Below are 57,671 nucleotides of genomic sequence, written 5' to 3'. Positions count from 1 at the left end.
CTTTAAGAACCGATTAATAAAAGGTTTTGATGGCGGCTTTTTTTGTTCTTCTCCGTTCTCGAGACAGTCTATTCGATTAAGAAACCGGCCTTGCGCAAGGCATCGGCAGCATTCTGAAGCTGCTCCTCAGTCGGGGCTTCAAGTGTATGCAAATGAATCCCGTTTGTCAGCTGGGATAAGAGGGAGGCATTCGTCGTCTTTAGCTTCATAATAAACTGGCGGACATCGCTTCGGTTTGAAACCATGATGGAGGCGGTGAGGTCGCCGTAAAGCGGGTGTTCAACCTTTACATCCTTGACGGTCACACCGCAATCGACGATGAGCTGTAATTCTTTCTCTGTATCTTCCGGCGGGTGCTCGCTTGCGATAATCATGCTTTTAAGGGCAGGCCTGCGCTCTTCGTTCTGAAGGTAGAGATAGCCGTTAGGTGTAGCGATAATGGGGTGATTACGCGCTTTAAGGAGGGTGATATCTCCCACAATAATCTGACGGCTGACGGAGCAAAGCTTGGCTAGCTCAACCCCTTTGATCGGTTTTGTTTCTTCTTTTAAAATGCTGACAAGATAGTCTCTGCGTTCATCCGCACTGTACTTTTTCTCCAAAAGTCCAATCCTCCTTATTTCTTTTGGAAATTTATTTTCCTGTTTGTCCTCATTGTAACACAGGGGTTTTTTCTCATAAATAGATAGGGCATCGCATAAATTTTCTTGAAACATAATAGCAATCTGCCCAATCAATCATAGTATATATGGACATTTGTGTGAGGAGGGATGAGGCGTGAAGATTCATATCGTCCAAAAAGGCGACTCATTATGGAAGATTGCTAAGAAGTATGGCGTGAATTTTGAACTGTTAAAGAAAACGAACTCACAGCTTAGCAATCCAGATATGCTTATGCCCGGCATGAAGATAAAAATTCCTGAAACGAATTCTTCTCCCAAGAAAGAAACAGATACAAAGGTGAATTTTGGGGTGAAGGAAGCACCAATCCAGAATGTGACGCAAGCCAAACCGCAGCCAATGAAGCAGCCTGCTGTGAAGGAAATGCCGAAGATGCCGACCCAGAAGAAGGAAAGTGTAAAAGAAATGCCGAAGATGCCGTATGTGGCACCAAAGGCAACGGTTAAACCCATTATCCCGGACATAGATATCAATAATTATTACATGATGAATATGACCAAGATGGAAGTGCCGCCGCCGATGCCGATTTATAAGGAAATGCCAAAGAAAGAGGAGCCGGTCATTCTGAAAGAACAGCCAATCAAGGAAATGCCGAAAGTGGAATCCCCTGAGCCAATGCCGATGCCTGAGCCAATGCCGATGCCAGCACCGCCGAAGTATGAGTATTGTCCGCCAGTGGTCCCTTATTATGAGCCTTGCTGTTACCCGTACATGTATAATCCATGCTATCCGTATCAAATGCCATACATGCCGCAGCCAATTCCTGCTCCATATTACCAGCCGATGATGAATCCTCAAGGCCAGGCTTCTGCGATGGAAAGCTTCCACTATGAGCAGGAATCAATGGAATTTCCAATGCATGGTCAAGGACAAATGCCGCAGGGTGTTATGCCGCAGCCAATGGTTATGCAGCCGCAGCCATACTATATGATCCCACAACAGCCGGTTATGCCAAGCTATGGCTACGGTCAACACCCGCAGCCATATGGCATGATGGGCCATGATGGAATGATGATGCATGGACAGGATGGAGAATCAGGCAATGATAACCATGGCGGTGCTTACATGCCTTATGACGGGTATATTCCGCAATGCGGATTTACGCCTTCACCGCAAGCGGGAGGTCAGGGTGCTTATTACCAGCCGGTTACTCAATCGGCCCAGCAATATTCTGAACCGATGCAGCAGCCAAATGTGCAGAATCCATTTGCATCTCAGCCAATGCCCTATCAAGATGTGAGCGGGATGAAGGGAAGCTCAGAAAGTGTGCCATTCTATAATCCCCACGCCTCTCAAATGATTCCTCGCATTAATCCTGCAGCTTTTGATCGGCCTGGAGCTGACGATGAAGAAAGCAGTGAGCAAGACGGTCAGTCATGAGCGGAAAACGTGCAGGAGGCACCCTTAGGGGCTGTCTCCTTTCGTATTTTCAACAGATGAATGTCCCAATCCGCGCAATGAAGCCAATCAAGCCTGATTTAATGCTTGTACAGACAGAGAAGGGCAAGACATTGGTTGCAAAGCGATTCAAAGGCGAGAAGAGCCTTTTAAGGCAAATGGAATTTCTGACTCTCCTTAGAGAATCGGGGTTCCATAACTCCTATGTATTCAGCGAGTCTTTTCCTCCATTCGAATATGGTGCAAAAAGCATTGGATTTCTTTCTTATATCCCGCCTCATGAGCAGTCCTTCACCTATCGAAATCAACGGGAAAGGGCAGAGGGACTTGTATTGCTGAAGAAGATGCATGCCGCATCAATCCGAATCTCTCATCGCCTGAGATATCTGCCTGACCTGCCGTATAATCAGGTGAGTAAATGGAAAGAACGATTGGCAGAGTTCAAACGAAATGAGACCATCTTGAGGCCGTTCCTGCCAGAAAAGGTGTATCAGGGATATGCTTCGATGGGGAAATGGGCACTTAGGGAGCTTAAAGGCCAGGAAATTGGTGAAGGGGAGGAGCCGGTCATCATTCACGGCGACCTTGCCCATCATAACTTCTTAAGGCGGGAGGATGGAAAGCTTTTCTTAATAGACTTCGATCTTATGGCAAGAGCTCCCGCTATCGTTGATGACCTTCAATATGCGAACAGACTATTAGTCTATAATGGCTATTCCTTAGAGAATATTCTGTCTATGCGGCCCTTTCGTGATTATGCAGTCAGCCGTGAATTCTTGATAGGGCTTGGTTATCCGACCGATATTTATCGTGAATGGAACCGTATTTGCCGGGATAATTTGTGGACTGACCGCCGACGAATGAGGGTCATGCATGAGTATACGCTTAATGATTATCAGGAGAGACTGCGCTTTTTCAAGAAAATCAAGCATGCTGTGGATAATTTGTAATAATCTTCTTGCATTCCGGACATACTAGTTCATGAGAATGAATATAAAAGATGGGATGGGGTGTAAGAGGATGAGGTTACGCGGCTTTATTACAGCTTGGGTTTTGTTGTCTTTGTTTGGGATCCAAGGAGCGGAGGGTCCAGTAAATATAGCGGCAGAGGCTGCGGTCAATCCATCCGTCGAGGTTGGTGAGCCGGTTCCAATACAGCGGACCATCATCTTGCAGCGTGTCTATTTAGACGGAGAAATAAGCGAAGAAACAATTGAGGAAACGATTATTTCAATGGATGACTTCTGGCGGAAATATGATAAATGGCTGCTAGTTGACCAGAATGACAGCCAGCTTGTATTCCAGACTTATGTGGATGATATCTCGCCTCTTTTGAAAGGCAATGGGTATTTTGGAATCAAAGCTGATGGGACAATCAGTATTTTCAATGGGAAGCCAGTAAAAGATCAGGTCATTCAGTCCTTTTACCAAATCGATCTGAAAAAGCTGGAATCAAGCCAGCAAACGGAGCTCTTAAAGGGTGTTAAGATTGAGAATAAGGAGCGGTATAAGCAATTTTTGGAGGTATATAAGCCATACTCCATTTCGACTATGAAAACTCTGCACTAAAAAGGAAGAGGCTAGGACATAAGTAATTCAGCCAATCATAAACCCGAATGATTAGACGGTCATGAATGAATCTATCGTCTAATCATTCGGGTCTTTATTTGTTGTATTCCATGCATGAGTTGATTGAGGCTTTCTACTATTAGTGAATAGTGGGATGGAGAGAAATGCACTCGACTCCTGCGGGAAGTAGAGAAAAGGCCTGAGACCCCACAGGCGTAAGTGCCGAGGAGGCTCAGCTTCCTCAGCGGAAAGCGAGTGAATTTCACACAATGGAAGATACTTGTACTTCCAGCTGCTATTGAATAGGAAGATTATGCTGCAAACACTCGTTTTTGAGAATCATTTATTTCGTTTTGTCCCTGCCTCTTTTTTTATCCACTCATGTGCCTATAAGTCAAAAATGCAAACATTTGTGCTGAGTTGAGTATGATGGATAAATATAGTGTGGTACAATGGTTTACAGTCGAAAAAGAGGAGAGGTCAAGGTGTACGATTTCATTAAAGGAAGGGTAGACTATGTCTGTCCTGAATATATAGTAATAGAAGCGAACGGGATTGGCTATCTGATTCAGGCACCCAACCCGTTTGTGTTCTCTGGCGGAGATGAAGAGAAGAAAATCTTTGTTCACCATTATGTCAGGGAGGATGCGGTCGCTCTTTATGGCTTTACTTCCCGCGAGGAGAAGAAGCTGTTTATGAAGCTGCTCAATGTGACAGGAATCGGTCCAAAAGGTGCGCTGGCGGTGCTTGCGACAGGCCGTGTGGATCAAGTTGTTGAGGCTATTGAGGCAGAGGATGAGAAGTTCCTTGTGAAATTCCCTGGAATCGGGAAGAAGACAGCAAGGCAAATGATTCTCGACTTGAAGGGCAAGCTCGATGATGTGGCTCCTGATGCCTTCCCAGATCTATTCTCCACAGAGGGCGGTAAGGAGTTGAGCGGCTACAGCAAGACCAATCATGAACTCGAGGAAGCCTTGCTTGCGCTTGAAGCCCTTGGATATTCAAGCAAGGAGATCAAGAAGGTTGTAGCACAACTTGAGAAAGAAAAGAAAACGACTGAAGAGTATATTAAGGATGCCTTACAGCTCATGCTGAAATAGGAGGTATGAACATGGATGAGAGAATCATGGACATAGAGGCACAAAATCAGGATGAGGCGTTTGAGTTCAGCCTCAGGCCGCAAAACCTCAGCCAGTATATTGGACAGGATAAGGTGAAGGAGAATTTGCGCGTTTTTATAGATGCGGCCAAGATGAGGGAGGAAGCCCTCGACCATGTCCTTTTATACGGACCGCCGGGACTCGGGAAAACGACGCTTGCTGCGATTATTGCCAATGAGATGGGGGTGGCTCTTCGGACAACCTCTGGCCCGGCTATTGAACGCCCGGGTGATTTGGCAGCCATATTGAGCGCCTTGCAGCCTGGAGAGGTATTATTTATTGATGAGATTCACCGCCTGCCTAAATCCGTGGAAGAGGTTCTCTATCCTGCGATGGAAGATTTCTGCCTTGATATTGTCATAGGAAAAGGGCCAGGTGCTAGGTCTGTCCGCATTGATCTTCCTCCGTTTACCCTTGTCGGAGCAACGACAAGAGCGGGCTCCGTTTCAGCCCCTCTGCGGGACAGGTTTGGGGTTGTGTCCCGATTGGAATACTATTCAGAGATTCAATTAAGGGAAATCGTTAAACGTACCGCACAAGTGCTTGATACGGAAATTGACGAGCATGCGGCAAGCGAAATCGCCCGCCGTTCTCGTGGAACCCCGCGGATTGCCAACCGCCTTCTTAGAAGGGTTCGAGACTTCGCCCAGGTGCGTGGTGACGGAAATATTGTGTTTGAACTAGCGGATTATGCCCTTGAGCTCATGCAGGTTGATAAGGTTGGTCTGGATCAAATTGACCGGAAGCTCTTGCTTGGCATTATTGAGAAATTTAAGGGCGGACCTGTGGGCCTGGATACGATTGCAGCGACAATCGGGGAAGAGTCGGGAACAATTGAAGATGTGTATGAGCCGTATTTAATGCAGATTGGGTTTATGCAGCGCACGCCGAGAGGGCGGGTTGTCACCGATCATGTGTACAGACATTTTAATATTGAGGTGCCAAATCCATGAATCAATTGCCAAAAACGATTATGATAGTGGGTGTGGTTATTTTTGCCGTCGGATTTTTGATGCAATTTATCAAGCTCGGCCGGCTGCCAGGCGACATCATCATCAAGAAGGAGAATACAACCTTCTACTTCCCGTTAATGACCTCCATTATTGTCAGTGTCATATTAACGGGTCTGTTATATGTAATAGGAAGATTTAAATAAGTAATTGGAAATGGAAGTGTCATCATGAAAGTGGATTTATTTGATTTTCACTTGCCTGAGGAGCTTATTGCGCAAACCCCTCTAGAGAAAAGGGCAGAGAGCCGTTTGATGGTTCTTGATAAGCAAACAGGTGATTTGGAGCATACTAAGTTTAAAGAAATTACCAGCTTTTTAAAGCCTGGGGATTGTCTTGTCCTCAATGATACGAAAGTGCTCCCGGCTAGGCTTTACGGAACGAAGAAGGATACCGGCGCCAATATTGAACTGCTCCTTTTGAAACAAATTGAAGGAGATGTGTGGGAAACACTTGCAAAGCCAGCAAAACGGATTCAAGTGGGTACAGAGGTCGTGTTCGGTGACGGCCAGCTAAGTGCCGTCTGTGTGAAGGAGCTTGAACATGGCGGGAGAGAGTTTGAGTTCCGTTATGAAGGAATCTTCTACGAGGTGCTTGAGGAACTCGGTGAAATGCCTCTTCCTCCATATATTAAGGAGCGTCTTGCGGAACGAAGCCGTTATCAAACGGTGTACGCACGCGAGGAAGGTTCTGCAGCTGCGCCGACAGCAGGTCTTCATTTCACAGAGGAGCTTTTAGAAGAAATCAAGGCAATGGGGGTTCATCTTGCCTTTATTACCCTTCACGTGGGTCTAGGAACATTCCGTCCGGTTTCCTCTGATACGATTGAAGGACATGATATGCATGCGGAGTTTTACCAAATGAATGCTGAGACAGCAGAGCTTTTGACAAAGGTCAGGGAAGAGGGCGGCAAGATTTATTCGGTTGGCACAACTTCCACAAGAACGCTTGAGACCATTACAAGGGATCATGATGGGAAGTTTGTTGAGGCGAGCGGATGGACGAATATCTTTATCTATCCAGGCTTTGAATTCAAGGCGATTGACGGAATGATTACGAATTTCCACCTGCCGAAGTCCACCTTGATCATGCTGATCAGTGCGCTCGCAGGCCGTGAGCATGTATTGAATGCTTATGAAATGGCAGTGAAAGAGCACTATCGCTTCTTCAGCTTTGGCGATGCGATGTTTATTAAGTAGGATATTTGAGAGGAGTAGCAAGATTGACAGCTATACGTTATGAATTAATTAAGACTTGTAAACAAACAGGAGCGAGGCTGGGCCGTGTCCATACACCTCATGGCTCCTTCGACACACCTGCGTTCATGCCAGTTGGCACGCTCGCAACGGTAAAGACGATGTCTCCAGAGGAATTAAAGGAGATGGGTGCGAATATTATTCTCGGAAATACGTATCATCTTTGGCTTCGTCCTGGCACAGAAGTCATCAAAGCAGCCGGCGGCTTGCACAAATTCATGAATTGGGACAGGGCAATCCTGACCGATTCTGGTGGCTTCCAAGTGTTTTCTTTAAGCGAGTTCAGGAAAATTGAAGAGGAAGGCGTGCATTTCCGCAATCACCTTAACGGGGATAAACTGTTCCTCTCTCCGGAAAAAGCCATGGAAATCCAAAACATTCTTGGATCTGATATTATGATGGCCTTCGATGAATGCCCTCCATATCCTGCTGAGTATGACTACATGAAGAAATCCGTTGAACGTACATCTAGATGGGCCGAGCGCTGCTTGAAGGCGCATGCTCGTCCCGAAGACCAAGGGCTCTTTGGAATCGTGCAGGGGGGAGAATATGAGGATCTTCGCCGCCAGAGTGCAGAGGATCTTGTATCGCTTGATTTCCCTGGTTATGCCGTTGGCGGACTCAGTGTAGGGGAGCCAAAGGATGTCATGAACCGTACGCTTGAATTCACGACTCCATTCCTTCCAAAGGATAAACCTCGTTACCTCATGGGAGTGGGATCACCGGACTCCTTGATTGACGGCTCCATCCGCGGCATTGATATGTTTGACTGCGTATTGCCGACAAGGATTGCCCGTAATGGAACATTAATGACCTCTGAGGGAAGACTAGTCGTTAAGAATGCCAAATATGCAATGGACTTTGGCCCTCTTGACCCGAATTGTGATTGCCATGTATGTCAAAACTATTCACGCGCTTACATTCGCCACCTTATCAGATGTGACGAAACATTCGGAATACGCTTAACCTCTTATCATAATGTTTATTTTCTGTTAAACTTAATGAAACAAGTTCGACAAGCTATCATGGAGGACAGGCTTGGGGACTTCAGGGAAGAATTTTTTGAGAGATACGGGTTTAATAAACCGAATGCGAAAAACTTCTAACCTTTGATACACATCAATAGAAAGGAGTGAAAATATGTTATCTCAATTCTTATTGCCAATCATTCTTTTGGTGTTCTTTTACTTGGTATTGATCCGACCACAGCAAAAACGTCAAAAAGAAACAGTTAAGATGCAAAACGATCTCCAAAAGGGAGATAAAGTCATTACTATTGGCGGTTTACACGGAACTGTGGATGCTGTCGATGAAGATAAGGTCATCCTTAAGAGCCCGGATGGTTCACGCTTAACGTTTGAAAAGCGCTGCGTAAGCCAAGTAGTCCAAAAGAAAGAATCCGTAGCAACTGCTGAAACAGTAACGGATAAATAATAGAAAACCTAGCCAGCTTAAGCTGGCTAGGTTTTTTTCATTTCTGGGCCCCCGCTTAAGTTTACGCCGAGGACACCGCCCATCATCGCCGTCACGATGAAGCAGGCATTATAGATGAGCTGTTTAGATGTGAATAAGGCATCAAGACCGAGGTATTGATAGAGAAAGACAATCAGCGTATAAATAAGTCCCGTCCCGCCCCCAAGGAGCCACCCTTGCTTCTTTCCTTTCCCGCCCGCAATGAAGCCGCCGATAAAAAGGGTGAGAAAAGACAAAATCATGATGATATACGTCAGGGAAGATTCTGCAACATTGGTGAATCTCAGGATAAGAGAGAAGAACAGGCTGAATACGGCAGCCATGATGAAGATCGTCACGACACCGTATAGAATTGCTGAACCTAAGTTTCTCGATTCGATTGGAATCAGCTCCTTTCAACCAAAAAAGTATGTCTTACCAATACTTTATTCAGCTTGGGAATATTTAGAATGTTTTTTTGTACAACCCGTCATTTAATGTGATTGAGCCTTGAGGTTATAGCAAATACTATTCATTGCTAGATTGGAAAAAGAGGAGAGCGAGTGGGTTTCATGGATTATTTAATGGTTATCTGGAGGACAGTGTTTCTTTATGTCGTGATATTTTTTGTATTTCGGATTATGGGAAAGAGAGAAATAGGAGAGTTAAGCCTGCTTGATTTGGTTGTATTCGTCATGATTGCTGATATTGCTGTCATCGGAATTGAGAATTATGATGGAGAGATTATAGAGGCGGTATTGCCTATTGTCACCCTGTTTATCATTCAAATGACCATTGCCTATGCATCCTTGAAGCTCCCCTTCTTGCGCAAGGTGATAGATGGTGAACCGACGTTCCTTATTCATAATGGTAAAATCAATCAAAAGGCGATGAAAAAGCTGCGCTATAACATGGATGACTTATTGATGCAGCTTCGCGAAAAAGGGGTCAGGAATATCAGTGAGGTGGAGTTTGGGATTGTGGAGGCGTCTGGAAAGCTGTCTGTCTATGAATTTGTGGAGCCGGCGCCATTGGCTGCTGTGAAGCCAGCGCCAATCCTTACCCTCATTCAGGACGGAAAAGTCATGAAGGAAAATCTTAAGGGGATTGGACGAACAGAAAGCTGGCTCACAGCTGAGCTTAGGCGATATGGGCATCCTGATTTGAAAGATGTCTTTCTATGCAGCCTGGAGGATAACGCTTTACGCATTTTTAGAAAGGAATGACAGACTTATTTGAATGGTGTTAATGCGGCTAGGATTGGCCCAATGATTGGTATTCTCCGGATTTCATCTTTGCGGATGATTCCTGTTAACATACTGCCTGCCAAGAAGAACAAGCTCATGGCAGAAGCAGAGAGAAGAATTCGATTCAGGGCAGGAACGTCCGTCAGCCAGTTGAAATAGAGCATATGTCCAATGATGCCGGTAAACACCATCACGATAAGCGCCATTAAATATTCATGCAGATAAATGGTTAAACTGATCTTTTTCATGACACTGGCGAAATGAAGCATGGTCACGAGGACAGTGCTGACACAAATCGCGATTGCAGCTCCCATAATACCGAATGATGGCTGGGCAACAAGTGTAATGATTAAGACAATCTTGACCAATGAGCCGATAATGCTGTTAAACATCGCTGCTTTAGCCATATTTAATGCCTGCAGAACCGAGTTAAGCGGCCCCTGATAGAAAAAGAAAATAAAGAATGGAGCCATGAAGCGTACATATACACCCGCATGCTCATTATGATAAACAGCTTCCATGATGGGATGAGCTAGCACAAATAAAACGACCACCGCGAGCGTCCCGCTCAGGAAAGAGAGACGGAGAGACTGCTGGATGCGATGAACAACCTGCTTAATATTCCCTTTTGAATAGGCCTCACTTACAGCTGGGACAAGTGAGACACCAAGTGATATGGTGATAAAGGAAGGCAGCATGAGCAAGGGAACAGCATAACCCGCGAGCTCCCCGTATTGGGCTGTGGCAACGCCTGTTGCGACACCTGCTGCGGCAAGGCTTCTCGCTACGACAATCGGCTCAATGAACCAAGTGATGGAACCAACCATACGGCTCCCCGTTGCCGGGATAGAGATGGATAGCAGCTCCATCAATGTATCCTTGCCTCCTGCAGCATAACGGAAAAATTGTTTGCGAAGACGGAAGGGCTTTTTCACTTTAAACATGAACATTAAGTAAAGGAGCGATGCAAGCTCCCCAATAACAGAAGCAATCATGGCGCCTGCTGCGGCATATTCAATTCCGTATGGCAGAAAAGCCTTTGTTAAAGCAGCGATCATGGAGATACGAATTACCTGTTCAACCACCATGGAAATGGCATGGGGCTTCATATTCTGCTTACCTTGGAAATATCCCCGCAGAACGGCTGATATAGCCGCAATCGGAATGATGGGGATTATGGCTATTAAAGGATAATATGTCCGTGAATCTGTAAAAACATGGGTGGATAGATAAGGAGCCAGCAAGAATAAGATGGGGGTAAAGATGGCAGATAAACCACCTGTAACCGTTAACGCTACAACGAGAATTTTTTTCGTCTTCTGATGGTCCCCGCGTGCCGTTGCTTCTGCCACGAACTTTGATATCGCAATCGGCATGCCGAGCTGAACCGCCGCAATCACTAGAAATAAGGAGGGCAATGCCATCATATACAACCCTACGCCTTCTTCCCCGATAAAGCGGGCTATGACGATTCGGTTCACAAAACCGAGCACTCTCGTAATCAAGCCTGCAATCATCAAGATCACTGTGCCCCTGATAAAACTAGACATTCAATTCCCTACCTTCTCAAAAAAGCTGCAATCTATTACAATTAATCTATATGCAGCTAAATGGGCCAACCATGACAAGCTTCAAGGATTTAGTGAAAAATACATACTATATTGGCTTGGAGGATGATGATTATGGCACAACAACACCCATATGAGAAATATCGTCAAGAAATGCATCCTGCGCTGAAAAGCAAGCAGGAAGAGTTTGAGCTGCTCGGCTATCCAGAAATCACAGAGGAGGACATTTGGAGATGTCTGATTCAGAAGAAATGGAAGAAGGCTAATGCTGAGGCACGACAATATGTAATCATTCAAGATATCATGCAGCTGAAAGTGTCAGATTACATGAATTATGCCACTACTGCCGCCTTGATTGAGGGTGAGAGCATGAAGAAGGATATCGCCGCTGGATTGGAGGATTTTAAGGATCTATTCTCGTGATGGAAATGGCTTGGGTCAGCAATGGCCCGTATGCGTCAATCTTTGTAAGAAAATTCACATCTTTTGAACGAAATATTTCCATATATTGTGGAATCAAATTGACACTTAACCCGCAATCTTTCATAATAAGAACGTTATAGGAAAGCAATCTTTTTGATTGAATCAACTAGGCACATGTTTTACCAAGCATAGCGTCCTTTCATGCTGCTTCAATCGGAAAATTTCAATTAGGAGGCTAATTTACATAATGGTAAAAAGAAGCAGAATCGTCGCTTTCTTGCTCATTGTTCTCGTATTAGGCGGGACAATGCTTGGAACGACAGAAAATGTTATGAAGAAAATTAAACTGGGCCTCGACCTTCAAGGCGGCTTTGAAGTTCTGTACAAGGTTGAACCGCTTAAGGAAGGCCAGAAAATTAATGATAATACTATGTCTGCAACGGCAAGTGCGCTCGACCGACGGATTAATGTTCTCGGTGTAAGCGAGCCGGTCATCTCGATTGAGGATGATAACCGAATTCGGGTTCAGCTTGCCGGTGTAGAAGACCAAGAAAATGCACGTGAGATATTATCCACCTCTGCAAATCTAACCTTCCGTGATGTTAATGACAAAATCATGCTTGACGGAAGCGACCTGAAGGAAGGCGGAGCCAGCCAAAGCTATGATGAAACGAACCAGCCCGTTGTTTCTGTCAAGCTGAAGGATGGGAAGAAGTTTGGCGAAGTCACGAAAGAAATTCTCGCCATGGCACCAAATAATCAGCTTGTCATTTGGCTGGACTTTGAAGAAGGAAAGGATTCCTATAAAGCAGAGGCAGCAAAGGAAGACCCGAAATTCATTTCCGCTCCTAATGTAAACTATCAGATTAATTCTGATGAAGTTATGATTTCCGGAAACTTTACAGTTGAGGAAGCGAAGGAGCTTGCATCTGTCTTGAATGCAGGGGCTCTTCCTGTTCAATTAGACGAAATTTACTCCACATCAGTAGGAGCATCCTTCGGGGAAGAAGCGCTCAACAGTACACTATTAGCTGGTGTGATTGGTATTTTAGCCATCTTCCTATTTATGATGCTGTACTATCGTTTGCCGGGTGTGGTAGCTGTCGTTACCCTGTCTGCTTATGTGTATTTAATCATTCTAGTCTATGACTGGATGAATGCCGTGCTTACACTGCCGGGTATCGCCGCCCTTATCTTAGGGGTTGGGATGGCTGTCGATGCGAATATTATCACCAATGAGCGGATTCGTGATGAAATTCGAAAGGGCCGAACAATCAAAGCAGCCTTCAAGGAAGGGAACAAAAACTCCCTCTCCACGATCTTCGATGCCAATTTAACGACTCTGTTAGCAGCCATTGTCTTGTTTGTGTATGGGACAAGCTCTGTTAAAGGCTTTGCGACAAGCTTGATTGTCAGTATTTTAGTCAGCTTTATCACAGCCGTTTATGGAACCCGCCTCATTATGGGATTATGGGTAAACAGTAATTTCCTTGATAAGCGTCCAGGCTGGTTTGGTATTAAGAAAAGCGAAATTCATGATTTAAATGAATTCAAGAAGGATAAATATTTACCAACGAAATTTGATAAATGGGATTTCATTAAGCCTTCTAAGAAATTCTTTATCCTTTCCATCATCGTTACGCTGATTGGTATTGGCTCCTTATTTGTAAGGGGGATGGATTTGGGAATTGACTTCTCAAGCGGTTCACGGATTCAAATTACGTCAGATGAGAAGATTTCCGTAGAGAAGATTGAAGCTGATCTTAAGGCAAATGATATTGAAGCCCAGGATATTGTCTTGACCGGCGATGATGATAAATCCGTTGTCGTGAGAACGAAGCAGGTGTTCAATAAGGACGAAATTGCTGCGCTTGGCACCTATTTCAATGATAAATATGGTCATAAGCCAAATGTAAATACTGTGTCTCCAACCGTTGGGAAGGAATTAGCGAAGAATGCCATGATAGCAACTGCGATTGCATCAATCGGTATCATTATCTATGCGAGCATTCGCTTTGAATGGAGAATGGCCCTGCCTTCTGTATTGGCGCTCTTGCATGATGCATTTATGATTATCACGATATTCAGCATATTCCAAATTGAGGTAGATTTAACCTTTATAGCTGCTGTACTGACGATTATCGGATATTCGATCAACGATACGATTGTTACCTTTGACCGGATTCGTGAGAATATGCGTCAGAAGAAACGTATTAAGACACGGGCTGAGCTTAATGAAATTATCAATATCAGTATCCGTCAAACTTTGGTGCGTTCGATCAATACGGTTATCACCGTGCTTGTCGTTGTAATCGCGATGATGATCTTTGGCAGTCAGTCCATTTATAACTTTAACTTGGCCTTGCTGATTGGTCTTGTAACGGGCATGTATTCATCAGTCCTGATTGCGGCACCATTATATGCAATCTTAAAGGGCGGGGAATTAAAGAAAAAAGGAACATTAAAGACCTACAAGGAAAAACGAGTTACATCTGACCAGCCGCAAGTATAAAGCTGGAATAACCTAAGGCAGTCCGATCATCCGGGCTGCTTTTTTGTGTACGTAAAGGAGTAGGATGTCTATTTACAGAGGAAAAGGGAATAGATAAATGGCAAATATATTTATGTTTTCTTGTTTTCTTGAATGGAAGGAGGACATGAGGAATGAAGAAATTGCAATGGTTTGTTATACTTGGCATCGTGTTTACCGTCATAGTAGCTGTCTTTGCGGTTGTCAATGTAGAGGATGTAGCCGTTAATTATGTGTTTGGAACGGCCTATTGGCCGCTTATTCTCGTTATATTAGGGTCGGTTGTCATGGGTGGGGTAATTGTCGGGTCGGTATTGGCCGTAAGGATTCTTCATCTGTCGAAAGAGCTGAAAAAGCTGAAAAAAGAGCTTGGCAGGGAAGAGGAACATGAGGAATGAACGAAAATTTTCTATCTCCTGCATTGAACCTTTGACATTATTTTTTTATAATAGGTAAGTCAGAGGGGTGACATGATGTTACAATCAAAAACGAGATGGCTGTTAAAAAAAGCCGATGAAACGATTATTCATACATTAATGAACGAGCTCAATCAGCCGCGGATTGTGGCTGCGCTTTTGGTCAACAGAGGTATAAAGACCGTAGATGCTGCACGGTCTTTTTTATATGCGGATGAACATGATTTCTATGATCCGTTTCTGCTTTCCGGAATGGAAGAGGCAGTGAAACGGATCGTCAAGGCAGTCAAAAACAATGAGAAAATCATGATATATGGAGATTATGATGCTGACGGTGTCAGCAGTACGACCGTATTAAAGCTTGCCTTAAATCAGCTTGGTGCAGAACAGGTTGATTGGTATATCCCCAATCGCTTTACAGAAGGATATGGACCGAATAAGGAAGCCTTCGCAAAAATCAAGGAAATGGGAACATCCCTATTAATTACCGTAGACTGTGGAATTTCAGGCATTGAGGAGGCACAGTATGCGAAGGAACTCGGCATGGATTATATTGTGACAGATCACCATGAACCAGGACCGGTATTGCCGGAGGCATTAGCGATTCTTCATCCGAAAAAGCCTGGCGAGACATATCCGTTTCACGAGCTTGCCGGAGCAGGAGTAGCCATGAAGCTCGCCCATGCTCTTTTGGGGGAACTGCCTGAGGAACTGATTGGTATTGCAGCAATTGGAACGATTGCTGACCTTGTTCCACTTCATGACGAAAACCGGCTGATTGCCTTAAGAGGTCTGCAAGCATTGAAGCGCACGAAAAGACCTGGATTGCTTGCCTTATACAAAAAGGCCGGGATCGCGATGGACAGCTTTAATGAGGACTCGATTGGCTTTGGCATTGCGCCTAGAATAAATGCGGTCGGGCGATTGGAGGATGCAGATCCTGCTGTTGAATTGCTCTTGACGAATGATGAGGCGGAAGCAGAGCGGATTGCGGAGGAGATTGATTTCTTGAACAAGGAGCGCCAATCCATTGTTAAGGAAATCACGCAGGAAGCGATAGCTGAAGTGGAAAACCGTTTCCCGCTCGAGGATTATCCTGTCCTTGTCATCGCAAAGGAAGGATGGAATCCAGGGGTGGTCGGTATTGTTGCCAGTAAGCTTGTGGAGAAATATTACCGTCCAACCATCATCTTGAGCATAGACCGCGAGAAAGGAACGGCGAAGGGTTCAGCACGGAGTATCCCAGGGTTTGATCTCTTTCAAAATCTATCCTTAAACCGGGAGCTGCTTCCGCATTTCGGCGGGCATCCTATGGCTGCTGGGATGACGCTGAAGATAGAGGATGTAGATGAACTCCGTTTACGTCTATGTATGCAGGCAAAGGACATTCTGAAAGAGGAGGATTTCCAGCCGGTGACAGAAATCGATGGAGTAATCTCCATTGAGGAGGTTAGCTTGAAGCTGATTGATCAAATGGCCGGATTGGCACCTTATGGCATGCAAAACCCGAAGCCGCGCATTCTGATAGAAGGTGCAGAGGTCGCAAGCATGCGGAAAATTGGTGCGGATAAAACGCATTTAAAGCTTGCTCTTTTAGAAAATGGTGTACAATTAGATAGTATCGGATTCGGGCTTGGCGAAATCTGTGATCATTTATCTCCCTATGCGAAGGTGTCTGTTATTGGCGAGCTGGCAGTCAATGAATGGAATAACTTAAAGAAGCCTCAATTATTCCTGCATGATTTGGCTGTTGCAGATTGGCAGTTATTTGATTGCCGAGGGAATGCGAAAACTAATCCTAAACCAGCAGCCATTCCAGAGAAACGGAAAATGATTCTCTTCCGTGAGGAGAGCAAATCCATGCTGGCTAATGAGGATGAAGGTGTTCTCATTGAAACGCTCGAGGCAGCTAAAGCGGAGGAGCTTGACGGGATGAATATCGCCTTTTTAGACCTTCCAAATCAAAAAGGGATGATTGAAGCCCTGTTGGAAGGAAAGCAGCCGGCGAGAGTGTATCTTTACTTCCGAAACGGCGGCGATGATTATTTCAAGGCATTCCCGACAAGAGAGCAATTCAAATGGTATTATGCGATGCTGCTCAAAAAGGGACCGATGGATTACAAGGACATGTCTGAGAGGATTACCCATTTCAAGGGCTGGCCAAAAGATACAATCGATTTTATGACAAAGGTGTTTTTTGAGCTGGAATTTGTTACAATAAGAAACGGACTCATTAGTTTAGAGAAGAATAGCCCAAAGAGGGACTTGGCAGAGTCTGACACCTATCAAGCACGAAAAGCACGAATGGAATTAGAACAGGAACTATTGTATGCCCCATCCAATCAACTATATCAATACTTCAACCAGCAGATTGGATCTCGTGATGATTACAAGGAGGAAACAAAGCAATGGATTTAAAAAATTATATAGAAATCGTAGAGGACTGGCCAAAACCAGGTATCAAATTTAAGGATATAACTCCTCTTATGGCAGACGGTGCCGCATATAAAGATGCGACAGACCAAATCGTCGAATATGCCAAAGAAAAAGAAATCGATATTATTGTTGGGCCGGAAGCTCGCGGATTCATCATCGGATGTCCGGTTGCTTATGCAATGGGAATTGGCTTTGCTCCTGTACGGAAGGAAGGGAAACTTCCAAGGGAAACCATCAAGGTTCAATATGGATTGGAGTATGGGAAAGATGTCCTGACTATTCATAAAGATGCCATCAAGCCTGGTCAGCGCGTGCTCATCACAGATGACTTGCTTGCAACAGGAGGAACAATGGATGCAACCATCAAGCTTGTTGAACAGCTTGGAGGAGTCGTTGCCGGATTGGCATTCCTTGTTGAACTGACATACCTTGAGGGCCGTGATAAGCTCCAAGGCTATGATATCCTCACATTAATGGAATATTAAGCATATATTAACAGGCGTTCTGGAGCTAGAACGCCTTTTCTCGTACCAATAATCGTTTATTGACGAAACTATACAGCAAATTGACGTTCGTTACTTTACAAGAAAACTTTTTTTGAAGATAATAGATACAATCCTCATTTTTAACGCTAACCCATTAGGGTTTTTTATATAGAGTGAAAAGGCAAAAACGTGGAAATACGGAGTAAAAGGTGATCTCATGGCAAATGAACAAATTTATACGGCCGAGCAGGTATTTGATAAAGCAAGAAATTATATGACCGAAGAGGAAGTGGCTTTTTTAGAGAGGGCCTATGAATTCGCAAAAGAAGCGCATAAGGAACAGTTCCGTAAATCGGGCGAACCTTATATTATTCATCCTGTGCAGGTGGCAGCCATTCTTGCAGACCTTCAAATGGATACGTTCACGGTCGCTGGAGGCTTCTTGCATGATGTCGTGGAAGACACGGATGTGACACTCGAGGATATCACACGAATCTTCAATGAGGATGTCGCTCTCCTCGTCGACGGGGTAACAAAGCTCGGTAAGATTAAGTACAAATCAAAAGAAGAGCAGCAGGCGGAAAATCACAGAAAAATGTTTATTGCCATGGCGAAGGACATTCGCGTCATCATGATTAAGCTTGCCGACAGGCTCCATAATATGCGGACATTAAAGCATTTGCCTGTTGAAAAGCAGCGCCGTATTGCCAATGAAACATTAGAGATTTTTGCTCCGCTTGCCCATCGGCTTGGGATCTCCACAATTAAATGGGAGCTGGAGGATACGGCTCTCCGTTATTTGAACCCTCAGCAGTATTATCGAATCGTCAATCTGATGAAGAAGAAGCGGGCTGAGCGGGAGGAATATTTAGCAGATGTTATTGCTGAAATGAAAGATAAGCTTGCCGAAGTCTCTATTCATGCAGACATTTTCGGAAGGCCAAAGCATATATACAGCATTTATCGCAAAATGGTCCTTCAGAAGAAGCAATTTGAGGAAATCTATGATTTGCTTGCCGTACGTGTTATCGTGAACAGCATTAAGGATTGCTACGCGGTTCTTGGTATCATCCATACTTGCTGGAAGCCGATGCCGGGACGGTTTAAGGATTATATTGCGATGCCGAAGGCTAATATGTACCAGTCTCTCCATACGACTATTATTGGGCCAAAGGGTGAGCCGCTTGAAGTGCAAATCAGAACGGTTGAGATGCACCGGACAGCGGAGTATGGGATTGCCGCCCACTGGGCTTATAAAGAGGGCAAGGACTTAACCTCCACACAAAGAATGGATAAGAAACTCGATTGGTTCAGACAAATCGTTGAGTTCCAGGATGTATCCACGAATGCGGAGGAATTCATGGAATCTCTCAAACTTGATTTATTTGCCGATATGGTCTTCGTATTTACGCCTAAGGGCGATGTGTTTGAACTGCCAATTGGTTCAGTGCCGATTGATTTTGCTTACCGGATTCACTCAGAGATTGGCAATAAGACCATTGGTGCGAAGGTGAACGGGAAGATGGTCACGCTTGACTATGTACTGAAAACAGGCGATATCGTCGAGATTTTAACCTCTAAGCATTCATACGGACCAAGTCAGGATTGGCTTAAGCTGGCGAAGACATCCCAGGCAAGGAACAAGATTCGACAATTCTTCAAGAAGCAGCGCCGAGAGGAAAATATCGAAAAAGGCAAGGAAATGGTCGAAAAAGAGCTAAAGGCTCTCGACTTTGACATAAAGGATGTATACACTCCTGAAAACCTGCAAAAGGTAGCAGAGAAATTTAATTTTGCCAATGAAGAAGATATGTATGCAGCGGTAGGCTATAACGGAATCACGGCAGCACAAATTGCGACAAGATTGACGGATAAACTCCGCAAGAAGCGTGAGAAGGAGCAAGAGGTCAGCTTAATTGATGCGGTGAGCGAGCTTCGGATGATACCGACAACGAAGAAGAAGGATTCTGGTGTCAGGGTGAAGGGCATTGACAATATGCTCATCCGTCTTTCCCGCTGCTGTAATCCGGTTCCTGGTGATGAGATTGTCGGTTACATTACGAAAGGGCGCGGGGTTTCGGTTCACCGTGCAGATTGTGTCAATGTACTAGATGAAGAGAGCAAGGAAAGAATCATCCCGGTTGAGTGGGAAAGCAGCATGTCTGACCGGAAAGAGTATAATGTAGACATTGAAATCAGCGGCTTTGACCGGAATGGCTTATTAAATGAAGTGCTTCAAGCTGTCAGTGAGACGAAAACGAACATTACGGCCGTTTCCGGCCGTACGGACCGCAATAAGAGTGCAGCGATCACGATGTCAATCTCCATCTATAATGTGTCTCATTTGCAGAAGGTCGTGGATCGAATTAAGCAAATACCAGATATTTATTCCGTCAGAAGACTGATGAGTTAGGGGTTAGGATAGATGAAAGTCGTGTTACAGCGCTCAAAGGAAGCGTCCGTTACCGTTTCTGGTGAAGTGGTTGGTCAGATCTCCAATGGTTTTGTTTTGTTAGTGGGGGTAACCCATGAAGATACGATGGAGGACTGCCGCTATCTAGCGGATAAAATCGTGAACCTGCGTGTGTTTGAAGACGAGAACGGCAAGATGAATCATTCCCTATTGGACGTTAAGGGAGAAATCTTGTCTATCTCGCAATTCACGCTTTATGGGGATTGCCGTAAAGGGCGCCGCCCAAATTTCATGGCTGCCGCCAAACCAGATTTGGCAGAAGAGCTTTATGATTATTTCAATGATTGTTTAAGAGAGAATGGAGTACAGGTAGCAACGGGTTCATTTGGAGCCATGATGGATGTTGCCTTGATAAATGACGGACCTGTTACCCTGATCTTGGAGAGTAAATGAAAAAGAGAGCAAAGGCACAAGCCTTTGCTCTTTTATTATTTATTTAAAAAGCTCTTGAGACCATTTAAAAGACCGTTAGTGACCAGCTCTTGATAGCGGGCTGTGTGAAGAAGTGATTCTTCAGCTGGATTACTGATATAACCTAATTCAACGAGGACAGCAGGGCGCTTATTCTCACGTAATACCCGGAGGCTTGCCTGCTTCACGCCTCTGTCCTGTGACTGGCTGTTTGTCAGCAGGCTATGCTGAATGTGGGAGGCGAGTTCCAGCTGATGCCCATGCGTATAGTAGGTTGTGATTCCGCCAGCTCCGATATCTGCTGCGCTGTCATAATGGATGCTGATAAAGGCGTCTGCATCCTGCTGGTTGGCAAGGTGAGCACGGTCACTTAAGGAGATATATTGATCGCCGCCGCGTGTGAGAAGTACACTGGCTCCTTGCTGTTTAAGCTTTGATGACAGCAGAAGAGCAGTCCTTAGAGTCAGCTGTTTTTCAAAAAGGCCGCTTGTTCCGATGGCACCGCTGTCCATCCCGCCATGTCCTGCATCAAGAACAATCAATTTTCCAGTTAGGGACCCAGCCTGTACAGCAGATGCTGGACGTACCTTTGAATCAGAAGATAAAAGCCAATTTGCGATAAAGCCAGAGCTTCCATCACTCAGTTCAATCTCGGCCCAGTTATCTTTCATCCCGATTAACTTATAGGAGTCTCCCAAGTTTGCTTGCTTTGCAATCGGCTGATTTGTTCCAGGGCCTGTCCGAATATTAATCTTGTCACGGGTGATGGTGATTTGCTTGCCGGCCTCTTTTTTTCTTTTTGGGCTTGTCTTATTATCCAGTGGTTTAGCATACCAGGAGGCAATCCATCCCTTTTGTCCATCCTCAAGCATAATTTCATACCAACGGCCATCTATCTTCCGCACCTTATATGTATTTCCTTTCTTTACCGAGCCGATGACATGTGAGCTCATTTTAGGAGAAGAGCGGACATTCAGGGAAGAAGCAGTAATTTCTATACTCAATTTCCCGCTGCGGGAGTCGGCCTTTCTTTTGTTGATATATTGGCTGCTAATCCAGTAAGAATGTCCTTGATACTGAATATTTGTCCATCCATTTTCCGCGTTTATGATCTCAGCAGATGAGCCCTTTTTGATTTTGCCGAGTATTTCTGCGGTGGGGGAAGGGCCACTTCGCAAATGAACAGAGTCTGCGGTAATGGTGCCTATTGTATGATCGGCAGAATCCATTCGGATATACTCCTCTGAAATAAATCCAATACTAGAACCGGCTTGAATTTCAACCCATGAGCCAGACTGGCCTGTAACCTCGACCTTGGTATCCTTGGAAAGGACACTTACAATGGGATAACTGGTTCCAGGACCTTTGCGCAATCGTAATCCTTCAGCAGTGATGGTCCCTGAAGCAGAGACTGATTCCTGTTCCGAGTTCTCGCCTTTGGCAGTCACGAGCCATTCTGCGACCCACCCGTTCTTCTCATCATTCACCTGAATTTTGAGCCATTCTCCTTTACGCTCTAGAACCGTAAAACGGTTCCCTTCCTCCACTTTCGCGACGATTGGATAATCAAGACCTGCTCCGCTTCTGACATTAATCAGGCTGTCCTTGACGATAACCTCATTTTGCTTAGTGAAGGCTGTTGGCATTAGGGCGGTTTGAGACAAAAGTAAGGTCAGGGCGATTAGCCCCGTCTTTCGATTGAGCTTTCTCATCTTATGCTCATCCTTTCGTTTCTAATTTACCTGATTCAACCATGGCTGATGGACGTTTTGTCTATTTACTTGACAGGATTCGTGCATTTTTTGAAATCACCTGAAAGGTTCGCTATCTTTTCGGGAATACTGATAAAGGCTACGAAAGATTGAACATAATGTTTAAGGAGTGCATATAGATGACAAGACATAGTGACAAAGCCTTTTTGGCTCAGAATGTAGATAATCAGCTCTTTGGTGTGGACTTTCATGATTTTTTGGTAAAGGAGGAGCATAATTCAATGGTAGAGCTTGCCTCTGAATTTGGATTATCGGTCCGCGATGTGAAACAGTTAAAAAAGAAATTAGGGCGCTCATAAAGGTTGACAAAGGAACTTTTACTTCGTAATATTAATTAAATAAAAATACATAATAAATCAATTCCAATGATGGTGAAGAGTAATTTTGATCCCACATGAAAAGAGAGGAAACGCCCTGGGCTGAAAACGTTTCTACATGTGCCTTAATGAACGAACACACCGTAGGATTCTCCCTGAAAAATCACGTATCTAGTAGGGGTTGAACGTTCACAGGCGTTAACTGTTAAAGTGGGGAGGCTTTTATGTCTCCAACTAGGGTGGCACCGCGGGTAACAACTCCCGTCCCTTGCATATTGCATGGGATGGGGGTTGTTTTTTATTTTACCTAAAAATACCTTTTCATTCCATTAGGGAATTAGGATAGAGAGTAAATTAAGGAGGAAGTTTCAGATGGCTGTTCAAATTCCAAGGGGAACTCAGGATATTCTTCCTGGCGAATCAGAAAAATGGCAGTATATTGAACGGGTGGCGAAGGAACTATGTGACCTGTATCAATATCAGGAAATCCGCACACCAATCTTTGAGAGCACAGAGCTGTTCGAAAAGGGCGTGGGGGATACAACAGATATCGTACAAAAAGAAATGTACACATTTACCGATAAGGGGAATCGAAGCTTAACCCTTCGACCGGAAGGTACGGCAGCGGTCGTTCGTTCCTTTGTCGGCAACAAAATGCACGGAAACGCCGTTCAGCCGGTTAAGCTTTATTATAATGGACCAATGTTCCGCTATGAGCGTCCGCAAGCAGGCCGATTCCGCCAATTCGTCCAATTTGGCGTGGAGGCACTTGGAAGCTCAGATCCGGCAATTGATGCAGAAGTAATCTCACTTGCAATGAATATTTACAAGAAGGTTGGTTTAAAGAATACAAAGCTTGTCATTAACAGCCTTGGGGATAAAGAAAGCCGGACAAAGCATCGGGAAGCATTGATTAAACACTTTGAGCCGCGCATTGGCGAGTTCTGCTCTAATTGCAAAAACAGGCTTGAGCGCAACCCGCTTCGTATCCTTGATTGCAAGGAGGACCGCGATCATGAGTTGATGGAAACGGCGCCGGCTATTATTGATTACTTAAATGAGGAATCATTGACCTATTTCAAGAAGGTAACTGGATACCTGGATGAAATTGGCATTGAGTATACGGTTGACCCAACCTTGGTTCGAGGACTTGATTATTATAATCATACTGCCTTTGAAATCATGCTTGATTCAGAGGGCTTCGGTGCTATTACAACCCTTTGCGGAGGCGGCCGGTACAATGGATTGGTTCAAGAAATGGGCGGTCCTGAAACGCCTGGAATCGGATTCGCCTTCAGCATCGAGCGTCTGCTCTCAGCTCTTGAAGCAGAGAAAGTTGAATTGCCGATTGAGAAGAAAGTTGACTGCTTTGTCGTCTCCTTAGGAGAAGCGGCACAGGATTATTCTGTGAAGCTTGTCAATGACCTTCGCTTGAATGGCATTTCAGCAGAGAAGGATTATTCAGGGCGTAAGGCAAAAGGGCAATTCAAAGCAGCTGACCGTGTACAAGCCAAATATGTGGCTGTCCTTGGTGAAGATGAATTGAAGGAACAGCAAATTGCCTTGAAAGATATGGAAAGCGGCGAGCAGCAAACCATTGCTCTCACTGAGCTTGTGACAGTATTACAATCTAAACTTGGGTCTATTTGAGGAGGAAGAAGGATGTTTGGGAGAACATATTTTTGTGGCGAAGTGCCAGAGAAAGCTATTGGAGAAGTTATCACAATCAAAGGATGGGTACAAAAGCGAAGAGACCTTGGCGGGCTGATTTTCATTGACCTTCGTGACCGTACAGGGATTGTCCAGGTTGTCTTCAATCCGGATGCCTCACCTGAAGCGCTCAGTACAGCGGAAAAAATCAGAAGTGAATATGTCCTTAGCGTAACAGGTAAAGTTATTGCCCGTGAAGGTGGTACTGTCAACAAAAACTTAAAAACAGGTGCCATTGAAATTCTAGCGTCTGAAGTGACCATCTTGAATGAAGCGAAGACACCCCCGTTTTCCATTACGGACAAAACGGATGCTTCAGAGGATATTCGCTTAGCATACCGCTATTTAGACTTGCGTCGTCCCGCGATGTTCGAGACCTTTAAGATGAGACATCAGACAACCAAAGCCATTCGTGATTTCTTAGATTCAGAAGGATTCTTGGATATTGAAACACCCATTCTGACAAAGAGCACACCAGAGGGAGCACGTGATTATTTGGTACCAAGCCGTGTGCATGAAGGAGAATTCTATGCATTGCCGCAATCTCCTCAAATCTTTAAGCAATTATTGATGGTCTCCGGCTTTGAACGCTATTACCAAATTGCTCGCTGCTTCCGTGATGAGGATCTTCGTGCAGATCGCCAGCCGGAATTCACGCAAATTGATATTGAAACAAGCTTCATGAGCCAAGAGGATATCATGAACATGACTGAGCGTATGATGCAGAAAGTGATGAAGGAAGTCAAAGGCGTTGAGATCGCCCTCCCACTTCCACGTTTAACGTATAAGGACGCAATGGGCAGATACGGCTCTGATAAACCAGATACACGTTTCGGTATGGAACTGATTGACTTAAGTGAACTAGTCAAGGATTCTGGATTCAAGGTATTTGCTTCAGCTGTTGCAAACGGCGGAGAGGTAAAAGCCCTTAACATCAAAGGAGCTGCGGCGAATTACTCTAGAAAAGATATTGATGCTTTAGGAGAATTTGCCGGCCGCTATGGTGCGAAAGGTCTTGCGTGGATGAAGATGGAGGAAGAAGGCTTAAAAGGACCGATTGCGAAATTCTTCCAAGATGAAGAAGGAAAAGCATTGATTGAGGCAACGGAAGCCGTTGCTGGCGATTTATTAGTCTTTGTTGCTGACAAAAAATCAATCGTAGCTGATTCCCTCGGAGCGCTTCGTGTGAAGCTTGGTAAAGAGCTGAAATTAATCGATGAAAGCAAGTTCAACTTCCTTTGGGTGACTGACTGGCCATTATTCGAATATGATGACATGGAAGGCAGATACTATGCTGCCCATCATCCATTTACTATGCCGGTACGTGAGGATTTGCCGATGCTTGATGAAAATCCAATCGATGTAAAAGCCCAAGCCTATGACCTTGTCTTAAATGGCTATGAGCTAGGCGGCGGAAGCTTGCGTATTTTCGAACGCGACATCCAGGAGAAGATGTTTGAAGCCCTAGGATTTACGAAAGAGGAAGCAAATGAGCAATTTGGATTCCTTATGGAGGCCTTCGAGTACGGCACACCTCCACATGGCGGAATCGCCCTTGGTCTTGACCGTTTGGTAATGCTTCTTTCCGGAAGCACAAACCTTCGCGATACCATTGCATTCCCGAAAACAGCAAGTGCAAGCTGTATGCTGACAAAAGCACCTAGTGAGGTGTCTGAAAGCCAGCTTGAAGAACTTAGTCTAAAGGTCACGAAAAAGGAATCTACCTTGAAAAACTAAGATAATTCTGATAAAATTTAATTATATTAAAGGACGTCCTGAAGTGTACGTTATGCAACCTTATTGTTTTGACCGAACATTTCTTTTAACGGGAGTCCGGCGTTTACCGTTTGCACAAATGCCTTGTCTGAGGGGACTTGTAACATAACGGAACAGGACACCCACCTGCCGAGGGCGGGCCAAAGCATCAGGCATCAAACGGCACATGTCGGGACGTCTGTACATACGTTTTCTATTATTTCCGCTTTGCCATTTCGCAAGGCGGATTTTTATTTTTTATCATAAATACATTTAAACCTATCTGTAAAATATGATATGATTTTATCTGGCTATATGTAAGATAAAAGAATGGCAGGATTGCCGTTTTGGAAGTTATCATGATGTTTAGAATATGCTAACAAGGAAAATAGAAAAGAAATTAATATATATTGGAGTGAAATGTACTTATGCTGCATCAATTTTCACGAAATGAGCTTGCCATAGGCAAAGACGGACTTGAAACATTAAAAAATACCTCTGTCGCCATTCTTGGGATTGGAGGAGTTGGCTCGTTTGCGGTTGAAGCATTAGCGCGTTCCGGTGTAGGGCGCCTGATTTTAGTGGATAAGGATGATATCGATATTACTAATGTCAACCGTCAGATTCATGCCCTCTTATCAACGGTCGGCCAGCAAAAGGTCGATGCGATGAAGAAGCGTGTTCTGGAAATCAATCCTGAGTGTGATGTCGTGGCTTTGAAGATGTTTTATACAGAGGAAACGTATGAGGAGTTCTTTGCACAGAAGCCGGACTTTATCATTGATGCCTCTGACACGATTATTTACAAAATCCATCTAATGAAGGAGTGCTTAAAGCGAGGCATTCCGATGATCTCAAGTATGGGTGCGGCCAATAAGATGGACCCGACAAGATTCCAAATCGCAGATATCTCCAAGACGCATACAGACCCATTAGCGAAGGTCATCCGGACAAAGCTGAGAAAAGAAGGCATTCATAAAGGAATTCCAGTCATCTTCTCAGATGAGAGCCCAATTGTGCCAAAAATCGATGTCACTAAAGAGGTTGGAAATCAGGATGCAGAAATCCGCAAAGCGAAATTCCCGCCTTCATCAAATGCCTTTGTCCCCTCCACAGCAGGGTTAATTGCAGCAAGCTGGGTTGTCAAAGTGGCATTGAAGGATATTAAATTAAACCGAGTAAATGATTAACGGATAGATAAATGAAAAGCTCTGTAAATGTTGACAGAGCTTTTTGTTTTGCTCTTTTTATGCTTTTTGAGCATAATTCCTGCAATACCACTACAAGGGTGGTAATATGTTACCTTGTTCCATATATTTTCTCACATTCCATAGGAGAGCTATAGGATGGCACAGGAATATGGACAAAATAGAATGAAACTCATTACTGAGACACCCATTCATCTAGGAGGAGATCATCATGAACGTATTAGTTATCAAAGCCAATAATCGTCCAGATGGAATATCAACAAAAATGTATGAGACATATATAGCGGAAGCGAAAGCATCCAATATAAATGTTGCAGAGTTCGATGTGTTTGCTGAAGATATGCCATACTTTGGACAGGAGCTGTTCACTGCCATAGGCAAACTGCAAAATAAAGAAGCGCTAACAGAGGCAGAGGAACGCCTGTTAGCTGCAAAACAAAAAGCAAAAGAGGCAGTCGCGGCTGCGGATACCATTGTATTCGCCTTCCCATTATGGAATTTAACGATTCCAGCACGGCTGCACACATTCTTTGACTATATATTCGAAGCAGGTTTTTCATTCCGCTATAATGAGAAAGGCCAGCTAGAGGGTCTGCTTGGGAATAAAAAAGCTGTTATTCTATGCGCCAGAGGCGGGGTATATTCTACTCCTGAAATGGCACCTCTTGAAATGGCTGCTAACTATGTACACCATGTCATCAACATGTTTGGCATGAAGCTCGTAGATGAGGTGATTATTGAGGGTCATAATGCGGATCCTTCCAAAGCCGAGGAAATCATTGCTGAAGGTTTGGAAAAAGTGAAAGCATCTGTTCATAAATTATTGCAGCATGCATAAACGAGAACGTCCCATCCAGCTGGAAAGTCTAGCTGGATGGGACGTTTTTTGTTAGGTATAAATAAATGGAAGGGTAAACGCTCCATTCCATTTGCAGCCCCTGAACAAGTACAATATGATGGAATTGAAGGAAGAAATACTGCGTAAATCGAAAGAAACTTCTTTTAAAGAAAGCAGGGGATTTCTCGTGAAAGATGTTTACGTAATCACAGGCGGAACCGGCGGTATGGGAAAAGCGACAGCAAGGCTTGTGGGCAAAGAAGGAACGGTGTTATTGGCGGATATATCAGAGGAGCGGCTAGCAGAAACAAAGGCAGAACTCGCGGATAAGGGAATTACGGATGTACATTGCTTGACTGTCGATATTACCTCGCCTGAGCAGGTGGAGGCGCTTGTACAGAAGACCGCCTCTTTAGGGGATTTCAAGGCGCTTATCCATACGGCAGGGCTGTCACCAACGATGGCTGACTCAAAGCGTATCACTGAGGTCAACCTTGTTGGAACCGGTCAATTATTAGATGGGTTCCTCCCGATTGCAGCAAAGGGTTCGACTGCCGTTTGTATTTCATCCATGAGCGGCCATATGGTGCCGAAGGAGGGGCCTTACACAGAATTATTGAAGAAACCGTTATTGCCTGATGTGGTTGAGAAGCTGGAACGATTTACACAGGGCGACAGTGGAGCAGCTTACAGCTTATCAAAGCTTGGTGTAATCCTCCTCGTTGAGGATCAGGCATGGGATTGGGGACAAAAGGGAGCGCGGATTGTCTCGCTTTCCCCTGGCACAATCAATACGCCGATGGGACGGCAGGAGGCATCTAAGCAGCCGCAAATGGAACTCATGCTAAAGAGAACGCCGCTTGGCAGAGAAGGAGAGCCGGCTGAAATGGCCTCTGTTATTGAATTTCTCGTAAGCAATAAAGCCTCCTATATCACTGGAACAGATATTTTGGTAGATGGAGGGACAGTTGCCAATATGCCGAATCATTCATGAATAAAGAAAGCGCCTCAGCTTATTTCTGAGGCGCTTTCCTTATTTCTTCTTCTTAAATTCCTCGAGCCGCTCATAGATGGCTGCAAGCCGCTTCTCTTCACCAGACTCAATTGGTTCATAATATTTCTTATCCTTTAAGTTATGCGGTAGGTACTCTTGATTGACCCAGCCGCCGAATGTTCCGATTGGATAATCATGCGGATACTTATAGCCGACATGGCCAAGCTCCTTCGCTCCTGCATAATGAGCATCGCGGAGATGCTTTGGAATCTCACCGACATGGCCGTCCCGTATATCTGCTATAGCTGCATCAAGTGCTTTATAGGCAGAATTTGACTTGGAGGAGAGGCACATTTCAACGACAGCTACGGCAAGCGGAATGCGTGCTTCCGGCAGGCCCAGCCGTTCGCTTGCGGTCACCGCGGCAAGGACATTGTTGCCGACCGCGCTGTTTGCCAGTCCAATATCCTCATAAGCAATGACTAAAAGCCGCCTGTTCACGGCAACTAAGTCTCCTGTCTCAAGCAAATGGGCGAGATAATAGAGAGCTGCATGAACATCGCTTCCCCGGATGCTCTTTTGCAGGCTCGATAGCAAATTATAAAAGTTTGAGCCTTTCTTATCCCCGTAAACCCCGATATTGCCGCCCAAATCATGGATTGTTTCATCATCTACGACATAAGTATTCATATCCTTCGGAGAGGAATAGATCACCGATTCCAGCAAGGTCAGGGATTTTCTTGCATCCCCATTTGACTGGGCGGCAATCATTTCAATTTGCTCCTCCGAAATTTTGATGTCCAGCTTGCCAAGACCATTGTTCTCATCCTGCAAAGCCCGCTGCAATAATTCAATCACTTCATTTGTCGAGAGACGGGTGAGCTGCTTGATTTGCCCGCATCGGCTCCTGATTGCGGGATTGACATCGTGAAATGGGTTTTCGGTCGTAGCACCAATGAGGATAATGTCTCCCCGCTCAACATGAGGGAGCAGGTAGTCTTGCTGTGCTTTATTGAAACGGTGAATCTCATCAAGGAATAAGATTACCTTACCGGTTAAATGTGTTTCTTCCACAACAGCCTCTATATCCTTCTTGCCGGCGGTTGTCGCATTCAAGGCGATGAAGGGAATTTTCGTCTCGCCTGCAATCGCAAAAGCAATCGATGTTTTTCCAATACCGGGGTCCCCATATAGAAGCATGGATGGTACATGTCCGTTTTTGATCATGCGGTAGAGGCTCGTTTGTTTGCCGATGACTTCTTTTTGTCCGATAATTTCATCTAGGTTTTTCGGCCGCATGCGGTAGGCTAGTGGTTCTCCGTTCAAATCGATAACCCCCATTAATCATAAGTAGCTTTTCTTATTATAGCTGTAAAAAGACTGATTTCCCATAGATTAAGTTCGAGCTGGGAAAGGGGGTTATTGGCATACGCCCAGGGGATTGCCGTCCGGGTCATAAAAGGTGAAAAAGCGGGTTTCTCCATCACCTCCCAATGCACCTGTACGGACATTCAATGCCTTCAATGAGCGATATATATCTTCAATCGGGCCTGAGGGGATAAAGTTATAATACTTGCCGACCCCAAAGGAATTATCCGGAAAGCTCATTGCCAGGTGTTCGTGGGCTTTGACAAGACAGACGACGGTCTGGGCTTGTTCGTCTATCTTCATTACGGCAGCGTCCTCTTCGTGGTAGATTCGCTTAAATCCGAGTATCTCCTCATACCAAATCATTGATTCAACTGGGTCCTTAACCGGAATGAAGATACCCTCCAGTCCTTTGAAAAGGGGTTTAGCCATTACAATCACTCCTTTAATAACCGTTATGTTAAAGAAATTCTGGAAAGAGGGAGGTATTTCCTTTATGAAATTTTTATTTTGCATCGATAAATGCCTGAAATATATAAAAAGTCTACAAAAGCTGATTATCTGTCATAATAGAAAGGAAAAAACTTTTTTAAAAACCCATCGTGAAGCATTGATATGAGGCAATGATTTAATGTATGGTATACTTTTGGGAGAATCTATTAGGCTAGAGGTGCTAGGACCATGAAAATTTCCACTAAAGGAAGATACGGACTGACCATAATGATTGATTTAGCGAAAAGGCATGGAGAAGGCCCGACTTCCCTGAAATCAATCGCCCAAGCCAATGAGCTTTCTGAACACTATTTAGAGCAGCTCGTCACACCGCTTCGAAATGCGGGACTCGTGAAAAGTGTGAGAGGAGCTTATGGGGGCTATAAATTAACAAAGGATCCGCACGAGATTACAGCTGGAGATGTCATCAGGGTACTCGAAGGACCTATCACGCCTGTTGAGGGTATAGAGGAAGAAGAGCCGGTTAAACGGCAGCTATGGATAAAAATCCGTGATGCCGTAAAAGATGTGCTCGATAATACGACCTTGGCAGATTTAGCCTCCTATGACCCGGATGGCGGAGAAACAGAATCTTATATGTTCTACATTTAATGATAGATAGCCAATCCAAGCTTTCCCTGTTAATCAACTAGGAGAGAATCAATCCAGCGGTGAATGAAATCATCTGCCGCTCCCGAGATCAGACCCTTGGCGGATGGTTAGTTGGCTTCCATCACAACGCTATAGGAATAAAGTAAACAGTGTGGCAAGGAGGTATCGGCCATTGGAAACGATATATCTTGATCATGCAGCAACTACACCGATGCATCCAGAGGCTATCCGTGTGATGACGGATGTGATGAATGATACATTTGGAAACCCATCCAGTATCCATCAATTTGGACGGGCTGCAAGAAAGAGAATGGATGATTCAAGAAAGGTGCTTGCTGACAGTATCAGAGCATCCATTGATGAGATCATTTTTACGAGCGGCGGAACGGAAGCAGATAATTCTGCGATTTTCAGTGCTGTCCAGGCGTTAAGAGATAAAGGAAATCATATTATCACAAGTGAGATTGAGCATCATGCCGTGCTTCATACATGCGAGGAGCTTGAAAAGCATGGGTTTGATGTGACCTATTTGCCGGTTGATGAGCTTGGAAGGGTATCCGTTGATTCGGTAAAGCAAGCGTTAAGAGACGATACCATTCTTGTAACCATCATGTATGGCAATAATGAGGTCGGCACCTTGCAGCCAATCAAGGAGATTGGAAGACTGCTTAAAGACCATCAAGCGTTCTTTCATACAGATGCCGTACAAGCCTATGGAGCCGTTCCGATTGATGTGAAGGAGCTTGGTGTTGATTTCATGAGTGTTTCTTCTCATAAGATCAATGGGCCAAAGGGCATCGGATTCCTGTATGCAAGGAAAGGCATTCCCTTTAAGCCATTATTGTTCGGTGGTGAACAAGAGCGCAAGCGCCGGGCTGGTACGGAAAATGTAGTCGGCGCGGCGGGTTTTGCAAAGGCTGCTGAGATTATCCAGCAGACAGCTGCGGAAAAGACAGCCATGTACAAGACATTTAAAGGAATAATGATTCGTTTGCTCGAGGAATCAGGAATTGAATTTGCCATCAATGGTACCTTGGATGAGTCTCTTCCTCATATTTTGAATATCAGCTTCCCGGGTGTAAGTGTCGAAGCATTCCTAGTCAATTTGGACTTGGCAGGTATTGCTGTGTCAAGCGGGTCTGCTTGCACAGCGGGATCCATTGAGCCATCTCACGTACTGGTAGCGATGTTCGGCAAAGAATCAGAGAGAACAAAAAACTCCATCCGCTTCAGCTTCGGGCTGAATAATACGACGGAAGAAATCGAACGAGCTGCCTTAACAGCGATTAAAGTAGCCAATCGTTTAGCGAGATAAATAGTTAGAGGTGAAATATATGAAATCCCCAGCGGAAACAAGAGTCGTTGTAGGAATGTCCGGTGGTGTGGATTCTTCAGTTGCAGCCTATCTTTTAAAAGAGCAAGGCTATGACGTAGTAGGAATTTTCATGAAAAACTGGGACGATACCGATGAATTTGGCGTGTGCACAGCGACGGAGGACTATGAGGATGTCATCCGTGTCTGCAACCATATCGGAATTCCCTACTATGCAGTCAATTTTGAAAAGCAATACTGGGATAAGGTGTTCACATACTTCCTTGAAGAATATAAAGCTGGACGTACACCGAACCCGGATGTCATGTGTAATAAAGAAATTAAATTTAAGGCTTTCCTTGAACATGCGATGAGCCTTGGCGCGGATTATTTAGCAACAGGCCATTATGCCCGTGTTGTCTATGAGGACGGGGAATACAAAATGCTCCGTGGATTAGATTCCAACAAGGATCAAACGTACTTCCTTAACCAATTGACACAAGAACAATTAAGCAAGGTCATGTTCCCAATCGGAGAGTACGATAAGCCGAAGATTCGTGAAATTGCCTTGGCAGCTGGTCTGCCGACGGCAACGAAGAAAGATTCAACCGGCATTTGCTTCATTGGGGAGCGGAATTTCAAGGAATTTCTCGGCCAGTACCTGCCAGCGAAGCCAGGCGAAATGCGGACGATGGACGGCGAGCTGAAAGGGAGTCATGAAGGCCTCATGTACTACACGCTCGGACAGCGTCACGGCCTTGGCATCGGTGGAAGCGGCGAGCCATGGTTTGCTGTTGGCAAGGATTTAAAGAATAATGTCCTTTATGTGGAGCAAGGCTTCCATCATGACAGCCTGTATTCCGATTCAATTAAAGCGGTTATGCTGAATTGGATTTCTCCTCGCAAAGCCGGAGATGAATTCAGCTGTACAGCGAAATTCCGTTATCGTCAGCCGGATAATAAAGTGACAGTGCGTGTATTGGATGACCAGCGTGCAGAAGTCATCTTTGCTGAGCCAATCCGTGCGGTTACCCCTGGTCAAGCGGTCGTTTTCTATGATGGTGAAGTATGCCTTGGTGGTGGAACAATTGATGAAATCTACAAAAAAGGTGTAAAATTAGATTACGTAGGGTAATTAAATACAAAGCAATGAGTCTGTTCCAAGCGGGGCAGGCTCATTGCTGATTATACATATAAAATAATGTGGGTGAGTGAGATGGAGAAGAACCTGTATGAATATGCTTTATCCAAGGAGCAGGTGCTCAGTCGCTTTGCAGCGAATACTGAAGATGGACTGACTGACACAGATGCTGCTGAACGAACAGCCATTTATGGACCAAATGATTTTGGGACAGAGAAGAAGGACAGCCTGCTGAAGATGATTTGGACTCAAGTGAACAATACGCTGAATTACATCCTTATGGCAGCAGGTGTTGTATCATTCATTGTCGGGGAGCCGAGTGATGCGCTCATTATATTGTTTGTCATTATTGTGAATACGTTTATTGGCGTCATTCAGGAGAAAAAAGCCGAAGGTGCATTAGAGGAATTAAAACGGCTCGCTTCACCGAAAGCACTTGTTAGACGAAGCGGTCATGTAAAAGAAGTGGATGCGGCACAGCTCGTTCCGGGAGATTTAGTCTTGCTGGAAGCAGGCAGAACCGTGCCGGCAGATATCAGAATATTCCAATCACATTCCCTTGAGATTGAGGAATCTGCTCTAACAGGGGAAAGCTTGCCGGTTCTGAAAGATGAGAAATGGAAGATGGATTCACCAGATCTCGCTCTCGGTGATTATCAAAATATGGCCTTCATGTCGACCCAAATTACGAATGGCCGCGGAGTTGGAATCGTGGTTGCAACAGGTCTCCAAACAGAGGTCGGGAAGATTGCCGCTATGCTTCATGAGGAAGATACCAATAAAACCCCTCTGCAAATCAACATGGATAAGCTCGGAAAGAAATTGAGTCTTTATGCCATTCTCTTATGTCTTGGCCTTTTTGTCATTGGGTTATTTCAAGGCAGGGACCCTGGCGAGATGTTCTTGATTGCCACAAGCCTCGCTGTTTCTGCCATGCCGGAAAGTATGCCAACGATGGTCATTATTGTTCTTGCTCTTGGGGTCAGAAGACTAATCAAGCAAAAGGCCATCGTACGTAAAATGCCGGCAGTTGAGACACTTGGTTCTGTGAGTATGATTTGTTCAGATAAGACCGGCACATTAACGATGAACAAGATGCAGGTCGTTGAACGCTTCGTTAATCTTCAGGCTAGAACCGTTGAAGATCCTTATGAGGAGGATGATAAAGAGCTTGTGAGAATGCTCGCGCTCTGTTCAGACGCCACCTTTTATCCGGAGGAAACCGGCGATCCGACTGAGATAGCCTTTGTCAAGGCAGCTCATGAGAATGGAGAGGAAAAGCAGGAGCTTGAAGAACAATATCCAAGGGTTGCTGAAATTCCCTTCGATTCAGACCGGAAGCGGATGACAACCATTCATCATTATGAAGGCGGTTATTTGGCGATTACGAAAGGTGCGGTTGATGTCTTACTGCCCCGGGTTACGAAAATTCAGCTGGGCAATTATGTGAAGGAACTAACAAAAGAAGATTTGGCTATCATTGATCAGGCTGTTCTCGATATGTCACAAAAGGCGCTGCGCGTCATGGCCGTAACCATTAAGCCCATTAGTGAACCGGATATACATAACATAAATGATGATGAAATTGAAAATGAGATGATTCTTCTAGGATTTGTGGGTCTTATGGATCCTCCGCGGCCCGAGGTGAAGGAGCAAATTGCAAGAGCCCATCGGTCGGGAATAGAAGTCACGATGATTACAGGCGATCACCCTCAGACAGCGGTCGCGATAGCTCGTATGCTTGGTATTGTTGCACCGGATAATGATCAGGTTATCACGGGTGCACAATTGAATAGAATGTCGAGTGAGGAATTGAAGGAAGCGGCAAAGGAGACACGTGTATTCGCTCGTGTCTCACCTGAGCATAAGGTCCAGATTGTCCGTGCCTTCAAGGAAAATGGTCATATTGTTTCTATGACCGGAGATGGTGTGAATGATGCACCTTCCTTAAGAGAGGCGGATATTGGAGTTGCAATGGGGGACGGTGGCACCGATGTAGCAAAGGGTGCTTCTGATATGGTGCTAATGGATGATAATTTCACGACCATAATCAAGGCGGTTGAAGAAGGCAGGAATATCTTTGCCAATATCCGTAAATCAATTCTCTTCCTTGTCACCAGTAATTTCGGGGAAGTGCTTGTTCTGTTATTTGCCATTCTCTTAGGTTGGCCGACCCCGCTGTTGACGATTCATATTCTTTGGCTGAACCTTGTGGGAGATTCCATTCCATCCTTTGCCCTCGGTGTAGACACAAACAGGCATGTGATGGATGAAAAGCCAAGACCGAAAAAGGAAGGGATATTTACGAGAAACGCCGTCTACTTCATGATTATGAACGGTCTCTTAATTGGATTCTCTGCTTTATTGGCCTTCTTGGTCGGTGTTCAGTGGGCAGGTGGATTCGATTCCATCTTTGATGTCCACTTCAAGGAGTTGACAGATTATCAATTACGTTATGCTCAGACGATTGCCTTTATGGCCTTAACCTTTATCAGCTATATCCAGGTCTTTAATGTCCGGCATTTGCGCGATCCAATCTGGAAGACAGAATTATTCCATAATCGCTATTTGAATGCGTCTGTCATCGGTGTGGTCATCCTGCAGATTGCTATCGTCTATATTGAGCCAGTTGCCAATTTACTTAAATTAGAAACGATTGGCTTTAAAGAATGGCTGCTTGTTTTCGGCTGTGCCTTGGTGACGATTCTCATTAATGAAATCGTAAAGGCTATCCTGCGCCATGTAGAAAAGGATAAGACCCAAGCGCGGTGAAATAAACGAAAAGAAAAACACGAGGAATTGGACAGCATGCCAAGACCTCGTGTTTTTTAGGCTCTGTTAAACGAAAGGGTTAGTTTTCATGGTATGTGGCGCTGAAACCAAAGAGACGGTTGGACAGCTTCCTTGAATAATGTTTGGTATCTGCGGGATTTATATCTTTCTATGGGCTATTTGATGACAGCAGAGGGGGGAATTATAAGGGTAACGGAAATCCGGGTATGAAGTGATATGGATAAGAATGGAAAGAGGGGCGGCAGGTTTCCAACAACTAAAAAACCGAATATTTTGAGTTACGCTATTAAAATAGTTCGGTTTTTAGTTTAGTTCCGTTATAGATATATAGTGTTATTAGAATATCGGTGATTAACGTTTCAGACGGTTGACTCCTTGTTTAGATTAGCGGACAGGGGAGAACCCGCAGATGCGAACAAGCACTCGAGGAGGCTCCCCGACCGCCCTAGGTGCGCAACCACCTGCAACGTAAATCAACGCTTTAGATCAACTAAGCCTTTCGTTTAATGAAATTTTATACAATATTTTTTGGGCACTGCAAATCTAGTTATGTCCCAACCTTAACTTTTGCTATTATTGCATTTCTTCCTCCATATAATTGCCGATGCGGTCAGCAATCAATTTATAGCCTTTATGGTTTAGATGAAGGGCATCACTAAAATAGTCTTCTTTATTTTTATCCGTAAATAAATCATTTGTCGGAATGAAGTATGTATCTTCATGATGCTCGGTGATTTCTTGGATGGAATCATCCCAATCACTCACAATCTCATTGAGCCTTTCGCTCTGCTGGAATGGATTATAAAGACCGACAACAATAATGGGGACGGAAGAATTGAATCCACGGATCGCAGGCAAAATTTCCTCCATATTTTTCGTATACTGTTCTTTCTTTTGGGCGATTGCCTTTTTGGAGATGGTCTGGAAGTTGCCGCCTGTGGCGACGCGTAAATCATTTGTTCCTATGTATACAATGACCCAATCCGCCTCGTTAAAGGTTTCATTGACCTTCATGGAATCCAATTGTTTAAGTAAGTCGCTTGATTCCTGACCGGGTATCCCAAAATTACGAATAGTGAACGAATAGTCGCTTTGCTGATTGAGCTTTTTCTGCAGCTGGCCGATATAGCCTTGCTCCGTTTTGTCTCCAATCCCATAGGTTAAGGAGTCCCCAAGTGCGATGATAGACTTCTCGTTAGCAGGCTTTAAGTCTGCATCAAATTGATAGGCATACAAGCCGTATCCAATGCCGGCGATGGCGAATACGGTTAGGATAATGATGATTAGTTTCCTCATTGTGTAGTCCTCCTATGTTGAAAGTTACACTGAATTTATACCCTTATTCGATGAAAAGAGAACATGGAGAACACTTGTTGATGGATTGAGGGAAAGAGTTAGGCCCTTTATGGTATACTATTGGCATTCATTATCGTAAGAATAGTAGGAGTGAACAACAGCAATGGATAAAAATCAATTAGCAATTCAATATATGGAACAAGGTAAAATGGAGGAAGCAGCCAAAATCTTTGGTGAAATGATAGAAGAAAATCCAAAAGATCCCATCGGCTATATCAATTTTGGAAATGTACTAGCATCCATGAATGATACAGAAAGAGCCATCAAGTTTTTCGAAAGAGCCATCGAGCTTGATCCGCAGGCAGCAACAGCGTATTACGGTCTAGGCGGCATTTATTATGATCAGGATGATTTGCTGAAGGCAAAGGATTGCTATGAGCAAGCCATCAAGAAAGGTCTGGAGTCAGCAGATACGATGTTCATGCTGGGGCTTTGTCTCTTGCATCTTGATCAGCCTCGATTGGCGCTGCCATACTTCCAGCGCAGCATTGAGCTGAATGAAACAGATGCGGAAGCAAAATTCCATTACGGATTGGCGCTTGCGGGGGCAGAAATGTATGATATGGCGATTGAGGCATGGAAAAAGACGCTCGAAGTGGATGAGAATCATGCTGATGCCTATTTTAATCTCGGTGTCGCTTATGGCGGGGTTAAGGGAGATGTGAATAAGGCAATTGAATTATTCGAAAAGGCGCTTGAGATCCAGCCGGACCATATGCTTGCGGCAAATGGATTGAAGCAAATGAAAGAATTAAGCTGAATGGGAGATGATGAAAGTGGAACAGGAGTCCTTTGTCTTTACGGACAATGACAAGCCTTTTATTAAAGGAACACACTTAGTCACCATCTTTCATAATGAACAAAATTTATACTCAGTAGCCCGCATAAGGGTAAAGGATACGAATATTCCATATGAAGAGAAAGAGGCTGTCATTACAGGCTATTTTCCCGCCCTTCATGAGGAAGAAATCTATACGTTTTACGGAAAGATGAAGGAGCATCCTAGATTCGGCCTTCAGTTCAACGTGGACAGCTTTAAGCGGGAGCTTCCTGAATCAAAGGATGGCATCATTGCTTATTTATCCGGTTCCATGTTTAAGGGAATTGGAAAGAAAACAGCTGAGCTGATTGTCGATAAGCTAGGGGAGAAGGCCATTTCCAAAATCTTGGCCAATCCGTCAGTCTTGGACCAGATTCCAAAGCTAAGCGGGGAGAAGGCGAAGGAATTATACGATACGCTCGCAGCGAATCAAGGACTAGAGGAAATTATGATTTCCTTATCCGGCTTAGGCTTCGGTCCGCAGCTGTCCATGAAGATCTACCAGGTATACAAGCAGGATACGATTTCTATTATCGAATCCAATCCATATCAATTGGTCGAAACAATTGAAGGCATTGGCTTTGCGAAGGCAGATGAGATTGGGCAGACGCTCGGGCTTGGAGGAAGCCATCCATCTCGGATCAAGGCGGCGATTCTCTATATTTTGGACCGATTCTGCATGCAGGACGGCCACACATATCTTGAGGCAGAACCTTTGCTGGTCGGAGTGAAAGATCTCCTGGAGAAGAATCAGAAGGTCGAGATTACCTATGAGATGATTACGGATCAGATAGTCCAGCTTTCTGAAGAGGGCAAGTTGATTGGGGAAGAGCAGCGTTTCTATATTCCTTCCCTGTATTTCTCGGAAAAAGGCATCGTCACGAACCTAAAGCGAATCATGTCCCAGGAAGGCTATGAGGAGCAATTCCCTGAGTCGGAATTCCTGCTCGAGCTTGGCAAGCTTGAGGAACGGATTGGAATGGAGTATGCAGAGGAGCAAAAGGATGCTATCTTTAAGGCGCTCCACTCCCCAATGCTGATTTTGACCGGCGGACCTGGCACAGGGAAAACGACCGTCATTAAAGGAATTGTTGAGCTCTATGCCGAACTGCATGGTGTATCGCTCAATCCAAAAGATTATGACAAGGAGCATCCGTATCCTTTCGTGCTTGCTGCCCCAACCGGACGCGCCGCCAAGCGCATGAAGGAATCAACGGGGCTCCCTGCTGTCACGATTCATCGCCTTCTTGGTTGGAATGGGTCAGATGTGCAGCGGAGCGAGGATAATCCGATTCAGGGCAGGCTCTTAATTGTAGATGAGATGTCGATGGTCGATATATGGCTCGCCAATCACTTGTTTAAGTGCATTCCTGATGATATGCAAGTGATTCTCGTCGGGGATGAGGATCAATTGCCTTCTGTCGGTCCAGGACAGGTGCTGAAGGATTTGCTGGACTCGGCTGTTATCCCGGTGACCCGGCTTGAATCCATTTTCCGCCAAGAAGATGGTTCATCGATTATTCAGCTTGCCCATTCAATTAAGAAGGGACAGCTTCCAGCAGATATCCGTAAGCCTCAAAAGGATCGGTCCTTCTTTGCCTGCCAAACAAATCAGGTAGCTGACGTTATCAGGCAGGTGGTCATGAATGCCCGGAAGAAAGGCTTTGCCTCCAAAGATATTCAGGTGCTTGCCCCGATGTACCGAGGAAGTGCAGGCATTGATGCGCTGAATGTCTTGCTGCAAGAAATTCTGAATGATAACCATGGAAAGAAAAAGCGGGAGCTAGCCTTCGGGGATAGTATTTACCGGGTTGGCGATAAAGTGCTTCAACTTGTCAACCAGCCGGAAAACGGTATCTTTAACGGAGATATGGGGGAGATCATCGCTATTATTTATGCAAAGGAAAATGAAGATAAGGTTGACCAAATCCATGTTTCCTTTGACGGAATTGAAGCGAAGTATACGCGGCAGGAATTAAATCAAATTACCCATGCTTATTGCTGCTCCATCCATAAATCACAAGGGAGCGAGTTCCCGATTGTTATCCTTCCTGTCGTCAAGAGCTATCATCGCATGCTGAGAAGAAATTTAATTTATACGGCTATCACACGTAGCAAGCAATTCCTCATCCTGTGCGGAGAGGAAGAAGCCTTACGTTATGGCGTCTCAAAAAGCGGGGAGGAAGAGCGAAAGACAACCTTGCTTGAGAAACTTAAAGAGGGGTTTGCAGCAGTAAATCCTTCTGACAGCCATTCCAATAACCAACAGCTGGCCGACCAAGGCGACATGCCGCTTAATGCGGAAGTGATGGCAGAAATGACGTATGAGGAGCGTCTTTTTGCGACAGATCCGATGATTGGAATGGAAAACGTTACACCTTATGATTTCATGACTTCTGGCTAAACTAGCAATTGCCGGACATTTTCTTGAATGTTTTTTCCAATAAAAGGGCATGCTGACACCTAAGGACTGATTGAAAGAACGAGGTGAAGGTAATGATGAAATGCCCAAATTGCGCGAGCAAGGATATTGGAAAGATCGGGGTCAATCAATTCTATTGCTGGAATTGCTTTGTGGAGCTTTCCATCGGCAAGGGAGTCATGCATGTCCATCAAGTAGAAGAGGATGGATTGCTGAGCTCCTTAGATGACCTTTTCAGTGAAGATGACCGGCAAATAAGCCTATAATTTTTGGCGGACGAACCCGAGGTGATTGACGTATGAACCGTATGGTATCCTCAATGATTAGCTTTGGAGCGGGCATGGCCTTTGGCAATATGTCCAACGGCATGTACAGAAAACGCAAAAGGCAAATGAAACGATTCGTCAAACGACATATTTTATAAAGGCTTAGACTGCGGCATCATTCCTTAGGGAGCCGCAGTCTTTTTTTAAGTCTCTTTTTACATATTTTCTAGCTCGTTTAGAAGAATAGTAAAGAGGTGGGAACGATGAACATACAAGTGAAATGGTTTTACAGGCTAGGCTTCTTTCTGCTTTTATTTATTGTGCTGTTTGTCTTTTATTTGCTCAGGCCTATGTGGATGCCTGTTCTGCAAATTGCCATGACGGCAATCTCTCCCTTTTTATTCGGAGCGTTCATCAGTTATCTGCTTCACCCGCTTGTTGGCTATTTGCAAATTCGTGGAATGAACCGCGGTTTAGCAATCACGCTGCTTTATCTAGTTGTGTTTGGTTTGGCGGGTTATGGCATATATAAGGGAATCCCCATTTTTGTCGATCAATTGAACGATATCGCCGTTCGGGCCCCTGAGATGGCAGAATTATATCGAATGTATATTATGAAATTTCATACCCATACGACAGGCTGGCCATTTGGGCTGCATGACCGTCTTGAGTCAATCATCAATACGATGGAACTGAGACTTGGTGAATCAGTCAATGTGCTGGTTGAGGCTCTAAGCGGCTTGTCGGATGTATTGATCTTGATTGTCTTGATTCCAGTCATCTCCTTCTATTTATTAAAGGACAGCGAGCGGCTGCTTGAAAAAGGACTCCTGCTCATCCCTGAAAGAAAGCGGGAACAAACGAGGCGTTTCCTTACCGATGTCGACAGCTCTCTTGGTGGCTATATACGTGGACAGCTGCTTGTCTGTTTGATTATCGGGGCGAGTGCGGCGATCCTGTTTTACTTGTTTGGGATGAATTATCCGCTCTTGCTCAGCTTCATTATTGGTGTGACGAATGTGATTCCCTACTTTGGCCCTTTTATAGGAGCAGTGCCGGCCATTCTGGTTGCCTTAACGATTTCAGGCAGCATGGCAATTAAAGTTGCCTGCATCATTATTGTCCTTCAGTTTCTCGAGGGCAATGTCATATCGCCTATCGTCATGGGCAAGACATTGAAGCTGCATCCGCTTGTTATTATCTTTGCCCTGCTTGTCGGAGGGAAGGCGGCTGGAGTGGCTGGCTTGATTTTAGCCGTGCCAATCTTAGCTCTGGTTAAGGTCATGCTGGCCCATAGAAAATTATTAACGAATAAGGGATAAACTGCCCTCATTCGATTGACAAAGAAAAAAGGAATGACTATAATCCAAAATATAACGGAATTAACGAAAAAATGTTGATGGAACAAAGTATGTTTAAGCCCTTCAGCAACGTGCAGACATTTTTTGCACGAATTAGAGAGAAGTCTCCTTGGCTGGAAGAGACTTTTGAAGAAGAGAAACAGAAAGCTAGTCCGGAATGCAGGAAAAAACCTGCCGTTCAAACCGCGTTAAGGTTTCCGAGGTGGCGAGACTGAAGGTTTCGCAATCAGGGTGGTACCGCGAGTCAAGCTCTCGTCCCTGTTTATAGGGTTCGAGGGCTTTTTTGTGTACAATTTTAAGGAGGAAGAGAAAAATGAGGTATATGACAGGCGCAGAAATTCGCCAAATGTTTTTGGATTTCTTTCAAGAGAAAGGACATAGGATCGAACCGAGTGCATCCCTTGTACCGGTAGATGACCCAACGCTTCTTTGGATTAACTCTGGTGTTGCTACATTGAAGAAATATTTTGACGGCCGGGTCATTCCGGATAATCCGCGTATCACGAATGCACAGAAGTCTATTCGGACAAATGATATAGAGAATGTCGGGAAGACAGCCCGCCATCATACGTTCTTTGAAATGCTCGGCAATTTCTCCATCGGGGAATACTTCCGGGAAGATGCGATTAAGTGGGGATGGGAGCTTTTGACATCTGAACAGTGGTTCGCAATGCCAAAGGACAAGCTTTACATCACCTACTACCCAGCTGACACGGACTCCTATGATGTATGGAGAAGTCTTGGTGTGCCAGATGACCACCTAATTCCTCTTGAAGATAACTTTTGGGAAATCGGGGAAGGCCCGTCCGGCCCGGATACAGAAATTTTCTTCGATCGCGGTACAAAGTATGATCCTGAGAATATCGGAATCCGCATGATTGAAGAAGATATAGAAAATGACCGTTACATTGAAATCTGGAATATCGTCTTGTCCCAGTTCAATGCTAATCCGGAAATTCCGCGCAGTGAATATCCTGAGCTGCCGAAGAAGAACATTGATACAGGCATGGGCTTAGAGCGTATGGCGTCCATCTTCCAGGATGGAGAAACAAACTTTGATACGGATCTCTTCCTGCCCATCATTCATAAGACAGAAGAAATCTCCGGTCAGAAGTACCGTACTACTCGTGAGAAAGACGTTGCTTTCCGCGTGATTGCTGACCATATTCGTACGGTTGCCTTTGCAGTTGGAGACGGAGCCCTTCCATCTAATGAAGGACGCGGATACGTTCTTCGCAGATTGCTCCGTCGTGCTGTTCGTTTTGCAAAGAAAATCGGCATTAATAAGCCGTTCATGTATGAGTTAGTTCCTGTGGTGGCTGACATCATGGTTGATTACTATCCAGAAGTGAAAAAGAACCAAGACTTCATTGCTAAAGTTATCCGCAATGAGGAGGAACGTTTCCATGAGACGCTCCACGATGGTCTGGCAATTCTATCTGAGGTCATCCAAGGAGAGAAGAAGAAGGGCAGCGATACAATCAGCGGATCTGATATTTTCCGTTTGTATGATACGTACGGGTTCCCGGTTGAATTGACAGAAGAATATGCTGAAGATGAAGGCATGAAAGTAGACCATGCTGGTTTTGAGAAAGAAATGGAGGCGCAGCGTTCACGTGCCCGTGCAGCTCGCCAGGATGTTGATTCCATGCAGGTTCAAAGCGGAATCCTAGGCGACATCAAAGTTGATAGCGAGTTCATCGGCTATGACCAGCTTGAATGTAAGGCAAGCGTCAGCGTCATCATCAAAAATGGTGAAAGAGCGGAAGATGCGATGGCTGGTGAAGAGGTACAAATCATCTTCGACCGTACGCCATTCTACGCTGAAAGCGGCGGACAAATTGCTGACAGAGGTTTCTTTGAGAACGATGAATTACGTATCTTCATCAAGGATGTTCAAAAAGCGCCTAATGGCCAAAACCTTCACACAGCCGTTGTTGAATATGGATTGTTGAAGGAAGGGACAACAGGCAAGGCCCAGGTAGATGCGGCTAACCGCAGCAAAATCACGAAAAACCATACGGCTACACACTTACTTCACCAAGCACTGAAGGATGTGCTCGGCACACATGTTAACCAAGCAGGTTCCCTTGTTCAGCCTGACCGTCTTCGTTTTGACTTCTCTCATTTCGGTCAAGTGACAGCAGAGGAGCTTGAAAGAATTGAGCAAATTGTTAACGATAAGATTTGGAAAAATATCGATGTATCCATCTCAAATAAAGCAATTGCTGAAGCAAAAGCGATGGGTGCGATGGCTCTCTTCGGTGAGAAATACGGAGATATCGTTCGCGTCGTTCAAGTTGGCGACTACAGCTTAGAATTATGCGGCGGCTGCCATGTGCCAAACACTTCTGCCATTGGCTTGTTCAAGATTGTTTCTGAATCTGGTATCGGCGCAGGAACAAGACGGATTGAAGCTGTGACAGGTGAGGCAGCTTACCAGCAGCTGACAGAGCAAATCAGCATTTTGCGCGAAGCGGCGGCAAAGGTTAAAGCCAATCCTAAGGACCTTCCAGGGAAGATTGATTCCTTGCTTGGAGAGGTAAAGGATCTTCAGAAGGAAAATGAATCCTTGGCTGCGAAGCTATCCAATATTGAAGCAGGCAATATTCAGTCCAAAGCTGAAACAATTAATGGAGTAACGGTTTTATCTGCAAAGGTTCAAGCGCAGGATATGAACAATTTACGTAATATGGCTGATGACTTGAAGCAGAAGCTTGGTTCTTCCGTTATTGTTCTCGGTAGTGTACAAGGCGACAAGGTTAACTTGATTGCTGCTGTAACGAAGGATTTAGTGGATGAGGGCTATCATGCAGGCAAGATCATTAAGGAAGTGGCCACACGCTGCGGCGGAGGAGGCGGAGGCCGTCCAGATATGGCGCAGGCTGGCGGTAAGAATCCAAATGAATTGGATGCTGCTCTTGCAGCCGTGAAAGAACTGGTTGAAGCGCACTAATAGATGGGATGAGAAGGGCAGGGAATACCTGCCCTCTCGCTTTCCATTTCTAGCAAGTGGTGGTATGTTAGACATATGGACGGTAAACAATAAGCTTGGTTCTTGACGTTTATAATCAGGTTCAATTAGTGTACAATGTGTAAGGAACGATGAATAGCTTGTTCTCAAATAGGAAGCGGGGTGCAAAGATGAGTTCATTTGATAAGACAATGAAATTTAATTTTCCAGATGATTCCTTCGAGCATGATGTTAGCGAGGTCCTCATGGAAGTGTACAATGCTCTGAATGAAAAAGGCTATAATCCGATCAATCAAATTGTCGGTTATTTGCTATCGGGAGACCCGGCTTATATTCCGCGCCATAAAGATGCGCGTAATCTCATTCGCAAGCTTGAGCGTGATGAGATTATTGAAGAATTAGTTAAATCGTATTTAAAGCATCATCGTGAGGGATAAGAATGAGAATAGTCGGTCTGGATGTTGGCTCAAAGACCGTGGGTGTGGCCATTAGTGACGAGATGGGATGGACAGCCCAGGGCTTGGAGACCATTGCCATTGATGAAGAGAAGAATCAACTTGGGCTGAAGCGGCTTGATGAGGTGCTGAAGCCGTATAAAGTGGACAAGTTTGTGGTTGGCTTGCCGAAGAATATGAACGGAACCATTGGTCCAAGAGGCGAAGCAAGCAAGCATTATGCTGAGAAGCTTGAGAAACGCTACAAAGTGCCTGTTGTCATGTGGGATGAGCGATTAACTACAATGGCTGCTGAACGCGTGCTTTTGGATGCAGACGTCAGCCGCAAGAAACGCAAGAAAGTGATTGATAAGATGGCGGCTGTCTTGATTCTGCAAGGTTTTCTGGACAGCGGGAAGCTTTAATTAAACTAGAGGTGATTGAAATGGAAGAAAACATGATTACAATTATTGATGAAGAAGGCAATGAGCAATTACATGAGATTTTGCTTACATTTGAATTAGATGATTACGATAAACAATATGTTGTATTTGCTCCAGTAGGAACAGATGATGATGAAGATTTAATTCATGTTGCTTCTTATATCCCAGATGAAAGCGGAGAAGTCGGCACATTGAACGATATTGAAGATGATGAAGAATGGGCGATGGTTGAAGAAGTCATCAATACATTCTTTGAAGATGAAGAAGAATAAGCTTCTCTTTTATGGCTCTTCCGATCAAGGGTGATCGGAAGAGTTTTTTTGTTATTTACTGCAAAGAATGGCGAAATATGCGAATATAATAAAGGAAGAACGGGATTTTTTTTACAAATTTCTTGTAATTTCATTGACAGGTTCCGGTATATTTTGCAATAAATAAAGAGGGCAATTCGAGTCATGGGGAAATGCCTTATTGAAGGGGGCAGCTAAATGAGTGAAGATAAACAAGAATGGAAGAGCGAGATGAAAATGAAGCTTTTAGAAAGACAGAGTGAAGCGAAGGTAGTCAGAAAAATCGTACTGATATCCTTAGCTGTATTTATTGCCATCGTGATTGTTGGCGCGGCAGCTGGTTATTTCTACATTTCATCAGCTTTAAAGCCGGTTGATCCGGATAATAAGGAAACCGTTAAGGTTCAGATACCAATTGGGTCTGGGGTTTCGACCATCTCTTCCATATTGGAGGAGAACGGGATCATAAAAAATGCACAAATCTTTAAATACTATATCAAGTTTAACAATGAGGCAGGATTCCAAGCAGGAAATTATAATTTATCACCATCGATGACCTTGGATGAAATAATTGACATGATCAAGAATGGGAAGGTTGCAGAAACCTATAAGATTACCATTCCAGAAGGCCGGGACCTAGAAGAAATTGCTGCCGTTATCGGCAAAACGCTCGGCATAAAGTCGAAGGAAGTCCTTGATGTGATGAATGATAAGAAATTTATCAACAGCATGATGAAGGGGTATCCGGATCTGCTTACGGATGAAATCTTTGATAAGAATATCCGCTATCCGCTAGAAGGTTATTTCTACCCGGCGACTTACTACATCTATGAGGAGGAGCCTTCTCTTGAATCTGTCCTTAGCATGATGATTAAGAAGACGAATGAAGTCATCGCTAAATATGAAGAAGCAATGGGAGATGACTGGACTGTCCATGAACTCCTCACCATGGCCTCCTTAATTGAAGAGGAAGCAACTGAGCAGGCCGATCGAGATAAGATTTCAGCTGTCTTCAGGAACCGGATGGAAATTGATATGATGCTTCAGACTGACCCTACCGTCCTATATGCGCTCGGTGAACATAAAGACCGTGTGACCTATAAGGATTTGGAGGTCGATTCACCGTATAACCTCTACCGAAACAAAGGATTGACACCGGGGCCGATTTCCAATGCAGGAGAAACATCTATTGCCGCTGCGCTCAATCCAGCTGACATTAAGGATTTGTATTTCTTAGCAACTCCTTCCGGTGAAGTACTCTTTAATGAAACATTGGAAGAGCATAATAAGGATAAGGCAAAGCATATTACGAATAATTAGCATTATTTGGGGGAAGGATTGTTAAGAAGAAACATTTCCCTTCCCCAACCTATCTATGCTAAAATAGTCGAAGTGTAAAATTACGACACGAATGTAAGAAAGCCATTTTAGGCTTTCTCATTTTTTTGGGATAAAGGAAGTTTAAGGATTTGGAGGAATCAGGATGAATGAGAATCTCGACCGCTATCTGGAAGCTCTTGCCCCGATGCGTAATGATCTTCTAATGGAAATGGAAGCTTATGCGAAAGCTAATGGTGTACCGATTATGGAATTATCGGGGATGGAGCCGCTTCTGCAGATTCTAAAAATCCAAAAACCGCAAAATATATTAGAGATTGGTACGGCGATAGGCTATTCCGCCTTGAGAATGGCTCATGCATTGCCGAATGCAGCCATCGTGACAATTGAACGTGATGAAGAACGTTTAGGCAGAGCCCATGAATATATCAAAAGAGCCGGTATGGGAGACCGTATTTCCGTCATTGAGGGAGATGCCCTTGAAACCGAGGAGCTTGTCTCTCAGAAAGGACCGTTTGACTGCCTGTTTATTGATGCAGCAAAGGGACAATATCAGCGCTTCTTTGAAATGTATGAAAAATATCTTGTCCCAGGGGGGATTATCTTCACGGATAACGTACTCTTTAAGGGACTGGTCGCGGAGGATTTGGAATCCATCGAATCCAAGCGAACAAGGAATCTTGTGAAGAAGATTAAAGGATACAATGAATGGCTAATCTCAAACGAAGATTATGAGACAGTTATTCTCCCGGTTGGAGATGGATTAGCCATCAGCATGAAAAAGGGGGATTCGGCATGAAAAAGCCTGAACTTTTAGTAACGCCAACACAGATAGAAGATATCGAACCGTTAATGGAGGCAGGTGCAGATGCATTTGTCATCGGTGAACAACGATACGGGCTAAGGCTTGCTGGAGAATTTAATCGTGAGGCTGTGAAAGCTGCTATTGAGATTGCCCATAAGGGCGGCAGGAAGGTATATGTGGCGATGAACGCCATCTTTCATAATGAAAAGGTTGATGAGCTTTCAGATTACTTACGTTTCCTTGCTGAGGCAGGAGCAGACGCGGTCCTTTTCGGGGATCCGGCTGTCTTAATGGCAGCACGGGAAGCAGCGCCGAATATGCCGCTGCACTGGAATACAGAAACAACAGCAACAAACTGGTTCACATGCAATTATTGGGGGCAGAAGGGGGCTAAACGGGCTGTGTTAGCTCGTGAAATCAATATGGATGCCATTGTTGAAACAAAGGAGCATGCAGAGGTTGAAATTGAAGTGCAAGTGCACGGAATGACGGCTATGTTCCAATCCAAACGCCGCCTGATTGGCAATTACTTTAATTATCAGGGCAGAAATATGAAGGTAGATGACTTAGAAGCAGACGGGCATCTTTTCCTGCACGACCCTGAACGGAATACGAAGTATCCAATCTTTGAAGATGAGAATGGAACACATATCATGAGTCCGAATGATATCTGCATCATTGATGAGCTCATGGAAATGGTAGAAGCAGGCGTTGATTCCTTCAAGATTGATGGAGTTCTCAAGAAGCCTGAATACCTCATCGGGGTGACCAAGCTTTACCGCAAGGCAATTGACCTTTGCGCAGAGGATCCTGATGCCTATGAGGATGTAAAAGACAGCCTGCTTGAAGAGGCAGAAAGCCTGCAGCCTGAAAACAGAATGTTAGATACGGGATTCTTCTTTAAGGAGACAGTTTATTAACAAGGAAATGGGGGAAGACCAAATGTCCGTTATGGAGAAGCAAATATCAAAAGTGGTAGATGGAAAACGCATCATCGTGAAGAAACCGGAATTACTGGCTCCTGCCGGTAACCTTGAAAAATTAAAAATTGCTGTCCGTTATGGGGCAGATGCCGTCTTTATCGGCGGACAGGAATATGGTCTGCGCTCAAATGCGGGTAACTTCTCGATTGCTGAAATGAAGGAAGGCGTAGACTTTGCGAATCAATACGGTGCAAAGATTTATGTAACAACAAATATCTTTGCTCATAATGAAAATATTCCAGGTCTTGAAGAATATTTGAAAGATATCGAATCCGCAGGTGTGACAGGTATTATCGTCGCGGATCCGCTCATTATTGAAACGTGTAAGAAGGCAGCGCCGAAGCTAGAGATACATTTGAGTACACAGCAATCTCTCTCCAACTGGAAGGCTGTTCAGTTCTGGAAGGAGGAGGGCCTTGACCGTGTCGTGCTTGCACGTGAAACGAGCGGAGATGAGATTCGCGAGATGAAGGAAAAGGTCGACATTGAGATTGAAACTTTTATTCACGGGGCAATGTGTATAGCCTATTCCGGCCGATGCACCCTCTCCAATCATATGACGGCCCGTGATTCAAACCGCGGCGGCTGCTGTCAGTCCTGCCGCTGGGATTATGATCTATATGCAGAAACAGAGAAAGGAGAGAAGCCGTTATTCGAGGAAGGGGACTCGCCATTTGCCATGAGTCCAAAAGACCTTACGCTTGTTCAGTCCATCCCGCGTATGATTGAAATGGGTATTGACAGCTTGAAAATTGAAGGGCGGATGAAATCCATCCACTATATCGCAACAGTTGTCAGCGTTTATCGCAAGGTTATTGACGCTTATTGTGCTGACCCGGACAATTTCGTCTTCAAGCAGGAATGGACCCAGGAATTGGACAAATGCGCCAACCGTGAAACGGCACCGGCTTTCTTTGAAGGCGTACCAAGCTATAAAGAGCAAATGTTTGGCAATCATAGCAAACAAACGACATATGATTTCGCCGGGCTTGTCTTATCGTATGATGAAGACACATCCATGGTAACACTACAACAACGAAACTATTTCAAACCGGGGGACGAGATTGAATTCTTCGGCCCGCACATCGATAACTTTAAGCAAATTGTCGGGACGATCTGGGATGAGGAAGGCAATGAGCTTGATGCTGCCAGACACCCATTAATGATTGTTCGTTTGAAGGTCGATAAACCGGTTCATCCATATGATATGATGAGAAAGGGGAATTAATCCATTATGACTAAACCGATTGTCATCGGGGTTGCTGGAGGCTCGGGTTCAGGGAAAACGAGTGTAACGAAGGCGATTTATGAGAAATTTAAAGGCCATTCCATTATGATTTTGGAACAGGACTATTACTATAAAGACCAAAGCCATCTCCCATTTGAGGAGCGCTTAAAAACAAACTATGATCATCCGCTTGCATTTGATAATGATCTTCTTCTTGAGCATATCAATAAATTGCTTAATTATGAGAGCATTGACAAGCCGGTCTATGATTATGCGATGCACACACGATCTGAGGAAGTAATCCATGTCGAGCCGAAGGATGTTATCATCCTTGAAGGAATCCTTGTCCTTGAAGATGAGCGCCTTCGTGATATAATGGACATCAAATTGTTTGTTGACACTGATGCCGACCTCCGTATTATCCGCCGTATGATGCGTGATATTAAGGAGAGAGGACGCTCCATTGATTCTGTCATTGAGCAATACACTTCTGTCGTGCGTCCAATGCATAATCAATTTATTGAGCCGACAAAACGGTATGCTGATGTCATCATTCCTGAAGGCGGTCATAACTTTGTTGCAATTGATTTAATGGTGACGAAGATTCAAACGATACTAGAACAAAAGTCTATGTTATAGAACTTTCGGATTATTATTGATTTTTTCTAATATTTTCCACATAAAAATGAACAATTTTATAAATAATTTGATAAAATCAATAGACAAATCCTGAAAAACCCACTAAGCTAACAAAGAGAGCTTTTGCGCGTTTGATTTTCAAACGCGCAATTAATATACCATCAGGTATATACATATAAACACGGTGAATATATATACATGTATCACCAGAAGCTTACTTTGCTGCATGGTGAAAGTACAGAAGGAGTGAATTTTCTTGGCAATTGAAAAAGTATTTCCTATGACTAAAGAGGGAAAAGAGAAGCTTGAGAAAGAACTAGAACACTTAAAAACAGTTAAACGTAAAGAAGTGGTTGAACGTATCAAGATTGCCCGCAGTTTCGGTGACCTTTCTGAGAACTCCGAATATGATTCCGCAAAAGAAGAACAAGCATTTGTGGAAGGCAGAATCACAACCATTGAAAATATGATTCGTAATGCCCAGATTATCGACAGCGAAGCGGCGCAGGATGGAGTCGTAACACTTGGAAAATCTGTCACTTTCAAAGAATTGCCTGACGGCGAGGAAGAAACATACACAATCGTAGGTTCTGCAGAGGCAGATCCATTTGAATATAAAATCTCCAATGATTCTCCGATTGCCCGCACTCTAATGGGCAAAAAGCCTGGCGACAAAGTTACTGTTGCCACTCCAGGCGGAGACATGGAAGTTGTGATTGTTTCTGTCCAATAAGGATTGTAATGACTATGAATGAACTGCCTTTTCGGCTGCATATCCTGCGGCCGATTGGCAGTTCTTTTTCTTTTTTCTGACAATTATGTGTTTGAAATGAATCTCTGCTGCCAACAATAGGACAGAGGTGTCCGAATATGAAAAAGAGAATCCTTTTTACAGCGGTCTCCATCCTGCTCGCAATGGGTTTATGTATCGCCAAATTAGTCGAGATTCAATTAGTGAAAACAAAGGATTATTCAAAGCATGGAATCAACTTACTGGAAAAAAGCGTTCAGCAGCGGATTGATGAAATTTCTCTTGATGATGGGAGGGGCGGCTTTCTTGACCGTAATGGGAAACCGATATCCTATCAGGAGAGAGCTGTCCTTGTGATGTTTCCATTTGTGAGACATTTAGATTGGCCAAAAGAAGAGCTTGCCGCGATTGTCGGCTTGGATGTACGGCAGCTTGAACAAAAGCTGCAGAAAGCAGATGAACCGTTTATCCTTGAGGACAAGAAAATATTTGAGCTTAGTGACAGTCAAATCAAAGAAATTAATGATTTACATATTCCAGGTATCATAGCGGTCAAAAAGCGGTTTGCCGAAGACCGGGCGATGGCCGGACATTTACTGGGTACTTTAACGCTGGATAAAGAAGTAATTGACTCCGCTCATACAGCTGGACAGGATTTTGACAGTACTGATTATCGAACAAAGGTTGGCAGCTCAGGTCTAGAGAAGGCCTTTCAGCTCTTTTTGAAGGGGAATGGGTCTAAACGTCTTCTTTATCACAAAGCGGCTAACGGATTGCCTCTTTTTGGGGTTGATGTCCGGTATCTAGATACAAGCGGAACAGGAGAAAGAGTTAATATACAAACCACTATTGACAGTGATATACAAAGACTGGCAGAGGATACGGCCAAGAATCATCATATGAAAAAGGGCGGGATTGTCATTCTTGATATTCAAACGAATGATCTCCTAGCCATGGTCTCTATGCCTGAGCAAAATGATAAGGACATTCATGCTCAGGGCAATATGAATCAAATGCTACTGCCGCAAACACCTGGCTCCATCTTCAAGACAGTCATCGCTGCCGCAGCGATGGAAGAGGGGATTCCCCTTGAGGGCAGAATCTTTAATGGCAATCTTGATCACTTGGGGCGGGAAGTTGATGGCCAAACAGGAAGAAGACTTGGTGAAGTGACCTTTGAGCAAGGCTTTGCATTAAGCTCCAACCAGGTATTTGGGGTACTAGGCAAAGAACTTGCTGAAAAGGATCCAGAAATGATCGAACGCTATGCAGGTAAGCTCGGATTAATAGACTTGAATGGATGGACGGGAAGCGTCTTTCGTACCCCTGTCCTCCATCAGCTGCCGGAGGAGCGGAAGGGCACGGTCTGGAAGGATACCGCTATGAAGGAGGATCCTAATTACGTGGCGAATACATCTATAGGGCAATTGGATGTAAAGGTAACTCCGCTTGCCGCTGCAAATATGATGGCCACAATTGCGAGGGGAGGAGAAAGGATGATGGTGCGGGCGGCCTTAAAGGCGGTGGATGATAATGGGCTTACGATTGCTCATTTTAAACAGCAGCCGGGGCAGAAAAACGTGGTTTCTTCTGTGACTGCAGCAAAGCTTCAGTCATTGCTCCGAGGTGTGGTTACCGAAGAAGGACCGCTTGCGACAGCCGGGATGTTGAGATCAGCTAAATATGAGGTTGCCGGAAAAAGTGGAACGGCAGAGGTTGGGGAGAAGGAAAGCAAGCTGTATAATAAATGGTTTGCCGGTTATTTTCCATTTCGGGAACCAAAGTACGCCATGGTGGTCGTTAATTTGGAAACAGGCGGGCAGTCGGCTTCCATTAGCTCGCTTTATCTGGAGATAGTCAATGGAATCTATCAATTACATACAGACGGAGAGAATAATTTACAAAAGATTGAATAACTTTTAGGACAAAGAAATCCATGATAAAATAATGGGTATTCCAATATAAGCGAGGAGGAAGAGGTTATGGCAAAGGATCGTTATTCCTCACGCGTTGCAAAGCGCAAAGATAAAAAGGTCAATAAAGTCTATAATATTTTAATAACTGTTGTTGTACTTTTGATTGTCGTGGTCGGTGCAGTTATTTTCACCGGTGGAAATGAGGATAAAACCACCAGCAATGATCCACAAACATCATCAGATACAGCAAATAACAGCAACAGCAATGATAATAATGACGCCGCATCCAAGGAGGATGAGGATAGCGCTGCAACCGATTCTGAAGATGATCAAGCAAATAAGGAAGAGTCGGATGAAGAGAAAGAAAGCGACGCTGACAAAGAGACATCTGATGACAAGGATTCCGCTGATGCAGAGGACGAAAAGAAGGAATCTGAAATTAAAGAGGAAACACCTTCAGACAGCAATGTAGAGGAAGCTTATTCAGACTCAGCCTGGGAGCCTGTCGGCACTGAGCAAAGCGGCGACCATGTAACCCAGTATGAAAAAGGGTCTGTTGACTGGCAGGAAATGGAGAAAGCTCTTGCCTATGGTGCAGGTATTAGTCAGGAAGGCATGAATGTGTACTGGCTCGGTAACGGGGGGTCGCCTGATACAGCTGTCGGAACCATCAGTCCAAGTGATAATTCTTCCACTTACCGTGTTTATATCCAATGGGTAGATGGTGAAGGATGGAAACCGACCAAGGTAGAAAAGCTAAAGACGAACGATAAGAATTAATGCTTCTGCGTGCCGGGTTTCCCGAGGGTTGGAAACTCGGCTTTTTGCATGGCAGAATAAACAGGAGGAAAAGCTCGGATGGAATTCTCATTAGATTTGATTGAAGATAAGATTGAAATCTTTGAAGCATCAAGCCCTAAAGCACTCGAGAGGCAAATAGAGGAACAGATTGACCATAATAAAGCCATCATGCTGACCGTCCATACGGTATCCTACCAAATTTATACGAGTCCCGAAGGCAAGCCAACATATTCGGCAGCAGTCCATTTTAAACTGAAGAAATTTTAATGATTACATAGAATAAAAGGAGAGATTAGATTATGAAGATTGCCATCATCGGTGCAATGGAAGAAGAAGTTGCGGTTTTACGCGAGAATATTGAAGAGAGTGAATCGGTGGTTATTGCTAACACGGAATACACATCTGGCAAAATGTTTGGAACGGATGTTGTTCTGCTTAAATCAGGCATCGGTAAAGTGAATGCCGCAATGGGAACAGCGGTCTTATTAGAAAAGTTCAAACCTGATTTCATCATTAATACCGGGTCTGCAGGAGGATATAATCCTGAATTGAATGTTGGAGATATTGTCATTTCCACAGAGGTAAGGCATCATGATGTAGATGTAACAGCTTTTGGCTATGAATATGGACAAGTACCAAGACTTCCGGTTGGTTTCGTTGCAGATGAGAAGCTTGTGGAGCTCGCATCCGGGATTGCCGCTGGAATTGAAGGCGTCCAGGCAGGAAAAGGACTGATTGTGACAGGCGATGTGTTCATGTCAGATCCTGTACGTGCTGATTTTGTCAGAGGACAGTTCCCTGAGCTTCAAGCAGTAGAAATGGAGGCGGCAGCGATTGCCCAAGTAGCCTACCAATTTGGCGTTCCTTTTGTGGTTACACGTGCATTAAGCGACATTGCCGGAAAAGAGAGTGATGTGTCCTTTGAACAATTCCTAGACAAGGCAGCACGCCATTCAGCGCATATAGCGATGGAAATGGTCAAGGCATTAGGGAAATAAGATTCTCACTTGGCAGGTTTGTCATTAATTGCTTGTTAGGCAACAACACTCTTCATGATAAGATTGTTTTAGCGTTTATGTGGAGAGGAGCTTTGGCTATGAAAGCGAAGGTCGAAGATTACAAACGATTTGCGGTCACGCTCTTGATAATCAGCTTTTTCTTCTTCACCGGCTCCGTCCTGCCGAAAGAAGGCGTAAGCATATCATCGAGAGAGATTCTTGTTGCATCAGCAACTGTCGCATTATTCGGGTCCGCAGCGTTTTTTGGATTATCTGCTAAATATCAAGAGAAAGCAGATGAAGAAGAATACTAACCAATACCCAATGAGTCCACATATAAAGTGGCCTTATTGGGTATTTTTTTATGGTTTGCTGGGTATAGTGGTACAAGTGCCTGTTTTTATAGAAGTATCAAAAAGTTTTCATTTACCTATTTACTTAGCGGAAATCATTGGATATAATTTACATGTAAATAATTTCTATGGGAGGTCGAACACAATGACTGTCTTAACTCAAATGGTTCAAATCAAACCTAACAAGTTCATATGGCAAGTTCGGCCGATGGTTTAGGCATTCCACACGGATATAATATTCGTATGTATACAAATAAACCGCAGCGCTGAATGATGCTCTGCGGCTTTTTACGCTTTCAAAACATAAGAAGTCTGAGGGACAGGTGTGCCCTTTTGGAAACCGCAGAGCAAATCTGCGGTTTTTTGTGCGAAAGCGGCTAGGAACCGAAAAGGAGGAGTTCATGATGATTGTTAAGGCTGGTAAGGGAATTTTAACGAAGGAATCTAAAAATACAGGAGGTGAATACACATGAGGATCAATATGATTTTGTTTACCATTACGGTTCAAACAAATAGGCTCTCACGCGGGGAATATATCGAGATGAAAGCCGCCAAAAACGACATGCTTGATTGCAAAGCAAACTCGTTCACCAGGTTGTTCTAATGCCAATGTGAAATAAAAAAGAAAGAAGGGGTTAATCATGAAAAAAACATTGCAGTTCCGCC

The 57,671-nt window shown here is 44.4% G+C and carries 55 protein-coding genes, 1 other RNA gene and 1 other annotated feature; of the genes, 49 read left to right on the top strand and 7 right to left on the bottom strand.

Going from position 1 to position 57,671, the window contains the following annotated elements:
• Positions 1 to 68: 68 nt before the first annotated feature.
• Positions 69 to 602: a transcription repressor NadR gene (locus tag ACI35L_RS01825; protein ID WP_439802126.1), complete on the bottom strand. Its 534-nt coding sequence runs from the start codon at positions 600 to 602 to the stop codon at positions 69 to 71.
• 175 nt (positions 603 to 777) lie between these two features.
• On the opposite strand from ACI35L_RS01825, the gene safA reads away from it, so the two are divergent.
• From safA to yajC, 9 genes are all read left to right on the top strand, one after another.
• Entirely contained in the window at positions 778 to 2,061 is a 1,284-nt protein-coding gene (gene safA, locus ACI35L_RS01820; RefSeq protein ID WP_439802125.1) for a SafA/ExsA family spore coat assembly protein, read from the top strand.
• The gene (locus tag ACI35L_RS01815; RefSeq protein WP_439802124.1) at positions 2,058 to 3,029 is read left to right on the top strand and encodes a phosphotransferase; all 972 of its coding nucleotides are present in this window, start codon (positions 2,058 to 2,060) and stop codon (positions 3,027 to 3,029) included. The genes safA and ACI35L_RS01815 overlap by 4 nt, the downstream gene beginning before the upstream one ends.
• A gap of 70 nt (positions 3,030 to 3,099) precedes the next feature.
• Entirely contained in the window at positions 3,100 to 3,648 is a 549-nt protein-coding gene (locus tag ACI35L_RS01810; protein ID WP_439802123.1) for a BofC C-terminal domain-containing protein, read from the top strand.
• Between the two features lie 485 nt (positions 3,649 to 4,133).
• Positions 4,134 to 4,748, top strand: coding sequence for a Holliday junction branch migration protein RuvA (ruvA, locus tag ACI35L_RS01805; RefSeq protein ID WP_049670021.1), 615 nt, complete (start codon positions 4,134 to 4,136; stop codon positions 4,746 to 4,748).
• An 11-nt stretch (positions 4,749 to 4,759) separates the two neighbouring features.
• Positions 4,760 to 5,761, top strand: coding sequence for a Holliday junction branch migration DNA helicase RuvB (ruvB, locus tag ACI35L_RS01800; RefSeq protein ID WP_049670022.1), 1,002 nt, complete (start codon positions 4,760 to 4,762; stop codon positions 5,759 to 5,761).
• Positions 5,758 to 5,964, top strand: a complete 207-nt coding sequence (locus ACI35L_RS01795; RefSeq protein WP_082197016.1) for a DUF2905 domain-containing protein — start codon at positions 5,758 to 5,760, stop codon at positions 5,962 to 5,964. The genes ruvB and ACI35L_RS01795 overlap by 4 nt, the downstream gene beginning before the upstream one ends.
• Positions 5,965 to 5,988: 24 nt before the next feature.
• Positions 5,989 to 7,017: a tRNA preQ1(34) S-adenosylmethionine ribosyltransferase-isomerase QueA gene (gene queA, locus ACI35L_RS01790; protein WP_049670023.1), complete on the top strand. Its 1,029-nt coding sequence runs from the start codon at positions 5,989 to 5,991 to the stop codon at positions 7,015 to 7,017.
• Positions 7,018 to 7,040: 23 nt separating this feature from the next.
• Entirely contained in the window at positions 7,041 to 8,180 is a 1,140-nt protein-coding gene (tgt, locus tag ACI35L_RS01785) for a tRNA guanosine(34) transglycosylase Tgt (protein ID WP_049670024.1), read from the top strand.
• A gap of 34 nt (positions 8,181 to 8,214) precedes the next feature.
• Positions 8,215 to 8,508 (top strand): preprotein translocase subunit YajC, encoded by a 294-nt coding sequence (yajC, locus tag ACI35L_RS01780; protein WP_049670025.1) that lies wholly within the window; start codon positions 8,215 to 8,217, stop codon positions 8,506 to 8,508.
• 26 nt (positions 8,509 to 8,534) lie between these two features.
• Here the strand turns inward: yajC and ACI35L_RS01775 are convergent, their stop codons facing one another.
• The gene (locus ACI35L_RS01775) at positions 8,535 to 8,900 is read right to left on the bottom strand and encodes a TIGR04086 family membrane protein (protein ID WP_439802133.1); all 366 of its coding nucleotides are present in this window, start codon (positions 8,898 to 8,900) and stop codon (positions 8,535 to 8,537) included.
• Between the two features lie 198 nt (positions 8,901 to 9,098).
• Here ACI35L_RS01775 and ACI35L_RS01770 point away from each other — a divergent pair, with 198 nt between their 5' ends.
• Positions 9,099 to 9,752 carry a DUF421 domain-containing protein gene (locus ACI35L_RS01770; protein WP_439802132.1) on the top strand — a complete coding sequence of 218 codons (654 nt, stop codon included), beginning with the start codon at positions 9,099 to 9,101 and terminating at the stop codon, positions 9,750 to 9,752.
• Between the two features lie 5 nt (positions 9,753 to 9,757).
• Here the strand turns inward: ACI35L_RS01770 and spoVB are convergent, their stop codons facing one another.
• Positions 9,758 to 11,323, bottom strand: a complete 1,566-nt coding sequence (gene spoVB, locus ACI35L_RS01765; protein ID WP_439802122.1) for a stage V sporulation protein B — start codon at positions 11,321 to 11,323, stop codon at positions 9,758 to 9,760.
• A 132-nt stretch (positions 11,324 to 11,455) separates the two neighbouring features.
• Here spoVB and ACI35L_RS01760 point away from each other — a divergent pair, with 132 nt between their 5' ends.
• The 7 genes from ACI35L_RS01760 (at position 11,456) to dtd (ending at position 20,497) form a co-directional block, all read left to right on the top strand.
• Positions 11,456 to 11,764: a post-transcriptional regulator gene (locus tag ACI35L_RS01760; RefSeq protein ID WP_439802121.1), complete on the top strand. Its 309-nt coding sequence runs from the start codon at positions 11,456 to 11,458 to the stop codon at positions 11,762 to 11,764.
• Between the two features lie 247 nt (positions 11,765 to 12,011).
• Positions 12,012 to 14,276 (top strand): protein translocase subunit SecDF, encoded by a 2,265-nt coding sequence (gene secDF / locus ACI35L_RS01755; protein WP_049670028.1) that lies wholly within the window; start codon positions 12,012 to 12,014, stop codon positions 14,274 to 14,276.
• 152 nt (positions 14,277 to 14,428) lie between these two features.
• Positions 14,429 to 14,692, top strand: coding sequence for a LapA family protein (locus tag ACI35L_RS01750; protein ID WP_439802120.1), 264 nt, complete (start codon positions 14,429 to 14,431; stop codon positions 14,690 to 14,692).
• Positions 14,693 to 14,767: 75 nt separating this feature from the next.
• A complete protein-coding gene (gene recJ / locus ACI35L_RS01745) occupies positions 14,768 to 17,128 on the top strand; it encodes a single-stranded-DNA-specific exonuclease RecJ (RefSeq protein ID WP_049670030.1) in 2,361 nt (786 codons plus the stop codon).
• A complete protein-coding gene (locus tag ACI35L_RS01740) occupies positions 17,119 to 17,631 on the top strand; it encodes an adenine phosphoribosyltransferase (protein ID WP_049670031.1) in 513 nt (170 codons plus the stop codon). The genes recJ and ACI35L_RS01740 overlap by 10 nt, the downstream gene beginning before the upstream one ends.
• Positions 17,632 to 17,848: 217 nt before the next feature.
• Positions 17,849 to 20,044 carry a RelA/SpoT family protein gene (locus ACI35L_RS01735; protein ID WP_049670032.1) on the top strand — a complete coding sequence of 732 codons (2,196 nt, stop codon included), beginning with the start codon at positions 17,849 to 17,851 and terminating at the stop codon, positions 20,042 to 20,044.
• A 12-nt stretch (positions 20,045 to 20,056) separates the two neighbouring features.
• Positions 20,057 to 20,497: a D-aminoacyl-tRNA deacylase gene (dtd, locus tag ACI35L_RS01730; RefSeq protein ID WP_049670033.1), complete on the top strand. Its 441-nt coding sequence runs from the start codon at positions 20,057 to 20,059 to the stop codon at positions 20,495 to 20,497.
• A 35-nt stretch (positions 20,498 to 20,532) separates the two neighbouring features.
• Here dtd and ACI35L_RS01725 read toward each other — a convergent pair whose 3' ends face one another.
• Complete coding sequence (locus ACI35L_RS01725) at positions 20,533 to 22,227, bottom strand: SH3 domain-containing protein (RefSeq protein ID WP_439802119.1); 1,695 nt, start codon at positions 22,225 to 22,227, stop codon at positions 20,533 to 20,535.
• A gap of 179 nt (positions 22,228 to 22,406) precedes the next feature.
• Here ACI35L_RS01725 and ACI35L_RS01720 point away from each other — a divergent pair, with 179 nt between their 5' ends.
• From ACI35L_RS01720 to ACI35L_RS01690, 7 genes are all read left to right on the top strand, one after another.
• Complete coding sequence (locus ACI35L_RS01720; RefSeq protein ID WP_049670035.1) at positions 22,407 to 22,586, top strand: hypothetical protein; 180 nt, start codon at positions 22,407 to 22,409, stop codon at positions 22,584 to 22,586.
• Between the two features lie 57 nt (positions 22,587 to 22,643).
• Positions 22,644 to 22,876, top strand: a binding site (T-box leader).
• A gap of 100 nt (positions 22,877 to 22,976) precedes the next feature.
• The gene (gene hisS, locus ACI35L_RS01715) at positions 22,977 to 24,254 is read left to right on the top strand and encodes a histidine--tRNA ligase (protein ID WP_439802118.1); all 1,278 of its coding nucleotides are present in this window, start codon (positions 22,977 to 22,979) and stop codon (positions 24,252 to 24,254) included.
• 12 nt (positions 24,255 to 24,266) lie between these two features.
• Positions 24,267 to 26,051 (top strand): aspartate--tRNA ligase, encoded by a 1,785-nt coding sequence (aspS, locus tag ACI35L_RS01710; RefSeq protein ID WP_439802117.1) that lies wholly within the window; start codon positions 24,267 to 24,269, stop codon positions 26,049 to 26,051.
• A 32-nt stretch (positions 26,052 to 26,083) separates the two neighbouring features.
• Positions 26,084 to 26,270: non-coding RNA, 6S RNA (gene ssrS / locus ACI35L_RS01705), on the top strand.
• 227 nt (positions 26,271 to 26,497) lie between these two features.
• Positions 26,498 to 27,259, top strand: a complete 762-nt coding sequence (locus tag ACI35L_RS01700) for a tRNA threonylcarbamoyladenosine dehydratase (RefSeq protein WP_049670038.1) — start codon at positions 26,498 to 26,500, stop codon at positions 27,257 to 27,259.
• Positions 27,260 to 27,488: 229 nt separating this feature from the next.
• Complete coding sequence (locus ACI35L_RS01695) at positions 27,489 to 28,115, top strand: FMN-dependent NADH-azoreductase (RefSeq protein ID WP_439802116.1); 627 nt, start codon at positions 27,489 to 27,491, stop codon at positions 28,113 to 28,115.
• 187 nt (positions 28,116 to 28,302) lie between these two features.
• Positions 28,303 to 29,109: an SDR family oxidoreductase gene (locus ACI35L_RS01690; protein ID WP_439802115.1), complete on the top strand. Its 807-nt coding sequence runs from the start codon at positions 28,303 to 28,305 to the stop codon at positions 29,107 to 29,109.
• A 39-nt stretch (positions 29,110 to 29,148) separates the two neighbouring features.
• Here ACI35L_RS01690 and ACI35L_RS01685 read toward each other — a convergent pair whose 3' ends face one another.
• The gene (locus ACI35L_RS01685; protein ID WP_439802114.1) at positions 29,149 to 30,435 is read right to left on the bottom strand and encodes a replication-associated recombination protein A; all 1,287 of its coding nucleotides are present in this window, start codon (positions 30,433 to 30,435) and stop codon (positions 29,149 to 29,151) included.
• A gap of 93 nt (positions 30,436 to 30,528) precedes the next feature.
• Positions 30,529 to 30,909 (bottom strand): VOC family protein, encoded by a 381-nt coding sequence (locus ACI35L_RS01680; RefSeq protein ID WP_439802113.1) that lies wholly within the window; start codon positions 30,907 to 30,909, stop codon positions 30,529 to 30,531.
• A 249-nt stretch (positions 30,910 to 31,158) separates the two neighbouring features.
• Between ACI35L_RS01680 and cymR the strand changes: the two genes are divergently transcribed.
• The 4 genes from cymR (at position 31,159) to ACI35L_RS01660 (ending at position 36,806) form a co-directional block, all read left to right on the top strand.
• Positions 31,159 to 31,581: a cysteine metabolism transcriptional regulator CymR gene (gene cymR / locus ACI35L_RS01675; protein WP_049670042.1), complete on the top strand. Its 423-nt coding sequence runs from the start codon at positions 31,159 to 31,161 to the stop codon at positions 31,579 to 31,581.
• A gap of 172 nt (positions 31,582 to 31,753) precedes the next feature.
• Positions 31,754 to 32,896: a cysteine desulfurase family protein gene (locus tag ACI35L_RS01670; protein WP_439802112.1), complete on the top strand. Its 1,143-nt coding sequence runs from the start codon at positions 31,754 to 31,756 to the stop codon at positions 32,894 to 32,896.
• A 19-nt stretch (positions 32,897 to 32,915) separates the two neighbouring features.
• The gene (gene mnmA / locus ACI35L_RS01665) at positions 32,916 to 34,028 is read left to right on the top strand and encodes a tRNA 2-thiouridine(34) synthase MnmA (RefSeq protein ID WP_049670044.1); all 1,113 of its coding nucleotides are present in this window, start codon (positions 32,916 to 32,918) and stop codon (positions 34,026 to 34,028) included.
• A gap of 81 nt (positions 34,029 to 34,109) precedes the next feature.
• Positions 34,110 to 36,806 (top strand): cation-translocating P-type ATPase, encoded by a 2,697-nt coding sequence (locus tag ACI35L_RS01660; RefSeq protein ID WP_439802111.1) that lies wholly within the window; start codon positions 34,110 to 34,112, stop codon positions 36,804 to 36,806.
• Positions 36,807 to 37,400: 594 nt separating this feature from the next.
• On the opposite strand, the gene ACI35L_RS01655 is transcribed toward ACI35L_RS01660, so the two are convergent.
• The gene (locus ACI35L_RS01655; protein ID WP_049670046.1) at positions 37,401 to 38,123 is read right to left on the bottom strand and encodes a DUF459 domain-containing protein; all 723 of its coding nucleotides are present in this window, start codon (positions 38,121 to 38,123) and stop codon (positions 37,401 to 37,403) included.
• 163 nt (positions 38,124 to 38,286) lie between these two features.
• Here ACI35L_RS01655 and ACI35L_RS01650 point away from each other — a divergent pair, with 163 nt between their 5' ends.
• From ACI35L_RS01650 to ACI35L_RS01550, 21 genes are all read left to right on the top strand, one after another.
• Entirely contained in the window at positions 38,287 to 38,943 is a 657-nt protein-coding gene (locus tag ACI35L_RS01650) for a tetratricopeptide repeat protein (protein ID WP_439802110.1), read from the top strand.
• A 10-nt stretch (positions 38,944 to 38,953) separates the two neighbouring features.
• Complete coding sequence (gene recD2, locus ACI35L_RS01645) at positions 38,954 to 41,407, top strand: SF1B family DNA helicase RecD2 (protein ID WP_049670048.1); 2,454 nt, start codon at positions 38,954 to 38,956, stop codon at positions 41,405 to 41,407.
• Between the two features lie 92 nt (positions 41,408 to 41,499).
• Positions 41,500 to 41,691, top strand: a complete 192-nt coding sequence (locus ACI35L_RS01640) for a hypothetical protein (protein ID WP_049670049.1) — start codon at positions 41,500 to 41,502, stop codon at positions 41,689 to 41,691.
• A gap of 32 nt (positions 41,692 to 41,723) precedes the next feature.
• On the top strand, positions 41,724 to 41,849 hold the full coding sequence (locus ACI35L_RS01635) for a DUF3918 family protein (protein WP_082197020.1): 126 nt from the start codon (positions 41,724 to 41,726) through the stop codon (positions 41,847 to 41,849).
• Positions 41,850 to 41,954: 105 nt separating this feature from the next.
• Positions 41,955 to 43,013 carry an AI-2E family transporter gene (locus ACI35L_RS01630; protein WP_049670050.1) on the top strand — a complete coding sequence of 353 codons (1,059 nt, stop codon included), beginning with the start codon at positions 41,955 to 41,957 and terminating at the stop codon, positions 43,011 to 43,013.
• 352 nt (positions 43,014 to 43,365) lie between these two features.
• Positions 43,366 to 46,008, top strand: coding sequence for an alanine--tRNA ligase (gene alaS, locus ACI35L_RS01625; protein WP_049670052.1), 2,643 nt, complete (start codon positions 43,366 to 43,368; stop codon positions 46,006 to 46,008).
• Positions 46,009 to 46,196: 188 nt separating this feature from the next.
• A complete protein-coding gene (locus tag ACI35L_RS01620) occupies positions 46,197 to 46,463 on the top strand; it encodes an IreB family regulatory phosphoprotein (protein WP_049670053.1) in 267 nt (88 codons plus the stop codon).
• A gap of 2 nt (positions 46,464 to 46,465) precedes the next feature.
• Positions 46,466 to 46,885 carry a Holliday junction resolvase RuvX gene (ruvX, locus tag ACI35L_RS01615; protein WP_049670054.1) on the top strand — a complete coding sequence of 140 codons (420 nt, stop codon included), beginning with the start codon at positions 46,466 to 46,468 and terminating at the stop codon, positions 46,883 to 46,885.
• A 14-nt stretch (positions 46,886 to 46,899) separates the two neighbouring features.
• Entirely contained in the window at positions 46,900 to 47,175 is a 276-nt protein-coding gene (locus tag ACI35L_RS01610; protein ID WP_049672795.1) for a DUF1292 domain-containing protein, read from the top strand.
• Positions 47,176 to 47,391: 216 nt separating this feature from the next.
• A complete protein-coding gene (gene mltG / locus ACI35L_RS01605; protein ID WP_439802109.1) occupies positions 47,392 to 48,513 on the top strand; it encodes an endolytic transglycosylase MltG in 1,122 nt (373 codons plus the stop codon).
• Between the two features lie 163 nt (positions 48,514 to 48,676).
• Positions 48,677 to 49,330, top strand: a complete 654-nt coding sequence (locus tag ACI35L_RS01600) for an O-methyltransferase (protein WP_439802108.1) — start codon at positions 48,677 to 48,679, stop codon at positions 49,328 to 49,330.
• Entirely contained in the window at positions 49,327 to 50,256 is a 930-nt protein-coding gene (locus ACI35L_RS01595) for a peptidase U32 family protein (RefSeq protein ID WP_439802107.1), read from the top strand. Before ACI35L_RS01600 ends, ACI35L_RS01595 begins: the two co-directional genes overlap by 4 nt.
• A 22-nt stretch (positions 50,257 to 50,278) precedes the next feature.
• Positions 50,279 to 51,547: a peptidase U32 family protein gene (locus ACI35L_RS01590; protein ID WP_439802106.1), complete on the top strand. Its 1,269-nt coding sequence runs from the start codon at positions 50,279 to 50,281 to the stop codon at positions 51,545 to 51,547.
• A 6-nt stretch (positions 51,548 to 51,553) separates the two neighbouring features.
• Positions 51,554 to 52,186 (top strand): uridine kinase, encoded by a 633-nt coding sequence (gene udk / locus ACI35L_RS01585; RefSeq protein WP_049670059.1) that lies wholly within the window; start codon positions 51,554 to 51,556, stop codon positions 52,184 to 52,186.
• 256 nt (positions 52,187 to 52,442) lie between these two features.
• The gene (greA, locus tag ACI35L_RS01580; RefSeq protein WP_439802105.1) at positions 52,443 to 52,919 is read left to right on the top strand and encodes a transcription elongation factor GreA; all 477 of its coding nucleotides are present in this window, start codon (positions 52,443 to 52,445) and stop codon (positions 52,917 to 52,919) included.
• A 137-nt stretch (positions 52,920 to 53,056) separates the two neighbouring features.
• Positions 53,057 to 54,853 (top strand): peptidoglycan D,D-transpeptidase FtsI family protein, encoded by a 1,797-nt coding sequence (locus ACI35L_RS01575; RefSeq protein ID WP_439802104.1) that lies wholly within the window; start codon positions 53,057 to 53,059, stop codon positions 54,851 to 54,853.
• A 66-nt stretch (positions 54,854 to 54,919) separates the two neighbouring features.
• Complete coding sequence (locus ACI35L_RS01570; RefSeq protein ID WP_439802103.1) at positions 54,920 to 55,633, top strand: YrrS family protein; 714 nt, start codon at positions 54,920 to 54,922, stop codon at positions 55,631 to 55,633.
• A 78-nt stretch (positions 55,634 to 55,711) separates the two neighbouring features.
• A complete protein-coding gene (locus ACI35L_RS01565) occupies positions 55,712 to 55,921 on the top strand; it encodes a DUF2536 family protein (RefSeq protein ID WP_049670063.1) in 210 nt (69 codons plus the stop codon).
• A 32-nt stretch (positions 55,922 to 55,953) separates the two neighbouring features.
• Positions 55,954 to 56,652, top strand: a complete 699-nt coding sequence (mtnN, locus tag ACI35L_RS01560) for a 5'-methylthioadenosine/S-adenosylhomocysteine nucleosidase (protein WP_439802102.1) — start codon at positions 55,954 to 55,956, stop codon at positions 56,650 to 56,652.
• 98 nt (positions 56,653 to 56,750) lie between these two features.
• The gene (locus ACI35L_RS01555; protein ID WP_439802101.1) at positions 56,751 to 56,966 is read left to right on the top strand and encodes a YrhC family protein; all 216 of its coding nucleotides are present in this window, start codon (positions 56,751 to 56,753) and stop codon (positions 56,964 to 56,966) included.
• Between the two features lie 508 nt (positions 56,967 to 57,474).
• Positions 57,475 to 57,609, top strand: coding sequence for a hypothetical protein (locus tag ACI35L_RS01550; protein ID WP_269431773.1), 135 nt, complete (start codon positions 57,475 to 57,477; stop codon positions 57,607 to 57,609).
• Positions 57,610 to 57,671 lie beyond the last annotated feature (62 nt).

Source organism: Pradoshia sp., assembly GCF_051873915.1.
Taxonomy (GTDB): domain Bacteria; phylum Bacillota; class Bacilli; order Bacillales; family Pradoshiaceae; genus Pradoshia.
The sequence above is the reverse complement of the archived record's forward strand: the minus strand, read 5'-3'. Positions and strand labels throughout refer to the sequence as shown.

Excerpts from the sequence above, each read along its gene's own strand:
- ACI35L_RS01815 (WP_439802124.1), top strand. The coding sequence starts at position 2,058 with ATGAGCGGAAAACGTGCAGGAGGCACCCTTAGGGGCTGTCTCCTTTCG.
- ACI35L_RS01810 (WP_439802123.1), top strand. The coding sequence starts at position 3,100 with ATGAGGTTACGCGGCTTTATTACAGCTTGGGTTTTGTTGTCTTTGTTT.
- ruvB (WP_049670022.1), top strand. The coding sequence starts at position 4,760 with ATGGATGAGAGAATCATGGACATAGAGGCACAAAATCAGGATGAGGCG.
- ACI35L_RS01795 (WP_082197016.1), top strand. The coding sequence starts at position 5,758 with ATGAATCAATTGCCAAAAACGATTATGATAGTGGGTGTGGTTATTTTT.
- queA (WP_049670023.1), top strand. The coding sequence starts at position 5,989 with ATGAAAGTGGATTTATTTGATTTTCACTTGCCTGAGGAGCTTATTGCG.
- yajC (WP_049670025.1), top strand. The coding sequence starts at position 8,215 with ATGTTATCTCAATTCTTATTGCCAATCATTCTTTTGGTGTTCTTTTAC.
- ACI35L_RS01770 (WP_439802132.1), top strand. The coding sequence starts at position 9,099 with ATGGATTATTTAATGGTTATCTGGAGGACAGTGTTTCTTTATGTCGTG.
- spoVB (WP_439802122.1), bottom strand. The coding sequence starts at position 11,323 with ATGTCTAGTTTTATCAGGGGCACAGTGATCTTGATGATTGCAGGCTTG.
- ACI35L_RS01760 (WP_439802121.1), top strand. The coding sequence starts at position 11,456 with ATGGCACAACAACACCCATATGAGAAATATCGTCAAGAAATGCATCCT.
- secDF (WP_049670028.1), top strand. The coding sequence starts at position 12,012 with ATGGTAAAAAGAAGCAGAATCGTCGCTTTCTTGCTCATTGTTCTCGTA.
- ACI35L_RS01750 (WP_439802120.1), top strand. The coding sequence starts at position 14,429 with ATGAAGAAATTGCAATGGTTTGTTATACTTGGCATCGTGTTTACCGTC.
- recJ (WP_049670030.1), top strand. The coding sequence starts at position 14,768 with ATGTTACAATCAAAAACGAGATGGCTGTTAAAAAAAGCCGATGAAACG.
- ACI35L_RS01740 (WP_049670031.1), top strand. The coding sequence starts at position 17,119 with ATGGATTTAAAAAATTATATAGAAATCGTAGAGGACTGGCCAAAACCA.
- ACI35L_RS01735 (WP_049670032.1), top strand. The coding sequence starts at position 17,849 with ATGGCAAATGAACAAATTTATACGGCCGAGCAGGTATTTGATAAAGCA.
- dtd (WP_049670033.1), top strand. The coding sequence starts at position 20,057 with ATGAAAGTCGTGTTACAGCGCTCAAAGGAAGCGTCCGTTACCGTTTCT.
- ACI35L_RS01725 (WP_439802119.1), bottom strand. The coding sequence starts at position 22,227 with ATGAGAAAGCTCAATCGAAAGACGGGGCTAATCGCCCTGACCTTACTT.
- ACI35L_RS01720 (WP_049670035.1), top strand. The coding sequence starts at position 22,407 with ATGACAAGACATAGTGACAAAGCCTTTTTGGCTCAGAATGTAGATAAT.
- hisS (WP_439802118.1), top strand. The coding sequence starts at position 22,977 with ATGGCTGTTCAAATTCCAAGGGGAACTCAGGATATTCTTCCTGGCGAA.
- aspS (WP_439802117.1), top strand. The coding sequence starts at position 24,267 with ATGTTTGGGAGAACATATTTTTGTGGCGAAGTGCCAGAGAAAGCTATT.
- ACI35L_RS01700 (WP_049670038.1), top strand. The coding sequence starts at position 26,498 with ATGCTGCATCAATTTTCACGAAATGAGCTTGCCATAGGCAAAGACGGA.
- ACI35L_RS01695 (WP_439802116.1), top strand. The coding sequence starts at position 27,489 with ATGAACGTATTAGTTATCAAAGCCAATAATCGTCCAGATGGAATATCA.
- ACI35L_RS01680 (WP_439802113.1), bottom strand. The coding sequence starts at position 30,909 with ATGGCTAAACCCCTTTTCAAAGGACTGGAGGGTATCTTCATTCCGGTT.
- cymR (WP_049670042.1), top strand. The coding sequence starts at position 31,159 with ATGAAAATTTCCACTAAAGGAAGATACGGACTGACCATAATGATTGAT.
- mnmA (WP_049670044.1), top strand. The coding sequence starts at position 32,916 with ATGAAATCCCCAGCGGAAACAAGAGTCGTTGTAGGAATGTCCGGTGGT.
- ACI35L_RS01660 (WP_439802111.1), top strand. The coding sequence starts at position 34,110 with ATGGAGAAGAACCTGTATGAATATGCTTTATCCAAGGAGCAGGTGCTC.
- ACI35L_RS01655 (WP_049670046.1), bottom strand. The coding sequence starts at position 38,123 with ATGAGGAAACTAATCATCATTATCCTAACCGTATTCGCCATCGCCGGC.
- ACI35L_RS01650 (WP_439802110.1), top strand. The coding sequence starts at position 38,287 with ATGGATAAAAATCAATTAGCAATTCAATATATGGAACAAGGTAAAATG.
- recD2 (WP_049670048.1), top strand. The coding sequence starts at position 38,954 with ATGAAAGTGGAACAGGAGTCCTTTGTCTTTACGGACAATGACAAGCCT.
- ACI35L_RS01640 (WP_049670049.1), top strand. The coding sequence starts at position 41,500 with ATGATGAAATGCCCAAATTGCGCGAGCAAGGATATTGGAAAGATCGGG.
- ACI35L_RS01635 (WP_082197020.1), top strand. The coding sequence starts at position 41,724 with ATGAACCGTATGGTATCCTCAATGATTAGCTTTGGAGCGGGCATGGCC.
- ACI35L_RS01630 (WP_049670050.1), top strand. The coding sequence starts at position 41,955 with ATGAACATACAAGTGAAATGGTTTTACAGGCTAGGCTTCTTTCTGCTT.
- alaS (WP_049670052.1), top strand. The coding sequence starts at position 43,366 with ATGAGGTATATGACAGGCGCAGAAATTCGCCAAATGTTTTTGGATTTC.
- ACI35L_RS01620 (WP_049670053.1), top strand. The coding sequence starts at position 46,197 with ATGAGTTCATTTGATAAGACAATGAAATTTAATTTTCCAGATGATTCC.
- ruvX (WP_049670054.1), top strand. The coding sequence starts at position 46,466 with ATGAGAATAGTCGGTCTGGATGTTGGCTCAAAGACCGTGGGTGTGGCC.
- mltG (WP_439802109.1), top strand. The coding sequence starts at position 47,392 with ATGAGTGAAGATAAACAAGAATGGAAGAGCGAGATGAAAATGAAGCTT.
- ACI35L_RS01600 (WP_439802108.1), top strand. The coding sequence starts at position 48,677 with ATGAATGAGAATCTCGACCGCTATCTGGAAGCTCTTGCCCCGATGCGT.
- ACI35L_RS01595 (WP_439802107.1), top strand. The coding sequence starts at position 49,327 with ATGAAAAAGCCTGAACTTTTAGTAACGCCAACACAGATAGAAGATATC.
- ACI35L_RS01590 (WP_439802106.1), top strand. The coding sequence starts at position 50,279 with ATGTCCGTTATGGAGAAGCAAATATCAAAAGTGGTAGATGGAAAACGC.
- udk (WP_049670059.1), top strand. The coding sequence starts at position 51,554 with ATGACTAAACCGATTGTCATCGGGGTTGCTGGAGGCTCGGGTTCAGGG.
- ACI35L_RS01575 (WP_439802104.1), top strand. The coding sequence starts at position 53,057 with ATGAAAAAGAGAATCCTTTTTACAGCGGTCTCCATCCTGCTCGCAATG.
- ACI35L_RS01570 (WP_439802103.1), top strand. The coding sequence starts at position 54,920 with ATGGCAAAGGATCGTTATTCCTCACGCGTTGCAAAGCGCAAAGATAAA.
- ACI35L_RS01565 (WP_049670063.1), top strand. The coding sequence starts at position 55,712 with ATGGAATTCTCATTAGATTTGATTGAAGATAAGATTGAAATCTTTGAA.
- mtnN (WP_439802102.1), top strand. The coding sequence starts at position 55,954 with ATGAAGATTGCCATCATCGGTGCAATGGAAGAAGAAGTTGCGGTTTTA.
- ACI35L_RS01555 (WP_439802101.1), top strand. The coding sequence starts at position 56,751 with ATGAAAGCGAAGGTCGAAGATTACAAACGATTTGCGGTCACGCTCTTG.
- ACI35L_RS01550 (WP_269431773.1), top strand. The coding sequence starts at position 57,475 with ATGAGGATCAATATGATTTTGTTTACCATTACGGTTCAAACAAATAGG.